At 70.3% G+C, this 41967-nt stretch carries 44 protein-coding genes; 26 read left to right on the top strand and 18 right to left on the bottom strand.

What is annotated here, in order from left to right:
• The 3 genes from ESP51_RS15975 to hutI form a co-directional block, all read left to right on the top strand.
• Window positions 1-1062: M23 family metallopeptidase (locus ESP51_RS15975; protein ID WP_206737328.1), on the top strand; the 1062-nt coding region annotated here is incomplete at its 5' end.
• A 92-nt stretch (window positions 1063-1154) separates the two neighbouring features.
• A complete protein-coding gene (gene hutU, locus ESP51_RS15970) occupies window positions 1155-2822 on the top strand; it encodes a urocanate hydratase (protein ID WP_129521889.1) in 1668 nt (555 codons plus the stop codon).
• 3 nt (window positions 2823-2825) lie between these two features.
• Window positions 2826-4073, top strand: a complete 1248-nt coding sequence (gene hutI / locus ESP51_RS15965) for an imidazolonepropionase (protein WP_129521888.1) — start codon at window positions 2826-2828, stop codon at window positions 4071-4073.
• A gap of 15 nt (window positions 4074-4088) precedes the next feature.
• On the opposite strand, the gene ESP51_RS15960 is transcribed toward hutI, so the two are convergent.
• From ESP51_RS15960 to ESP51_RS15945, 4 genes are read right to left on the bottom strand one after another with little or no spacing between them, the layout of a single operon-like run.
• The gene (locus ESP51_RS15960; protein ID WP_129521887.1) at window positions 4089-4385 is read right to left on the bottom strand and encodes a DUF503 domain-containing protein; all 297 of its coding nucleotides are present in this window, start codon (window positions 4383-4385) and stop codon (window positions 4089-4091) included.
• Between the two features lie 59 nt (window positions 4386-4444).
• Window positions 4445-4702 (bottom strand): DUF6510 family protein, encoded by a 258-nt coding sequence (locus tag ESP51_RS15955; RefSeq protein ID WP_241843211.1) that lies wholly within the window; start codon window positions 4700-4702, stop codon window positions 4445-4447.
• Complete coding sequence (locus tag ESP51_RS15950) at window positions 4702-5553, bottom strand: FAD-binding oxidoreductase (protein WP_241843210.1); 852 nt, start codon at window positions 5551-5553, stop codon at window positions 4702-4704. The genes ESP51_RS15955 and ESP51_RS15950 overlap by 1 nt, the downstream gene beginning before the upstream one ends.
• Window positions 5550-6143, bottom strand: a complete 594-nt coding sequence (locus tag ESP51_RS15945) for a sulfite oxidase-like oxidoreductase (protein WP_129521885.1) — start codon at window positions 6141-6143, stop codon at window positions 5550-5552. Before ESP51_RS15945 ends, ESP51_RS15950 begins: the two co-directional genes overlap by 4 nt.
• Before the next feature lie 102 nt (window positions 6144-6245).
• Between ESP51_RS15945 and moaA the strand changes: the two genes are divergently transcribed.
• Together moaA and ESP51_RS15935 are read left to right on the top strand one after the other, a co-directional pair.
• Window positions 6246-7313 (top strand): GTP 3',8-cyclase MoaA, encoded by a 1068-nt coding sequence (gene moaA, locus ESP51_RS15940; protein ID WP_129521884.1) that lies wholly within the window; start codon window positions 6246-6248, stop codon window positions 7311-7313.
• Window positions 7306-7575 carry a MoaD/ThiS family protein gene (locus ESP51_RS15935; protein ID WP_338420354.1) on the top strand — a complete coding sequence of 90 codons (270 nt, stop codon included), beginning with the start codon at window positions 7306-7308 and terminating at the stop codon, window positions 7573-7575. Before moaA ends, ESP51_RS15935 begins: the two co-directional genes overlap by 8 nt.
• On the opposite strand, the gene ESP51_RS15930 is transcribed toward ESP51_RS15935, so the two are convergent.
• Window positions 7572-8204: a TetR/AcrR family transcriptional regulator gene (locus ESP51_RS15930; protein WP_129521883.1), complete on the bottom strand. Its 633-nt coding sequence runs from the start codon at window positions 8202-8204 to the stop codon at window positions 7572-7574. The genes ESP51_RS15935 and ESP51_RS15930 overlap by 4 nt on opposite strands.
• 89 nt (window positions 8205-8293) lie before the next feature.
• On the opposite strand from ESP51_RS15930, the gene ESP51_RS15925 reads away from it, so the two are divergent.
• From ESP51_RS15925 to ESP51_RS15910, 4 genes are all read left to right on the top strand, one after another.
• Complete coding sequence (locus ESP51_RS15925) at window positions 8294-9292, top strand: NADP-dependent oxidoreductase (protein WP_129521882.1); 999 nt, start codon at window positions 8294-8296, stop codon at window positions 9290-9292.
• A 51-nt stretch (window positions 9293-9343) separates the two neighbouring features.
• Window positions 9344-10210: an alpha/beta fold hydrolase gene (locus tag ESP51_RS15920; protein WP_129521881.1), complete on the top strand. Its 867-nt coding sequence runs from the start codon at window positions 9344-9346 to the stop codon at window positions 10208-10210.
• Window positions 10211-10240: 30 nt separating this feature from the next.
• Window positions 10241-11035, top strand: a complete 795-nt coding sequence (locus tag ESP51_RS15915; RefSeq protein ID WP_129521880.1) for a strictosidine synthase — start codon at window positions 10241-10243, stop codon at window positions 11033-11035.
• Window positions 11036-11116: 81 nt separating this feature from the next.
• Complete coding sequence (locus ESP51_RS15910; protein WP_129521879.1) at window positions 11117-11947, top strand: enoyl-CoA hydratase/isomerase family protein; 831 nt, start codon at window positions 11117-11119, stop codon at window positions 11945-11947.
• Window positions 11948-12030: 83 nt separating this feature from the next.
• Here ESP51_RS15910 and ESP51_RS15905 read toward each other — a convergent pair whose 3' ends face one another.
• Complete coding sequence (locus ESP51_RS15905) at window positions 12031-12846, bottom strand: oxidoreductase (RefSeq protein ID WP_129521878.1); 816 nt, start codon at window positions 12844-12846, stop codon at window positions 12031-12033.
• Window positions 12843-13568, bottom strand: a complete 726-nt coding sequence (locus tag ESP51_RS15900) for an SDR family oxidoreductase (protein WP_129521877.1) — start codon at window positions 13566-13568, stop codon at window positions 12843-12845. Before ESP51_RS15900 ends, ESP51_RS15905 begins: the two co-directional genes overlap by 4 nt.
• A gap of 147 nt (window positions 13569-13715) precedes the next feature.
• Here ESP51_RS15900 and ESP51_RS15895 point away from each other — a divergent pair, with 147 nt between their 5' ends.
• The 5 genes from ESP51_RS15895 (at window position 13716) to ESP51_RS15875 (ending at window position 17017) form a co-directional block, all read left to right on the top strand.
• The gene (locus ESP51_RS15895) at window positions 13716-14318 is read left to right on the top strand and encodes a TetR/AcrR family transcriptional regulator (protein ID WP_129521876.1); all 603 of its coding nucleotides are present in this window, start codon (window positions 13716-13718) and stop codon (window positions 14316-14318) included.
• 37 nt (window positions 14319-14355) lie between these two features.
• Window positions 14356-14571 (top strand): hypothetical protein, encoded by a 216-nt coding sequence (locus ESP51_RS15890; RefSeq protein WP_129521875.1) that lies wholly within the window; start codon window positions 14356-14358, stop codon window positions 14569-14571.
• Window positions 14572-14614: 43 nt separating this feature from the next.
• The gene (locus ESP51_RS15885; protein WP_129521874.1) at window positions 14615-15004 is read left to right on the top strand and encodes an MmcQ/YjbR family DNA-binding protein; all 390 of its coding nucleotides are present in this window, start codon (window positions 14615-14617) and stop codon (window positions 15002-15004) included.
• Window positions 15005-15046: 42 nt separating this feature from the next.
• On the top strand, window positions 15047-16420 hold the full coding sequence (locus ESP51_RS15880; protein ID WP_129521873.1) for an NAD(P)-binding protein: 1374 nt from the start codon (window positions 15047-15049) through the stop codon (window positions 16418-16420).
• A 156-nt stretch (window positions 16421-16576) separates the two neighbouring features.
• Window positions 16577-17017: an iron chaperone gene (locus ESP51_RS15875; protein ID WP_129521872.1), complete on the top strand. Its 441-nt coding sequence runs from the start codon at window positions 16577-16579 to the stop codon at window positions 17015-17017.
• Window positions 17018-17050: 33 nt separating this feature from the next.
• On the opposite strand, the gene ESP51_RS15870 is transcribed toward ESP51_RS15875, so the two are convergent.
• From ESP51_RS15870 to ESP51_RS15855, 4 genes are read right to left on the bottom strand one after another with little or no spacing between them, the layout of a single operon-like run.
• The gene (locus ESP51_RS15870; protein WP_129521871.1) at window positions 17051-17470 is read right to left on the bottom strand and encodes a molybdenum cofactor biosynthesis protein MoaE; all 420 of its coding nucleotides are present in this window, start codon (window positions 17468-17470) and stop codon (window positions 17051-17053) included.
• On the bottom strand, window positions 17463-18476 hold the full coding sequence (gene moaCB / locus ESP51_RS15865; RefSeq protein WP_129521870.1) for a bifunctional molybdenum cofactor biosynthesis protein MoaC/MoaB: 1014 nt from the start codon (window positions 18474-18476) through the stop codon (window positions 17463-17465). The genes ESP51_RS15870 and moaCB overlap by 8 nt, the downstream gene beginning before the upstream one ends.
• Complete coding sequence (locus ESP51_RS15860; RefSeq protein ID WP_129521869.1) at window positions 18473-19702, bottom strand: molybdopterin molybdotransferase MoeA; 1230 nt, start codon at window positions 19700-19702, stop codon at window positions 18473-18475. The genes moaCB and ESP51_RS15860 overlap by 4 nt, the downstream gene beginning before the upstream one ends.
• Window positions 19702-20814: a ThiF family adenylyltransferase gene (locus ESP51_RS15855; protein ID WP_129521868.1), complete on the bottom strand. Its 1113-nt coding sequence runs from the start codon at window positions 20812-20814 to the stop codon at window positions 19702-19704. The genes ESP51_RS15860 and ESP51_RS15855 overlap by 1 nt, the downstream gene beginning before the upstream one ends.
• A 194-nt stretch (window positions 20815-21008) precedes the next feature.
• Between ESP51_RS15855 and ESP51_RS15850 the strand changes: the two genes are divergently transcribed.
• Genes ESP51_RS15850 through ESP51_RS15840 form a run of 3 tightly spaced genes read left to right on the top strand, consistent with a single transcriptional unit; the run spans window position 21009 to window position 24919 of the window.
• Window positions 21009-23888, top strand: coding sequence for an FG-GAP-like repeat-containing protein (locus ESP51_RS15850; RefSeq protein WP_129521867.1), 2880 nt, complete (start codon window positions 21009-21011; stop codon window positions 23886-23888).
• Window positions 23885-24388, top strand: a complete 504-nt coding sequence (locus ESP51_RS15845; RefSeq protein ID WP_129521866.1) for a hypothetical protein — start codon at window positions 23885-23887, stop codon at window positions 24386-24388. Before ESP51_RS15850 ends, ESP51_RS15845 begins: the two co-directional genes overlap by 4 nt.
• A 3-nt stretch (window positions 24389-24391) precedes the next feature.
• Window positions 24392-24919, top strand: a complete 528-nt coding sequence (locus tag ESP51_RS15840) for a hypothetical protein (protein ID WP_129521865.1) — start codon at window positions 24392-24394, stop codon at window positions 24917-24919.
• 15 nt (window positions 24920-24934) lie between these two features.
• Here the strand turns inward: ESP51_RS15840 and ESP51_RS15835 are convergent, their stop codons facing one another.
• Both ESP51_RS15835 and ESP51_RS20875 read right to left on the bottom strand, forming a co-directional pair.
• Complete coding sequence (locus ESP51_RS15835; RefSeq protein WP_129521864.1) at window positions 24935-26284, bottom strand: hypothetical protein; 1350 nt, start codon at window positions 26282-26284, stop codon at window positions 24935-24937.
• A 154-nt stretch (window positions 26285-26438) separates the two neighbouring features.
• Window positions 26439-27215, bottom strand: a complete 777-nt coding sequence (locus tag ESP51_RS20875) for a hypothetical protein (RefSeq protein ID WP_129521863.1) — start codon at window positions 27213-27215, stop codon at window positions 26439-26441.
• A 157-nt stretch (window positions 27216-27372) separates the two neighbouring features.
• On the opposite strand from ESP51_RS20875, the gene ESP51_RS15825 reads away from it, so the two are divergent.
• The 4 genes from ESP51_RS15825 to ESP51_RS15810 are packed head-to-tail and all read left to right on the top strand — an operon-like array spanning window position 27373 to window position 30196.
• Window positions 27373-27789, top strand: coding sequence for a TOBE domain-containing protein (locus ESP51_RS15825; protein ID WP_129521862.1), 417 nt, complete (start codon window positions 27373-27375; stop codon window positions 27787-27789).
• Between the two features lie 17 nt (window positions 27790-27806).
• The gene (gene modA, locus ESP51_RS15820; RefSeq protein WP_129521861.1) at window positions 27807-28619 is read left to right on the top strand and encodes a molybdate ABC transporter substrate-binding protein; all 813 of its coding nucleotides are present in this window, start codon (window positions 27807-27809) and stop codon (window positions 28617-28619) included.
• Window positions 28620-29438, top strand: coding sequence for an ABC transporter permease (locus ESP51_RS15815; protein WP_129521860.1), 819 nt, complete (start codon window positions 28620-28622; stop codon window positions 29436-29438). It begins immediately after the preceding gene.
• Window positions 29435-30196: a sulfate/molybdate ABC transporter ATP-binding protein gene (locus tag ESP51_RS15810; protein WP_129521859.1), complete on the top strand. Its 762-nt coding sequence runs from the start codon at window positions 29435-29437 to the stop codon at window positions 30194-30196. Before ESP51_RS15815 ends, ESP51_RS15810 begins: the two co-directional genes overlap by 4 nt.
• Window positions 30197-30213: 17 nt before the next feature.
• Here ESP51_RS15810 and ESP51_RS15805 read toward each other — a convergent pair whose 3' ends face one another.
• The 4 genes from ESP51_RS15805 to ESP51_RS15790 form a co-directional block, all read right to left on the bottom strand.
• Complete coding sequence (locus ESP51_RS15805) at window positions 30214-31617, bottom strand: HNH endonuclease signature motif containing protein (RefSeq protein ID WP_129521858.1); 1404 nt, start codon at window positions 31615-31617, stop codon at window positions 30214-30216.
• 168 nt (window positions 31618-31785) lie between these two features.
• Window positions 31786-32271 carry a SixA phosphatase family protein gene (locus ESP51_RS15800; RefSeq protein WP_129521857.1) on the bottom strand — a complete coding sequence of 162 codons (486 nt, stop codon included), beginning with the start codon at window positions 32269-32271 and terminating at the stop codon, window positions 31786-31788.
• A gap of 206 nt (window positions 32272-32477) precedes the next feature.
• On the bottom strand, window positions 32478-32738 hold the full coding sequence (locus ESP51_RS15795) for an SHOCT domain-containing protein (RefSeq protein ID WP_129521856.1): 261 nt from the start codon (window positions 32736-32738) through the stop codon (window positions 32478-32480).
• Window positions 32739-32836: 98 nt separating this feature from the next.
• Entirely contained in the window at window positions 32837-33823 is a 987-nt protein-coding gene (locus ESP51_RS15790; protein WP_129521855.1) for an NAD-dependent epimerase/dehydratase family protein, read from the bottom strand.
• A gap of 198 nt (window positions 33824-34021) precedes the next feature.
• Between ESP51_RS15790 and ESP51_RS15785 the strand changes: the two genes are divergently transcribed.
• Window positions 34022-36337 carry a copper-translocating P-type ATPase gene (locus ESP51_RS15785; RefSeq protein ID WP_129521854.1) on the top strand — a complete coding sequence of 772 codons (2316 nt, stop codon included), beginning with the start codon at window positions 34022-34024 and terminating at the stop codon, window positions 36335-36337.
• Window positions 36338-36442: 105 nt separating this feature from the next.
• Here ESP51_RS15785 and ESP51_RS15780 read toward each other — a convergent pair whose 3' ends face one another.
• Entirely contained in the window at window positions 36443-36778 is a 336-nt protein-coding gene (locus ESP51_RS15780) for a heavy-metal-associated domain-containing protein (protein ID WP_129521853.1), read from the bottom strand.
• A gap of 110 nt (window positions 36779-36888) precedes the next feature.
• Between ESP51_RS15780 and fdhD the strand changes: the two genes are divergently transcribed.
• The 4 genes from fdhD (at window position 36889) to ESP51_RS15760 (ending at window position 41964) form a co-directional block, all read left to right on the top strand.
• A complete protein-coding gene (fdhD, locus tag ESP51_RS15775) occupies window positions 36889-37800 on the top strand; it encodes a formate dehydrogenase accessory sulfurtransferase FdhD (protein ID WP_129521852.1) in 912 nt (303 codons plus the stop codon).
• Window positions 37797-40115, top strand: a complete 2319-nt coding sequence (locus ESP51_RS15770; RefSeq protein ID WP_241843209.1) for an FdhF/YdeP family oxidoreductase — start codon at window positions 37797-37799, stop codon at window positions 40113-40115. The genes fdhD and ESP51_RS15770 overlap by 4 nt, the downstream gene beginning before the upstream one ends.
• 109 nt (window positions 40116-40224) lie before the next feature.
• Window positions 40225-40671: a YciI family protein gene (locus ESP51_RS15765; RefSeq protein WP_129521851.1), complete on the top strand. Its 447-nt coding sequence runs from the start codon at window positions 40225-40227 to the stop codon at window positions 40669-40671.
• Window positions 40672-41964 carry an RNA polymerase sigma factor gene (locus ESP51_RS15760; RefSeq protein WP_129521850.1) on the top strand — a complete coding sequence of 431 codons (1293 nt, stop codon included), beginning with the start codon at window positions 40672-40674 and terminating at the stop codon, window positions 41962-41964.
• The last annotated feature ends 3 nt before the right edge of the window (window positions 41965-41967 follow it).

Genomic DNA, 41967 nt, shown 5'->3' with positions numbered 1-41967 from the left:
CCGAGCCCGACCGCGAGCGCCGCGCCGCCCGCGCCCACGGCGCCCCGCATCCTGATCGGCGACGGTCCGGTCGCCCGCATCGGCTCCGCCGTCGACCCGAACCTCGGTGTCCTGCTCGCGGCGCGCACCGCGCTCGACACCGCCGAGGCGACGCTCCGCGGCGCTGAGGCCGAACTGGCAGCCGCCGTCTCCACGCGTGAGATCGCCCGCGGCATCGCCGAACACGTGCAGGTACTCGCCGATGTGGATCGTGAGCAGGCCGACATCGCGACCCGCGCCTACCTGGCGGCTTCGCAAGGCGACGGCGCCGCGTTGACCTCGATGCAGGCCGTCTTCGGCGCCGGAAACGACCTGCTCGCGGGGCTCGCCGGCGTGCAGCGCGTCACCCAGATCACCGGTGACGCCGAGAAGCTCCAGGCGATCGCCGCGCAGCGCTCCGAAGAGGCCGCCGCATCCGAGGCACAAGCCCAAGCCGCCTGGGATGCCGTCGACGCCGTGCCCGTCGATGCGCTCGAGGCGGCCGTCGCCGAAGCCGAGAGCGCCGTGACCGCCGCGCGCGCTGCACTCTCCAGCGTGCAGTCGAAGGTCGCATCGACGAGCATCGCGCTCATCGATTCGCTGCCCCGTGACGCCGGACAGCTCAGCCAGCAGGGCTGGGCTTCACCGGTCACCGGCCGCAAGAGCGACGGCTACGGACCCCGGCCGAACAAGCCGCTTGCCGGCGTGAACGAATTCCACCGCGGCACCGACATCGCCGCGAGCTGCGGCAGCCCGTTGTTCGCCGCGACCGGCGGCACCGTGCTCGAGGCGCGTCCCAACGGCAGCTACGGCAACTGGGTGCTGATCGACCACGGTGCTGGGGTCTCGACCGGCTACGCGCACCTCGCCGTCGGCGGCGTCCTCGTCTCGGCCGGCCAGATCGTGTCGCCCGGACAGCTCATCGGCACGGTCGGCAGCACCGGCGCCTCCACCGGCTGCCACTTGCACTTCGAGGTTCGCCTCGGCGGCGTCGCGATCGACGCGGAGCCGTTCATGGCCGCTCGCGGCATCCGCCTCGGCTGATCCGACCAGACACTCCGGATAGGTCTGGGATCCCAGACGGGCTGGCCGTGGCATCCGTTGTCGCCGGATGCCGCGTGCGGTGAGATCGGAACATGACCGACGCACCCACCACGCGGCGCACCGTCCGCGCAGCCCGCGGTACCGAGCTCACCGCGAAGAGCTGGCAGACCGAGGCGCCGCTGCGCATGCTCATGAACAACCTCGACCCTGAGGTGGCCGAACGCCCCGACGACCTCATCGTGTACGGCGGCACCGGGAAGGCCGCCCGCAACTGGGAGGCGTTCGACGCGATCGTGCGCACCCTCGAGGGGCTCGAGTCCGACGAGACGCTGCTCGTGCAGTCGGGCAAGCCCGTCGGCGTGTTCCGCACCCACGAGTGGGCGCCGCGAGTGCTCATCGCCAACTCGAACCTCGTGGGCGACTGGGCGACCTGGCCCGAGTTCCGTCGGCTCGAGCAGCTCGGCCTCACGATGTACGGGCAGATGACGGCCGGCTCGTGGATCTACATCGGCACGCAGGGCATCCTGCAGGGCACCTACGAGACGTTCGGCGCGATCGCCCGCGCCCGCTTCGGGGGCAGCCTCGCCGGCACCCTTACCCTCACCGGCGGCTGCGGCGGCATGGGCGGGGCTCAGCCGCTCGCGGTCACGATGAACGAGGGCGTCGTGCTCATCGTCGACGTCGACGAGACTCGGCTCGCGCGCCGGGTCGAGCACGGCTACCTCGACGAGCTCGCCGTCGACCTCGACGACGCGGTCGCGAGGGTGCTCGCGGCGAAGGGCGAGCGCCGGCCGCTCTCGGTGGGCGTCGTGGGCAACGCGGCGACCGTGTTCTCCGAGCTGCTCGCGCGCGGCGTCGCGATCGACATCGTCACCGACCAGACGAGCGCGCACGACCCGCTGTCGTACCTGCCTGAGGGGGTTACGGTCGACGAGTGGCATGAGCTCGCGGCATCCGACGCCGAAGACTTCACCCGGCGAGCGCGCGCCAGCATGGCGAAGCAGGTCGAGGCGATGGTCGGGTTCCAGGATGCCGGCGCCGAGGTGTTCGACTACGGCAACTCGATCCGCCGCGAAGCCGAGCTCGGCGGCTACCAGCGCGCCTTCGCGTTCCCGGGGTTCGTGCCCGCCTACATCCGCCCGCTCTTCGCCGAGGGCAAGGGGCCGTTCCGCTGGGCGGCGCTCTCTGGTGACCCCGCCGACATCGCGGCGACCGACCGGGCGATCCTCGAGCTCTTCCCCGACGACGAGCACCTCCGCCGCTGGATCACCAAGGCCGGCGAGAAGGTGCACTTCGAGGGCCTGCCCGCCCGCATCTGCTGGCTCGGCTACAAGGAACGACACCTCGCCGGGCTGAGGTTCAACGAGATGGTCGCCTCGGGCGAACTCAGCGCACCGGTCGTGATCGGCCGCGACCACCTCGACTCCGGCTCGGTCGCCTCGCCGTATCGCGAGACCGAGGCGATGGCCGACGGCTCCGACGCGATCGCCGACTGGCCGCTCCTGAACGCCCTGCTCAACACAGCGTCGGGTGCGACGTGGGTGTCGATCCACCACGGCGGCGGCGTCGGCATCGGCCGGTCGATCCACGCCGGCCAGGTGATCGTCGCCGACGGCACCCCGCTCGCCGCCGAGAAGATCGAGCGCGTGCTCGTGAACGACCCCGGCACGGGCGTCATGCGACACGTCGACGCCGGCTACGAGCGCGCCGTCGAGGTCGCCCACGAGCGCGGCCTGCGCATCCCGATGCAGGAAGGCTGACGGATGACGCGGGCCGGCGCACTCCTCATCACGAACATCGGCGAACTCGTCACGAACGACCCGGCGCCCCTTCGAGACGGCGGCCGGCTCGGCATCATCCGCGACGCCGCTGTGCTCATCGAGGGCGACCGCATCACGTGGGTCGGCCCCGCCGAGATCCCGGGGCACGACCCGGGCTTCGCCGCGGCCGTGCAGGGCGATCCTCGAGCGCCGGAGGTCGTCGACGCGGGCGGTCGCGCGGTCATCCCCGGGTTCGTCGACAGCCACACGCACCTCGTCTTCGGCGGCGACCGCGCCGAGGAGTTCGCCGCACGCATGGCGGGGCGTCGCTACGAGGCGGGCGGCATCCGCTCGACCGTCGCTGCGACCCGGGCCGCGAGCGATGATGAGCTGCGGGCTCGGCTGGCCGGCTTCGTCGCCGAGCTGCACGCGCAGGGCACGACCACCTTCGAGATCAAGTCGGGTTACGGCCTGAGCGTCACCGACGAGGAACGCCTCGTGCGCCTCGCGCGGGAGGTCACCGATGAGGTGACGTTCCTCGGGGCCCACGTGGTTCCCGCCGAGTACGCCGACCGCGAGGGCGGCGCCGACGCCTACGTCGACCTCGTCGTCGGCGAGATGCTCGCCGCGTGCGCGCCGCACTCCCGCTGGGTCGACGCGTTCTGCGAGCGTGGTGCGTTCACGCCCGAGCAGTCCCGCCGGGTGCTCGAGGCGGGCGCCGCCGCGGGGCTCGGCGTGCGCGTGCACGGCAACCAGCTGGGCGAGGGCGGCGGCGTGCGCCTCGCCGTCGAGCTCGGCGCGGCATCCGTCGACCACTGCACCTACCTGAGCGACGCGGATGTCGCGGCACTCGCGGCATCCGACACCATCGCGACCCTGCTGCCGGGCGTCGAGTTCTCGACCCGCCAGCCCTACCCCGACGCGCGGCGCCTCGTCGACGCGGGAGTCACGGTGTCGCTCGCGAGCGACTGCAACCCGGGCTCGAGCTTCACGAGCTCGATGGCGTTCTGCATCGCCGTCGCCGTGCGCGACATGGGCATGACGCCCGCCGAAGCCGTGTGGGCCTCAACCGCCGGCGGCGCGGCGGCGCTGCGGAGAACGGATGTCGGGGCGCTCCGGCCCGGTGCGCGCGCCGACCTCGTGCTGCTCGACGCACCGAGCCACGTGCACCTCGCCTACCGGCCGGGCGTGCCGCTCGTGAGCGGCGTGTGGAAGGGCGGGGCGGCCGTCACGGGGCCCGGCGCTCGGTAGCACCGACGCATCCGCTCAGTCGTCGTCGCTGTGGCGCAGCCGGCGGCGCGCCGAGAGCAGGGTGACCTCGGGTCGCTCGGCGATGAGCCGTTCAGCGCGGTCGAGCGCGTCGGTCACGCGTTCCGAGTGCGCCGCGACGACGCCGACGCCGATCTCCGCCCGCCGATGCAGGCCTTGATCGCCGACCTCGGCAACGCTCACATCGAGGTTCCGCCGGAGTTCGGCGATGATCGGCCGCAGCACTGCTCGCTTGCCCTTCAGCGAGTGCACGTCGCCGAGCAGCACGTCGAACTCGATCCAGCCGATCCACACAGGCCCATTCCTTCCGACAGGCTCAGCCCCCGACCGCAGCAGGCGCCTCAGCAGGCGCTTCAGCGGCGCCGCACCTCGATCGCGCTCACGCCGCTGAACCCGAACCACGCTCGGTCGTCGGACTCGACGAGGGTCGCGAGCACCTGCTCGCACGACGCGCACCGCAGCACCGAACCGGCGGGGCTCGTGTAGACCATGGCTCGGGCGAGTTCGGCGACGAAGCCGCATCCGTTGCACCGCGCGACCGCGGTCGTGATGTCGAACGCGAAGAACTCGGCGAGCGGGCCGGCGATGGCGTTGCCGTCGACGTGCTGCATCAGATGCCTCCGAATCGTTCGGTACGGATGTCGCGGGCATCGTGCCCGAGCTCGATGAGCCAGCTCGCGACGCGCTCGACGAAGCCCGTCGAACCGCACACGTACACGATCGGACGCTCGGTGGCGGGAAGCACGGCACCTTCGAGCGCCTCGCGCGTGACCCGGCCGGCCGGGTTCGGCCACCCGTCGGGCGTGCGCCGCGTGTAGACGAGATCGAGCCGGAAGTCGTCGGATGTCGCGGCGAGCGCCATGAGCTCCTCGGCGAAGAACAGGTCGTCGGGCGTGCGCACCGAGTAGAGCATGCGGAACGGCGTGAGGTCTCGTGCCTCGGCGTGTGCTGTCGCCATCGCGAAGAGGGGCACGATGCCCGAGCCGCCCGCGATGAGCTGCACTGGTCGAGCACGGAGAGCGGATGCCGCGCCCCCGGCTCCATCGCCGGCCGAACGAAGTGCCCCGTGATCCACCGGGCGCCACACGAAGAACGCGCCGAGCGGACCGTGCACCTCGAGACGGTCGCCCACGCGCACCTCGTTGACGAGGAACGGCGACACCTCCCCGTCGGGAAGCCGGTCGACCGCGAGCACGACCCGGGTGCCCGATCCCGACGAGGCGATCGAGTACGAGCGGGTCGCCGTGTACCCGTCGGGGGCGGTGAGCCGGAGGTCGAGGTGCTGCCCGGCGGCGTTGCCGGGCCATCCGTCGACCTCGAGTTCGAGTCGTGCTGCGTTCGCGGTCTCCCGGCGCGTGGCGGCGACCGTCGCGACGTGCCAGCCGGCGCGCGGCACGGCGGCGAGCGCCCGTGCGGGCTCGCTCGTGGCCGTCGTCGCGGTCGCGGTCGAGGCGTCGCTCACCAGTAGCGCTCTTCCTTCCACGGGTCCCCGTGGAGGTGGTAGCCGTTCTGCTCCCAGAACCCGGGCTCGTCTTCGCCCATCATCACGAGTCCGCGCACCCATTTCGCGCTCTTCCAGAAGTAGAGGTGCGGCACGAGCAGGCGCGCGGGCCCTCCGTGCTCCGGGTCGAGCGGCTCGCCGTCGAACTCGAACGCGATCCATGCCTTGCCGTCGAGCAGGTCGTCGAGCGCGAGGTTGGTCGTGTAGCCGCCGTAGCTGTGCGCCATCACGTAGTCGTATTGGGTCTCGACGTTCTCGAAGAGGGTGTCGAGCGAGATGCCGCGCCAGCTCGTGCCGAGCTTCGACCAGTGCGTCACGCAATGGATGTCGGTGTCGACCTCGTCGATCGGCAGCGCCATGAACTGCTGCCAGTTCCACGAGTGCACGCCGCCGGTCTCGGTCGTGATCGAGAACTCCCACTCGGCAGTGTCGATCTCGGGCGTCGGCCCCGCCGACAGCACCGGGAAGTCGTGCACGAGGGTCTGTCCGGGTGGGAGGCGCTCGTCGCGCTCATGGCTGCGGCCGCTGAACCCCCTGGTGATGAACGACATCGCGACTCCTCCCCTTGGGTTTCACGCCACTGGGTCTCACGATAGTGACGGCGACATCCGCTGTCATCCATCGGTAACCCAGAAACGCTTAGGGTTGTTGACATGGCGGCCATCCAGCTCGGCAAGCCGGCGGTTCGCCGGCCGCCTTCCGCTGCGCCGTCGACGGTGGGGCGACCGGATGTCCCGGGGCTCGTCGACCGCTTCGGCCGCGTCGCCCGCGACCTGCGCATCTCGATCACCTCGGCCTGTTCGCTGCGCTGCACGTACTGCATGCCGGCCGAGGGGCTTCCGGTGATCCCGCGCGACGAGTTGCTCTCGGCCACCGAGCTCGCGCGGCTCGTCGGCATCGCGGTGCGCGACCTCGGCGTGCGCGAGGTGCGCTTCACCGGCGGCGAGCCGCTCACGCGAGGCGACCTGGTCGAGATCATCCAGCGCAGTGCGGATGCCGCGCCGGGCACGCCGCTCGCGCTCACGACGAACGGCATCGGGCTCGAGAAACGCGCGCAGGCGCTCGCCGATGCGGGCCTCGGCCGCGTGAACGTCTCGCTCGACACGCTCGACCGCGAGCACTTCACCCGGCTCACCCGGCGCGACCGGCTGCCCGCGGTGCTCGCCGGCATCGCCGCGGCCCACCGCGCCGGCCTCGGACCGATCAAGATCAACGCCGTCGCGATGCGCGAGACGCTGCACGACGCCCCCGCCCTGCTCGCGTGGGCCATCGATCACGGATGCCGCTTGCGGTTCATCGAGCAGATGCCGCTCGACGCCGACGAGACGTGGAAGCGCGACAACATGGTCGACGCCGACGAGCTCCTCCGCGTGCTCGGCGAGCGCTTCGTGCTCGAGCCCGTGGGCCGCGACGATCCGTCGGCGCCCGCTGAAGACTGGCTCGTCGACGGCGGGCCGGCAACGGTCGGCATCATCGCCTCGGTGACGCGGTCGTTCTGCGCAGCCTGCGACCGCACGCGGCTCACCGCCGAGGGATCGGTGCGCTCGTGCCTCTTCGGCGACGACGAGACCGACTTGCGCGCACTTCTCCGCGGCGGAGCCGACGACGCGACGATCTCCGATCGCTGGCGCGCCGCCATGTGGGGCAAGAAGGCCGGCCACGGTATCGACGACGACGACTTCGTGCGCCCCATGCGTTCGATGGGCGGCATCGGTGGTTGACGTGACTCACGTGGCATCCGTCACCGTCCGCTACTTCGCCGCGGCCGCCGAGGCGACGGGTGTCGACGAGGAGACCTTCGCATCGGGCACCGTCGGCGCGACGGTGGGCGAACTGCGCGAGCTCCTCGTGGGCCGTTATGGCGCCACCATGGCCCGAGTGGTCGCCAACGGCTCGTTCCTCATCGACGGGGTCGTGCAGCGAGACGCCGCGGCACCGCTCGGCGCGCAGGTCGACGTGCTTCCGCCGTTCGCTGGCGGCTAGGCAGCCAGGCCACCTTCGTGGCACTCGGACAGGATGACTCGTACTTGTTCACGGATGTCGCCGAGCACGGCATCGTCGCTGCGGTGCACGTAGACCGTGGCGGTCGTGCTGATGTGGATGATCGCGGTGATCACGCGTGCCAGCGTCGCTGCATCCCGACCGTCGATGCGCTCGTCGCGGGTCAGCAGGCGCGCGATGCCGTCCTCGAGGCGGCCTGAAAGGGCGAGTCCCTCGCGCCGGTAGGGCTCGGACGGATCCCCGAAGACGAGCTCGTGCAGATAGGTGCGTCCGTTCTCGACGTGCTCACGCACGCACGCCACTACCGGTCGGATGAGCGCGATGACGCCTTCCAGCGAGCTTCGCCTCGGAGTGACGGATGCGGCGGCCAGGCCAGCGTCGATGGCGGCGGCGAACTTCTGATTCTGCACCATGATCAGCAGCTCGGCCTTGGTGGCCGCGTACAGGTACAGCGTGCCGATCGCGACATCGGCGCGGTCGGCGACCTGCTGCGTCGTGACCCCTCCGACGCCGTGTTCTGCGAAGAGTTCGCGCGCGGCCGCCATGATGCGCTCGCGCTTGTCCTGCTTGGCCCGCTCGCGGCGGCCGATCGGCATCCGAGCGTCGCTCATGATGACCTCCCTTGACATTTTTACTGAGTTGACTCACAATTGAGTGTACTCGGATATCCGAGCAAGTCATCCAGAAGGAGCACCATCGCATGAGAGCGTTCGTCGTCACCAAGTACAAGGAGCCGGTGCAGGAGGCCGACGTCCCGGAGCCCGTCGTCGGCGAGCGCGACGTCCTGGTGCGGGTGGACGCTGCAGGGCTGAACCCGCTGGACGAGGGGATCCGCGCCGGTGCCTTCAAGCAGATCCTCCGGTACAGGCTGCCCCTGATCCTCGGCAACGATCTCGCCGGTACCGTCATCCGCGTCGGCGCGAAGGTGCGCGGGTTCAAGCCCGGCGACGAGGTCTACGCCCGGCCTGACAAGGACCGCATCGGCACGTTCGCCGAGCGCATCGCCGTCGCCGAGGCAGACCTCGCCCTCAAGCCCTCGTCGATCAGCATGCAGGAAGCCGGCTCGCTGCCGCTGGTGGCGCTGACCACGTGGCAGGCGCTCGTGGAGCGCGGCAACCTGCAGCCGGGGCAGAAGGTGCTCATCCATGCCGGTGCCGGCGGGGTGGGGTCGATCGCGATCCAGCTCGCCAAGCACCTCGGCGCGACCGTCGCCACCACGGCCAGTGCCGCCAACGCGGACTTCGTCCGCGAACTCGGAGCTGACACCGTCATCGATTACCGCACGCAGGACTTCGAACAGCTCCTCGACGGCTACGACCTGGTGCTGGAGAGCATCGGCGGGGAGAACCTCGAGAAGTCGCTGCGCGTGCTCAAGCCCGGCGGCAAGGCCATCGGAATCGCCGGCCCGCCCGACCCCGACTTCGCCCGAGAGATCGGCCTCAACCCCCTGCTGCGCCTGGCGGTCGCCGGGCTCAGCAGCAAGATCCGAACGCAGGCGAAGCAGCTCGGAGTCAACTACGAGTTCCTCTTCATGCGCGCCAGCGGTGACCAGCTTCGGCACATCACCGCACTCGTCGACCAGGGCGTGTTGCGCCCGGTCGTGGGCAAGGTCTTCGACTTCGCTCACACCCCGCAAGCCATGCAGTCCCTTGCCAAGGGCGGCATTCGCGGCAAAGGCGTCGTCACCGTCACCGACTGACGCGCCTTCAACGATTCACCTCACACCCCATTCAGAAAGAAGAACCACATCATGAGCAACACCAACACCTCTCACGAACCCGTCATCACGTCGTACGCGAAGGCGCCGACCCGCACCATCTCGGCCGGCGGCGTCACCTTCGCCTACCGCGAGCTCGGGCCGAAGGGCGGCATCCCCGTCGTCTTCTTCGTGCACCTCGCCGCAACCCTCGACAACTGGGATCCCCGCATCGTCGACCCGATCGCGAAGAACCGTCACGTCATCACCTTCGACAACCGCGGCGTCGGCGCGTCCACCGGCGAGGTGCCCGACAGCGTCGAGGCGATGGCCGACGACGCCTACACCTTCATCAAGGCCCTCGGATTCGACAAGGTCGACATCTTCTCGTTCTCCCTCGGCGGTTTCATCGCCCAGGACCTCGTGGTCAAGCACCCCGAGCTGGTGCGCAAGCTCGTCCTGACCGGCACCGGTCCCAGGGGCGGCAAGGACATCGAGAAGGTCGTGGGCGTCACCTACTGGGACATCCTGCGCGCGACGTTGACGCGACAGGACCCGAAGGAGTTCCTGTTCTTCAACCGCAACGCCACCGGCAAGCCCGCTGCTCGCGCGTTCGTGCAACGCCTGCAGGAGCGCACCGTCGACCGCGACGCGGACATCAAGGTGCGCGCGTTCCAGACCCAGCTGAAGGCGATCCAGAAGTTCGGGCGTTCGGCCCCGGCCGATCTGTCGAAGCTCACCCAGCCCACCCTGATCGCCAACGGCGACAACGACCGGATGGTGCCCTCGGTGCTCTCCGAAGACCTGCACCGCCGCATCAAGGGCAGCGAGCTGATCATCTACCCCGACTCCGGCCACGGCGGCATCTTCCAGTTCCACGGCAAGTTCGCCCCGGTCGCGGTCGAGTTCCTCGCCCGCTGACCGGCCCTGAAATCACCAGAAGGAAAAGCCATGACCACCACCACGTCGTACACGAAGAAGCCGTTCGCATCATCGATCCTGCTGTGGGTCCGCACCGACCAGCCTCGCCAGACCGGTATGGACTACTGGAAGGGACCCCACTCCAAGATCATCTCGCCCACCCCGGGTTTCGACGAGTACCGGCAGATCCACCTCGCCGAGACCAACCCCGGGCTCTGGCCCGCCACCCCCGGCGTCGAGACCACGATTCCCGTGGATCGCAGGATCGACGGGGTCGCCGAGGTCACGTTCCAGTCGGCCCTGTCACCGCTGCTGGGCCGGAAGCAGACCCGCCTCGCGTACAAGGACGAGATCAACGTGTTCCGGCGCACGCTGCTCTACGCCGGCCCGCCGAACTCGACCCGCTGGTACGACGTCGCCGGGCCCGGCGAGAAGACCGGCGCCCGGGCCCTCGTCTACCTCAGGAGACGCGAAGGCGTCGGCACTCGCCCGTTCCGGAAGTTCGTCACCGACGAGCTCGTGCCCGCGCTCGCGAAAACTGGCGTGCTGACAGAACTCCGGACCCAGGTATTCATGCCCTGGAACAAGAAGCTCTGGGACACGCCGGACGTCGCGCACGACAACCCCGCCGACCAGCGGTTCCACGCCTCGCTGATGCTGGGCTTCGCCGACGCATCCGCGCTGAGGGCCTTCTTCGACAGCGATGGGGTCAAGAAACTGTCGGGGCCGCTGTCGGCAGTCGCATCCGCCGCCCACGCCTATGAGCTCTCTGACGCGCTGACCTACGTGAAAGGAGGCAAGATCCTCCCGCACTACGAGAGGTAGCAGCCTCCGGACCCCCTTCAAGACCGCCACAGGCGTGACACCCCCAACCCCCGAGAATCGACCCGTTTGGAGCAACCGACCATGACCGCACAGAGCACCATCCACTACGAACGCACCTCACCTCAGGTCGCGAAGGTCACCTTCGCGAACCCGCCCGTGAACCTCATCGTCGGCGAGACCGTCCTCCGTCTCACCGAGATCGTCGACGAGCTCGCGACCGATCCCGACATCCAGGTCGTCGTGTTCGACAGCAGCGCGCCGGACTTCTTCTACAACCACTTCGACCTCGCCGCGGCCGCCGACTTCCCCGCACCCGAAGGCGAGGGAGCGGTGCCGGTGTGGACCGACCTGGTCCTGAAAATCTCAAAGGCCCCCTACATCAGCATCGCAACCATCCGAGGCCGCACTCGTGGTGGCGGCAATGAGCTCGCACTCGCCTTCGACCTGCGCTACGCCAGCCGTGAGAAGGCGATCTTCGGCCAGCCTGAGGTCGGCGGCGGCCTGCTGCCAGGTGGTGGCGGCACCGAGCGACTTCCGCGCACCATCGGTCGCGACCGGGCACTGGAGGTCATCCTCACCAGCGCCGACTACGACGCAACCACCGCCGAGCAATGGGGCTGGGTCACCCGCGCCCTGCCCGACGCCGAGCTGGATGCCTTCGTCGACACCATCGTCGCGCGGCTGGCGTCGTTCGACCGCACTTCCCTGGCGTCGGCGAAAGCGATGATCAACCGGGCCACGCTCCCGCCGGATGCAGATCTCGTCGCCGCCTACGGCGAGTTCGCCAACTCCCTCACCCTGCCCGGATTCCTCACCCGCGCCGCAGGCTTCGGGGCGCTTGCGGAGCAGGCTGGCATCGAACTGGAATACCGCCTCGGCGAGTACCTCGGCATCGCCAACCAGCGGCGCTGACTGACACCCAGCCACCACCAGTGAGGGCCGCAGCATCCGCTGCGGCCCTCACTCGTTCCACGCCGTGTTCTCGAAGGCGAGCGTCAGCTCGGCATCCGGTAGAACCTGCGGACGACGCGGTCGAAGATCCGGGCCGGGAGGACGCGGCGGAGCGCGCTGATGCTTGCGGCCGTCGAACCGGCGGTGGTCCGCAGTTTCGGGTTCCGGTCAGAGGCCGCAGCGACGATCACCTTGGCCACGACGGCGGGATCGTCGCCGCCGCTGGCCTCCTTCGCGAACACCTCGTCGAAGGTGCGGCGTCCCGACGCGTAGAGCGGCAGCGGGGCGTCGGCCTGTACGGCGTTGGCCGCGAACGGGGTGTTGATCGGGCCGGGCTGAACGAGCAGGATCCGCACGCCGTGGTCGCGGACCTCGTGGTCGAGGGATTCGGAGTAGCCCTCGACCGCGTGCTTGGTCGAGGTGTAGACGGCCATGAACGGGCTGGGGACGAACCCGCTGAGGGAGGAGACGTTGATGATGCGTCCGCGCCGTTGGGCGCGCATGTGCGGCAGGACCGCCTTGGTCATCCGCATGACGCCGTAGACGTTGATGTCGAAGACGTCCTGCGTCCGCGCGACGGAGAACTCCTCGGCCGCGCCGGTGGCGCCGACGCCGGCATTGTTGACCAGGACGTCGATCTGCCCGAAGCGGTCGATCACCTGCTCGACCACTGAGGCGACCGATTCGTCGCTGGTCACGTCGAGGTCGAGATAGCTCACCCCGGCGGGCGCAGAGATTCCCGCCGTCTTGCGGCCCGTTCCGATCACCTGGAAACCCGCAGCGGTGAGTGCGATCGCGGTCGCCCTGCCGATGCCGGCGGAAGCGCCGGTCACGAGCGCGACCTGCCGAGTGGCCGTCACGAGTGGCTCCCGACACTCGTGCCCCGCAGCTCCGGGTAGAGCGCCTCGACCGGGCCGCTGAGGGCGGCCTTGAGCTGCACGGATGTCTCGTCGGCAAGCACCTCGTACTCGCCGGCTTCGACGGCGTCCAATACGGTGCGTACCAGATCAGCCGGGTCCGTCTTGGGATCGCTGGTGTGCGCAGCCATCGCCGTGTCGACCCACCCGACGTGCACGCCCACCACATGGACTCCTTCGGGGGCGAGCTCGCGGCGCAGCGAGTTGGTGGCCGACCAGAGGGCCGCCTTGGTGGCGCTGTAGATGCCCGCGGCGGCGTACCAGCTCAGTGCGGAGTGGATGTCGATGATCACGGATTCGTCCGCCGCTGACAAGATCGGTGCGAACGAGCGGGCGAGGAACAGTGGGCCGAGGAAGTTCGTCTCGACGTTGTTCCGGATCTCCTCGTCGGTGTGGGTGAGGATGCCCGGGGTCGGCGGGTTCGCGCCTGCGTTGTTGATCAGCACGGTCACGTCTCCGGCTGCCTCCACGACCGCCTGGATGGACGCGCTGTCGGTGACGTCGAGGGTGAGGGGCACGATGCGCTCGTCGTCCCAGGTGCGGGGGTTGCGCGCGGTGGCGTAGACCTTGCTCGCGCCACGGGCGAGCGCCTGGTGCACGAAGTGGGTTCCGATGCCACCGTTCGCTCCGGTGACGAGCACGACGGCTCCGTTGAGTGAGGGCATGTTCACGTCTTTCTTTTCCGGGATGCGAGCCGCACCGTGCGGCGCGGCTCGTCGTGGGAGAATGAACCAAGGCACATCCGAGTCCACGCAGTTCTGACTATAATCAGAACTGAGCAGAGTCAGAGTCTATTCCCGGAGGAACGCGTCATGGCCCTCGCCCCACAGCCGGTCGGACGGCGCGAGCGCAACAAGCAAGACAAGCTGGAGCGCATCACCGCCGCAGCCGGCGAGCTCTTCGCAAAGCACGGTGTCGACGACGTCACGACCCAGCAGATCGCCGACAAGGCCGACATCGGCACGGGCACGCTGTTCCTCTACGCCAAGACCAAGGGCGAGCTGCTCCTGCTCGTGCAGAACTCCAGCTACGTCAACGCCCTTGTGGAAGGCAGGGCGGCCGCCGAGGGCATCTCCGACCCGCTCGACGCCGTGATGGCGATCATCCGCCCGGTCGTGGAATGCAACCGAGTTCAGATCGACAACGGCCGCACCTACCTGAGGGAGATCGTCTTCGGCGACCCCGAAGAGCCGTACCACCGCGACGCCCTCTCCCTCAGCTTGCAGACCGAGGAGGCGATCGCGACGGTGTTGCAGCGCGACGATCGGTTCAGCCCCGGTGACGCTGCCACGCTCGCGCACATCGTCTCCGCCATCATGTTCCTCAGCATGGCGGCCACGATCTACATCGACCGCTCCGTCGACGAGATCCTCGACGACGTCAGAGGCCAGATTCGCGTTCTCCTGCCGCAGTGAATTCTGATGCCCATCGACCCTCGATAGAGTGCGTCACATGGCAACGGACGTCACGCTCTACATCGGCACCGCACCGAACTACGCGAAGTTCCGCTTCAATGATGCCCCCACGTGGGAGGGTGTTCGGTCTCAGATCATCACCGCGATGAACATGGGCAGGGGAACGATCGAGATCGACCGCAAGGGAGACAGGGTCGTCTATGTCTACAGCCCGTTCCTTCCGGTGAGTTGGGTCGAAACAGGCGTCAACTGACGCCTCGTGGCTCCCTGTCGGTAGTGCGGCATAGGCTCACACCGTGGCCACCCTCGACGACCTGCGCCGCACCACCGTCGCGCTTCCCGGTAGCGAGGAGCGCGCGACGACGGGCGGCGCCGCTTGGTTCGTTCGCGGCAAGCTGTTCGCGTGGGAGTGCCATCCTTGGCCGAGCATCCCCGCAGACATCCGCGAGACGATCGCGGCCGAGCTCGTGGTCGGGGTGAAGGTCGCCGACCGTCTCGACGCGCTCGCCCTTGTCCAGATGGCGCCCAACGTGTTCCTGCGCACCACGACCACTTGGGGGGAGCCGAAGGTCGCATTCCGCATGGCCGGCATCGATCACGAGCACCTCGCCGAGCTCGTGACGGACGCGTGGCGCGTACAGGCTCCGAAGTATCTGCGGCGAGAGTTCGACGACGGCGGCTCCTAGCCGATCATTGACGCACGCGGCGGCCACTGCTCTGATGAGCGCATGGAAACGAACGTGGACGTCGACTACCTGGTCGTCGGGGCGGGGGCGATGGGGATGGCGTTCGTCGACGCTCTCACTCCCAACGCAGACGTTTCGGTGGCGATCGTCGACCGCCGGCACGGTGCCGGAGGCCACTGGCTCGACGCGTACGGTTTCGTGCGCCTGCACCAGGCGTCGGCGTTCTACGGCGTCGCCTCGACGCTGCTCGGCGGAGGTCGGGTGCAGTCCGAAGGCCCGGAGCGCGGATTGCACGAACGGGCGAGCGCAACGGAGGTGTGCGACTACTACGCTCGCGTGCTCGCGCGCCTCATCGCGACCGGTCAGGTCGTCTTCTACGGCCGTAGCGAGTATCTGGGCGATCGGCGATTCGCGTCGTTGCTGAGCGGAACCAGCTACCACGCACCCCGCGCGCGTGTCGTCGACGCGAGGTACCTGTCGCCCGACATCCCCGCGCTCACGCCCCCGCCATTCGAGGTCGACGAGGGAGCCCGCGTCGTCGCCGTCAACGAGCTCGTCCGCATCGCGCACGCACCCGAACGGTTCGTCGTCGTGGGGTCGGGCAAGACGGCGACCGACACCTGCGTGTGGTTGCTTCGCAACGGCGTCTCGCCGAACGCGATCACCTGGGTGCGTCCCCGCGACCCCTGGTTTCTCAACCGCGCCGTCGTGCAACCCGATCCCGCCGTCTTCCTCGGCATGGCCGCAGACACGATGGCCGCGGCGGCGGGCGCGACCAGCGCAGACGACGCCTTCGTGCGGATGGAGGACGCCGGGATCATGCTGCGGATCGACCCCACAGTGACGCCGACCATGGCCAAGACGCCCACGCTCGCGAGGTGGGAGCTTGATCTCCTCCGCACGATCGACGACGTGATCCGCCGCGGGCACCTGCAAGCCGTCGTTCCCGGGCGCCTCGTCTTCGCGGACGGCGACGTCAACATCCCAGCGGGCACGCTCGTCGTGCACTGCGCCGCCGAGGGCCTGAAGTATCCGGGACTGCGGCACATCTGGACCCAGGAGGCGATCACCCCGCAGCCGGTCCGGGTCGAGTTCCCCTGCTTCGGGGCGGCCCTCGCCGGCTACGTCGAAGCCACGCGCGACGACGACGCAGACAAGAACCGCGTCTGCCGGCCGTCGCCGTACTCGAACACGCCGGCTGACTGGGCGACCATGCAGATGATCGGCGGGGACGCGTCGCTGGCGATGGCGAAAGAGCCCGACGTGCGAGTCTGGGCGAACACCACATCGCTCAATCCGGCTCGTGTTCCCCCCGACCGGGTCGACGATCCGGCGGTTCTGGCGGCGAAGGCGCGGCTGAAGGAGCACATCGGCCCAGGACGCGCCCGCCTCGCCGAGCTCGCCGAGCTCGCCTGATGTCCGTGATGCCGACCCGCACGCCCTTCCCCGCGCACCAGCCCTTCAGATCGATCAGGATCGGAGAAGCACGCGACGAGCGCAGCCGCATAGCCTGAGACCGACGGCTCGTCCACTGCGGGCGTCGCCGACGAGAATCCCGAAGGAGACACCACGATGGCAAAGACCGACACGTCCGGCGGGCTGAGCGCGGAAGAGCGCGACGCGGTCAAGCAGCGCGCCAAGGAGCTCCGCGAGCAGGAGAAGGCCGGCAAGAGCCGCGCGGCCGGTGAGAAGGCCCTCCTCGAGGCCATCGCCCAGCTGGAGCCCGACGACAAGCTCCTCGCCGAAGGACTCCGCAAGGTCGTCACCGAGGTCGCGCCCGAGCTCGTCCCGAAGACCTACTACGGCATGCCCGGCTACGCGAACTCCGAGGGCAAGATGGTCGTGTTCATCCAGCCGGCCATGAAGTTCAAGACGCGCTACGCGACCCTCGGCTTCGAGGGCCCGGCGAACCTCGACGACGGCGACCTGTGGCCCGTCGCCTTCGCGATCCGCAATTGGACGCCGGCGGTGGAGCAGAAGGTTATCGAGCTCGTTCGCAGAGCCGTCAGCTGACGGTTCAGGTCGAGCACAGGGTGATCGCCTCGATCAGAGGTTGACCCACTCCGTCGTGCCGCCGTCGAGGTACTGGCGCTTCCAGATGGGCGTGCGTTCCTTGATGCGCTCGACGAGCAGCGAGCACGCCGCGAACGCCTCGGCGCGATGGGGCGCCGCGACGCACGCGACGAGCGCGACGTCGCCGATCGCGAGCGCTCCAACACGGTGAGCGGCACCCACGCGCAGGCCGGTCTCGCGAGCGACCTCGACGCACGTCTCGCGCAGGAACCGCTCGGCGTCGGGGTGCGCCTGGTAGTCGAGTGCGGTGACGGATGCCCCGTGGTCGTGGTCGCGGATGACGCCCTCGAACGTCACGACCGCTCCGTCTTGACGGCTCGTGACGAACGACTCGATCGCGGCGCGGTCGAGCGGCTCGGTGGTGACGAGCGCGAAGACCTCGAACTCAGGCATCGGATGCCCCTTGCGACGACTTCCGCGCGTGGTCGCCGCCGGCGACCTGGTCGACGAGGTGCGGCAGAAGGGTCTCGAGCACGCGGAGCCCGTCGGCGACCCCGCCGCTCGAGCCGGGGAGGTTCACGACGATCGTGCGACCGGCGACTCCGGCGAGCGCCCGGCTGAGCGCCGCCGTGGGGGTCGCCGCAAGGCCCGCGGCGCGGATCGCCTCGGCCACGCCGGGCAGCTCTTGGTCGAGCACCGCCCGGGTCGCCTCAGGGGTGCGGTCTCCCGGATTCACCCCGGTGCCACCCGTCGTGATGACCACCGCCGGCGCGTCGGCGAGGGCGTCGCGCAGAGCGTCGGCCACGTCGGCGTCGGCGACGACTCGCGGCTCCCCGGCGTCGAAGCCCTGCGCGCGCAACCATGACGCGATGGCCGGTCCGGTCGTGTCCTCCGCGGCGCCGGCTGCTGCCCGTGTGGAGACGACGAGGGCGACGGCACGGCCGGCGGGGCTCGCGCCGCCCGCGGCATCCGCAGCGCCCGTTGCCGTGGCATCCGCTCGCCAGACGCCACGCTTGCCGCCGCGCTTCTCGACAAGGCGGATGCCGCCGAGCTCGGCCGCGGGGTCGACGGCCTTCACCATGTCGTGCAGCGTGAGCCCAGCGATTGCGACGGCGGTGAGCGCCTCCATCTCGATGCCGGTGCGCGCGGTCGTGGAGACCGTCGCGCGGATCATGATCGCCCGCTCCTCGAAGCCGAACTCGATCAACACGGCGTCGAGCGGCACGATGTGCGCGAGTGGGATGAGCTCACTCGTGCGCTTCGCTCCCGAGATGCCCGCGATGCGTGCGGTGGGCAGCACGTCGGCCTTCTTGAGTCCGTCGCTGCGCACGAGCGAGACGACCTCGGCAGTCGTGTCGAGGCGGCCCTCGGCGATGGCGACGCGCCGGGTCACGGGCTTCGCGCCGACGTCGACCATGCGTGCACGGCCGTCGTCGTCGAGGTGGGTGAGCTGGGTCATAGGAACACGGTATCGACGATCGCGCCGGCGTCGAGCGCCTCGACGTCTTCGGGCACGACGATGAGCAGTTCGGATGCCGCGAGTGTCGCGACGAGGTGCGAACCGGCGCCTCCGACCGGCACGACGAGGCCGTCAGCGGTGCGGCGCCCGCGAAGGAACTGCCGCTTGCCCACCACCGACCGCACGTCCTCGGCGAGCGCGAGCCGCTCGGTGCGGGCCGACGGCAGCCCCGCCATCGCGCGCAAAGCGGGAGCGACGAACAGTTCGAACGAGAGCTGCGCGCTCACGGGATTGCCGGGGAAGCAGATCACCGGCATGCCGCGGTAGCCCGCCGTCGCCTGCGGTCCGCCGGGCTGCATGGCCACGGAGCCGACCCAGGCGCCGAGCGGCTCGAGCAGCTCGCGCACCACCTCGTAGGCGCCCATGGAGATGCCGCCGCTCGTCACCACGAGTTCGGCGCCCGCGTCGACGGCCGCGTCGAGCTCGGCGCGCAGCCGCTCGACGTCGTCGCGCACACGGCCCGAATGCACGACGAGCGCTCCGGCCGCACGGGCGGCGGAAGCGAGCGCGACGCCGTTCGCGTCGGGGATCTCGCCGGGGCCGAGCGGCGTGCCAGGCTCAACGAGTTCGCTGCCCGTGCTCACGACGGCGACGCGCACTCGCTCGCGCACGAGGAGTTCGGTGAGGCCGGATGCCGCGGCCGCCGCGAGATGGCGGGAGGCGAGCCTCAGGCCCGGCGGCAGCACGTCGGCGCCCGCAGCGAGGTCGGATCCGGCTTCGCGCACGAACGCACCTGCGGCTCGCGCATGAAGAATGCGCACCGCGCCGACGCCGGGGTCTCCTTCGTCGGCGGCCTCCGTGCGCTCGACGGGCTCGGTGTCCTCGACGGGCACGATCGCATCGGCGCCGTCGGGCACCGCAGCCCCCGTCATGATTCGCACGGCGGTGCCGGGCACGAGTGGCGCCGTCGTGCCCGCGGCAGCGGCGACCTCCCCGTCGACCGGCAGGGTCACCGGGGCATCCGCGACATCCGCGGCCCGCACGGCGAAGCCGTCCATCTGCGAGTTCCGGAACGGCGGCAGTGGGATCGGCGACTCGACCGGCGACGCGGTGATACGGCCGAGCGCGTCGGCGAGCGCGACGCGTTCAGTGGGCCGGGCGCCGAGACCCGAGAGGAGCGAGCGGATGAACGCGGCGTGCTCGTCGACCGAGATGCGGCCGGCCATCAGTACCTCGCCACCGCGGGATCGATGCTGCGCGACCAGGCGTCGATGCCGCCCGCGAGGTTGCGCACGTGCCCGAAGCCCACGCTCGCGAGTTGCCGCGCTGCATAGTTCGAGCGCACGCCGAGGTGGCAGTAGACGACGACGGATGCCGCGGGGTCGAGCTCGCCGAGACGCTCGCCGAGATCGCCGAGCGGGATCAGCACGGAGCCGGGAATCGTGGCGATGTCGGCCTCCCACGGCTCGCGGACGTCGAGCACGAGCGGCGGCGCGTCGGACGCGAGCTCGTCGGCGAGCGCGGCCGGCTCGATCTCGCTGGTCGCGAACCCCACCGTCGCGGCATCCGCATTTCGAGACTGGCCCTGCGGGCGATCCCCAACCGGCACCTCCGCCGCCCGCCGATAGGCGATCTCGCGCATGCGCCCCGAGAGCGCGTCGTAGACGACGACGCGGCCGAGGAGCGGCTCGCCCACCCCGGTGAGGAGCTTCAGCGCCTCGCTCGCCATCATGCCGCCGGTCACCGTGCACACGGTGGGAAGGATGCCGTCGATCTCGCAGCTGAGCCCCGCGTCGGCGGGCGGCTCGGGGAACAGGTCGCGGTAGGAGACGCCGCGCGCCTCCCATGAGACGCCGACCTGTCCGGAGAACTTCGCCGCCGATCCCCAGACGAGCGGGATGCCGGCGCGAGCCGCGGCATCGTCGGCGACGTAGCGCGTGAGGATGTCGTCGGTGCCGTCGATCACGAGGTCGGCATCGGCGAGCAACCCGTCGGCGTCGCCGGCGGTGAATCGTGCGGCCACGGGCACGACCGTGGTCTCGGGCGAGAGTGCCGCCGCGGCATCCGCCGCCGACTCGACCTTGGGCCGCCCGACATCGGCGGGAGTGTGCAGCGTCTGGCGGTGCAGGTTCGTGGTGTCGACGTGGTCGTCGTCGACGACGGTGAGCCGGCCGACTCCCGCGGCCACGAGCGCCGGAAGCACGGCACTGCCGAGCCCGCCGGCGCCGAGCACGACGACGTGCGCGTCGGCGAGCCGGCGCTGGCCCTGCGTGCCGAAACCGGGCAGAACGCGCTGCCTGGCGTACCGGAGAGCGGCCGGGTCGAGGGCTTCGGTCATGCATCGATTCTCGCAGGAGCGGGAGCTCGCGCCGGATCGGAGATGGTCGCGGCCTCGAAACGCAAGAAAAAGTCCCCCCGAATGGGGAAGCGCGGGAGAATAGTGCATCGAGGTATTCTCACGATACCCGAATAAAATGCGCGATTCTTACCCGGATCGTGTACCCGATCACCGTCCCAACCCGAGGGGACCCGGTGGCTGCTGCATACCCGAATGCGCGTCACGAAGAACTCGGCATCGGATCGACCCCCGAGCCGCGTTCCCTCCTCCGCCGAGCCCTGGCCTGGATGCTCGCCGCCATCGTCGCCGTCGGCCTCACGGTCACGGGCGCGAGCCCGGCTTCGCTTGCCGACCAGCCGCGCCGGAGCATCGCACAGGGCATCACCGCCGCGGGCGGCCTGCTCGTCGACCCGGCAGGCCGCCTGTGGATCTCGGACGCGCAACGCGGCTTCTGTCGCATCGTCGAGACCACCGGGTCGACGCCGGGGAGTATCGAGGCGTCGACGTGCCTCGGCGGCTCCGCCGGGGCCCCGCAGAAAGGCCCGGTGAAGCCCGGCGCCCCTGCACTGCTCGACCCGACTCCGCAGACGCCGGGCAGCGGTGACGAGCTCGCGCTCGTTCCGGATGCCGCCGCGAACTCCTCGTTCGTGATGCGGGCGCGCTGGGACGCGCCGTCCGGCACCTTCCGGTACGCCAGCACGCTCACGATCTACGGCGGCGACCTGCGCCCCGTGGCCGTCTCGGTGGGGCCCGACCGGAACGCCTATGTCGCCTTCGAGCGCGCCCGCAGCGTCGTGCGTATCGTGAGCCCCGCGTCCACCCAACCGACCATCCAGACGGTCGCATCCCTCGGCGCCAACGGTGCGCGTGCGATCGCGGCGGGTGCGGCCGATTCCACCGGCCGGGTCACCGTCTACGTGGCGGAAGCGTCCGGGCTCACCTCGTTCCGCCCGCCGCTCAGCGGTCAGTCGATGGCATCGCCGACCGCATCGTTCCCCGTCGGTGACGTGGCGCGACTGCACTTCGACCCCGCGACGAGCGTCCTCTACGCGGGCAAGGCAGCGGCGACCGCGGCCGGCGGCGACTCGATCACGCGAGTCATCACCCAGACCGGGCAGGTCGAGGCGAACTGGGCCGCCGGGTTCAGCCGCGTCGGCGGCATCGCCGTGCGCAAGACGCTCGTGCTCGCCGCGGACGATCCGGGGCTCCTCGCGTCACCGGCGCTGGTCGGCAAGGGCTTCGCCTACCTGCTCGGTGAGGTCCTGCCACGCATCGTCGCGGGTCCGACCATGGCCGACGGGTCGCCGGCGCCTGATCCGGCGATCACGAATGACGCGACGCCGACCTTCAAGGTCGCCGTGGACGGCGGAGTGTCACTCCAATGCGCCTTCGACAACGCGAACTGGGCAGGTTGCGCGGTCGGCGACGTGACGGCGTCGCAGCCGCTCACAGACGGCGCACACCGATTCTCGGTGCGGGTCGGCGCAACGGGCACGCCCGTCGAGGCCGCGTTCACCGTGGATACGACATCCCCGGCCACTCCCACGATCGTCGCGCCGGCGACGGGATCGACCATCGGCAGGTCGGTCGTGCTGAACGTCACGGCGGAGGCGGGCGCGGTCCTCCGCTGCGCTGTCGACGCGGCGCCGACGTCTATTGGCGCAGTGTGCAAGTCGGGAGACACCCTGACCTTCACGACCTCGGGCACGCACTCGCTGCGCGTCACCGCGACCGACCGCGTCGGCAATGTGAGCGCGCCCGTCACGTCGACGTTCACCGTCGACCTGACGGCGCCCGTGCCGGTGATCACTGCGCCCGCCGCCGACGGCCAGACGCTCACCGGTACGGCGACGTTCGAGTTCTCGGCGGGATCCGAATCCGGCCTCACGTACCGTTGTCGGATCGATGCGCTGCCGTTCGAGACCTGCACCTCGCCCCGAAGCTACACGGGCCTGACCGCCGGTTCGCACACCTTCGTCGTCGAGGCACGCGATGCGGTCGGCAACACCGGAACGGCGACGCGCACATTCCAGTTCAGCGTCCCCGACACCACGGCGCCTGTCGTGACTGCCACTCCGGCTGGGGGCGCGTACGACGCCGGGCAGCAGATTACGCTGGCTGCCAACGAGGCCGCGACGATCTACTTCACCACCAACGGCGACAATCCGACCACGGCATCCGCGCAGTACAGCGGCCCGATCACCCTGACGGCCGCCTTCACGTTGCGCTACTTCGCCGTCGATGCCGCCGGCAACGCCTCTGCCCCGGCCTCACAGACCTACGTCGTGCGCACCTCACCGCCACCGCCCCCGCCGTCGAGCCATCCGCATGACTACGACGGCGACGGCAAGGTCGACATCGTCGCGCTCACCGGCGCGGGCGAGCTGTGGCTCTATCGTGGCGACGGATCCGGTGGCTGGCTGGGCTCGCACGTCATGGCCACGGGATGGAGCGATATCAACGCGATCGTCACGCCCGGCGATTGGACCGGCGACGGCAAGCCCGACCTCCTCGCGCGGAGCAGCGGGGGAGAGCTTCGGCTCCACCGCGGAGACGGCGCCGGAAACATCGGCGTGGCTGAGAACCCCGGCACCGGGTGGGCCCCGTTCACGGCGCTCTTCAGCCCGGGCGACTGGGATGGCGACGGCAAGTCCGACATCCTCGCGCGGGACGGCGCGGGCCACCTCATACTCTTCCCGGGAAATGGAGCGGGCTGGTTCCTGCAGCCGCGCCTGGTCGGCGCGGGTTGGCAGACGATGACCGCGATCTTCGGACCAGGCGACTGGGACGGCGACGGCAAGCCCGACGTCATTGCACGGGACAGCTCCGGACGGATGTTCCTCTATCCGGGCAACGGAAGCGGAGGCTGGCTCACCACGCGCCAGATCGGCTCCGGCTGGAGCAACATGACGGCGATCTTCGGGCCTGGCGATGTCAATGGCGACGGCAAGCCCGACGTGATCGCCCGTGACAACGCCGGGCACCTGCTGCTCTACCCGGGCAACGGCACGGGAGGGTGGCTCCAGAAGCGCCAGATCGGTTCCGGCTGGGGCGGGATGACGGTGATCTCATGACTCCGCACGTCGCGCTCGGCCGTCAGGGAGGGGTCGCCCTCGCCCTCCTGATGCTTTCGATCGCGGGATGCGCAGGCAACGAGATCCCCGACGAGTCCCGGTCCCCCTCGCCCTCCCCCGGCGCAGACGAGCCGCGCGTCCTCATCGAGTGCTTCTACCCCGACGGCAGCGAGGTCGCCACGTTCACCCGGCTCGAGGAGGCCTGGGCGTCGACGAACTACGTGCGCATCGACCATTGCGAAGCGCGGGCCGCAGAACCCGGCGACTTCGAACTCAGCGAAGAGGAAGCGGAGGTCGCGAGCGTGGCGGAAGCCGGTCTCCCCGGCGAAGACCCCACCGAGCTCTTCCTGCGCACCCTCGCCGCGTGCGTGCGAATCGCTCCCGAGGGAGATCGCGGTATGGCGAGCCAGCCCACGTCGATCCTCGAGGCGGCCCTCGTGCTGTGCCCCGAGGCGCCGCACGCTGGGCTCATCGAGACCGAGCTCGGTACCAGGGAGTGACGGATGTCCAGAGTCACTCCCAGCATCAGCCGCCGGACGGCGCTCCGGCTCGGCATCGTGACGGCGTGGTCCGTCGGCACCCTCGCCTTCACCACGGCGCCGGCGGTCGCGGCCGTTCCGGCCGTCCCGGTGCCTCCTTCGACCTATGATTCCAACGCTCCGCGGTTCCGATTCGATGTCATCACGGCGCTGCCGATGTCCGCGCCGCTCACGAGGCTGGAACAGGTGTGGGCGAGCCCGCAGTACATGAGGGTCACCGACTGCGCCGTCCGCTACATCGGCGCGGAGACGTTCGAGCTGACCGCAGACGAGTCCGCGGTCGTCGACGTCGCCGAGGCGGCCGGGGCGGTCGTCGATGATCGTCGCGCGCTGTACCTGTTGATCCTGGCGGCCAGCACCCGCATCGATCCCGCCTCGCTCGACGCGAAGCTCACCGAGCTGGGGCGCCCGGTCGTGATGGCGTCGTTGGCGCTGGCGCCCGAGGCCCCGCAGGCCGCCCAATTCGGCGCATGGCTGGAGCGAACCGGCTGATCGACCGGGCCGCGCTCAGGCGAGCTGCACGGCCAGCGCAGTGATGACCGCCGACTCCACGCCCGAAGTGCCGGCGCGGAAGTGGCCGATCTGCGGATAGACGGTCATACTGCCGCCGGCGATGCCCGGCATGTCCGGATCCCAGCCGCCTTCGTAGCTGCCGCCCGACGGCCCCAACGGCGGCAGGAAGTCGTTCGCCGGCACGTAGCAGTTGGTCTCATTGGCGTACCCGCCGATGAAGAGCTCGTTCGCCCCACCGTGGCGTGCACGGAAATACGCTGCGTAACCGCTCACCAGTTCGCCGCCGACGAATGCCATCTTCAACGTGGGGTTGCCGACGATCTTCCACACTTGCGAGGGATTGGGCACACTCGTGGCATACGTGCCACTGTCGATACGCGTGATCATCGAGGCAGCGTGGCGCTGGTACCACGCCGGCTGCCCCGCCGGATTCTGCATCCGGGTCGCGAACGCGCTGCGCACCGCGGCGAGATTGGCCGACGTCGGGGTGATGTCGAGTGGGAGCGACACTTCGCGCAGTTGCGTGTAGAGCGGCCCGGGAAGCACGCGACCGGCCGCTTTGGCCGAGTTGGCGACGGCATTTCCGAGCGCATTGCCGTGGGAGGTCCGCAATGCCCAGCTGCGCACCCCCGTCGGGTCCTGGTCGCCGGCCGCGCCGGGGATGAACAGGGCGAAAGCCCCGGTCTGGCTCTCGACGACGTTGCACGCCTCGGCCGGCCAATCGCCGTCCCACTGCTCCTGCCAGCCCGCACTGACCGGATGGCAGCCGTAGCTGAACAGCACCGCGGCGAGTGTGCCGTTGCCGCGGCGCGCCGTGAGCACGGGCACCGCCGTCTCGACGGTCGGCTTGCCGGCCCGGTTGAATGAGAAGTTCGCCGACGTCAGCCGGTACTCGAGGCTCACTGAGGTGCGAGTGGCGGCAAGCGCCTGGGTCACGACGGCGACGATCCGATCCTGCAGCCACTTCGTGTAGGAGTCGACGAGATCGAGGCTGCTGATCCCGTAGGAGATATACGGATTCAGCATGTCCCCGACGATGGGCCCGTTATGGGTGTGGGTCGCGACGAGCACGATGTCGGAGGACGCCCAGCCCGCAAGGTTGATGAGGCGCGGCCTCACCGCCTGGTGCACGCCGCGCGGAATTCCCAGGATGTCGAGCGAGACGATCGCATTCGGGAATCCGTCGTCCCACAGGATCACGCATCGCGCGTAGAGGGGCTGCGCGAACGGCGTGTCGCGTTCGACGACGCGGGCGCCGCCTTGCGTGCCGTATCCGGCCATGTAGGGGTTCGCGCCGGGCGCCGGTGTGATGTCGACCTTCGCGGTCGACGTCTGGAAGCTCATCAGGGCTGGCCTCTCTCCCGAGAGGGTTTGCGCATCGCCGGGTCTGCGTAGGGCGAACTCTCACGCTCTCGGGTAAGCGTGGGCGTTCACTGCGATCCTAATCGCGAGTGCCGCTCATCTTCTGCCGCCCGTTGTGGGGTCATGTCGACGCACGTCAGAACGTGACGATGAGGCCGAGCGAGACGGTCCCGGTCGTGGCGAGTCGCGCCGCGGCGAGCCCGTACCCCTGCGCGCCGTAGAGAATGCTGAGGCCATCGGCGGGGAGGAGCCCATCGACGGTGCACTCGATGCGTGACGGACCGGCCGGCAGCAGAAGCACCAGGCACACGTTCTCGCCGTCGACCGTACGGGTCAGGAAGGCCGCCGGACCGTCGACGCGAGTGGCGAGCAGACGCACCGATTCGGGATCGATCGCGTCGTCGACGCTCGCGACCCGCGCCGACTCGTCGGCCAGGGGCAGCCGGTCGAACAGTGGCAGCAGGTCGGTGTCCTCGAGCGGCGTTCCGGGCTCCTCTGTCGGCGAGGCGCTGACCGTGGGAGCGGCGGAATCCATCGCGACGCGCTGGCCGGCGGCCCAGCCGAGGGCTGCGCCGAACAGGAGGCCGATGCCACCCGCTGCGGCCGTCCAGCGCACGAGCCGTGCGCGCCCGGAAGCGTCGTCATCCGGCGGCCCTGCGGCGTCTCCCTCGGTCTCGTCGGCGGCCTCGCCGGCGCCCGGGCCCTCGACAGCACCTGAGCCCTCGCCAACGCCCGGCCCCTCGCCCTCGCCGCGGTCACCCGCTCCACCTGCGCGTCCCACCTCATCGCGGTCGCCCCCATGCACCACGAGCTCGTCGAGCTCGGCGACGGCCCGGGCACGCTCGGCATCCGTCGCGTCGGCGCCATATGCGATGCGCTGCAACGCGCGGACTCGGCCTTCACTGGCATCCATCCGGCCCCCTTTGCGGGCTTCTCGCCAGCATGCAACACGGTTCGCTCGACTGCAAGCGGCAACGATCACCGCCAAGGCGCCTTCGACGTCTCGGCCCGAGCTCGATCCACATTCGCGGCTAGAATCGCCCCATGGAAACGCACTTGCGGGAATCATCGTGAAGCAGTTCCGCATCAGCGAGGCGGCAGCGCTCCTCGGCGTGAGCGACGACACGGTGCGCCGATGGGCCGATCAGGGCCGCCTCCACGTCACTCGCGGCCCGAACGGCATGCAGGTCGTCGACGGCTCCGACCTGCTCCCCCTCCTGGAGGACCTCGCATCGGGCAGCGCCCTCGCCGAGGCGTTCCCGCTCGCTCGCGCTTCGGCGCGAAATCGATTCGTCGGGCTCGTCACCCGTGTCCAGCGCGACGGTGTGATGGCTCAGGTCGATCTGCAGGCCGGCCCGTTCCGCGTCGTCTCGCTCATGAGCCGGGAGGCCGCCGACGCGCTCGGCCTCGAGCCCGGCATGCTCGCCGCGGCGAGCGCCAAGGCCACGACGGTCTCGATCGAGCTGCCACCTGGCGCAGACACATGAGACGGATGCCGAGACGGATGCCTCGCCGCGTCGTCGCGATCGCGCTCGCGGCGCTGCTCGGCGGCACCGTCACCGCTTGCGCCTCACCCTCCGATGGCGGGTCGCCTGACGGGTCGCCGTCCGCCGCGGCTGGGTCGACCACCACAGCCGCCGCGGGTGCGACGACCGTCACCGTCTTCGCCGCAGCTTCGCTCACCGAGGCCTTCGATGAGCTTGCCACGCGGTTCGAGCAGGAGCATCCGACCGCCGACATCGTGATCAACTACGGCGGCAGCGCGGCGCTCGCCCGGCAGGTCGTCGAGGGAGCCCCGGCCGACGTGTTCGCCTCGGCCGCCGAGGAGCCCATGCGGACACTCGTCGACGCCGGCCTCGCGGCCAGCCCGGTCGTGTTCGCGACGAACACCCTGCAACTCGTCGTGCCCGCCGGGAATCCCGCCGACGTCGCGGGCCTCGACGATCTCGGGCGCCCCGAGCTCACGGTGGCACTATGCGATGAGTCCGTTCCGTGCGGGGCCGCCTCCGCCGAGCTTCTCGAGCGGCAATCGGTCACGGCGGTGCCCGACACGCTCGAGTCCGACGTTCGGGCCGTGCTCACCAAGGTGTCTCTCGGTGAGGTCGACGCTGGTCTCGTGTACCGCACCGATGTGCTCGCGGCGGGCGACGCGGTCGAGGGCATCGAGGTGACCGGCGCGGCATTCGTCGTGAATCGGTACCCGATCGCCGTGCTGACGGATGCCGCCGCCGCACAGTTCGCCACCGATTTCGTCGAGTTCATCGCCGGCGCCGAGGGCCGCGCCGTGATGGCCGAGGCCGGATTCGGGGCGCCGTAGATGGCGGCGCCGACGACGCGAGTGAGCGGCCGATTGGCGTGGCCGGTGATCGCACTTGCCGGGCTCGGCCTCGCGCTGCTCGTGCTGCCGCTTGCCGGGCTCGTGGTGCGCGCTCCGTGGGCCGAGCTGCCCGAGCTCCTCGCGCGCCGATCGGTGCTCGAGGCGCTGGTGCTCTCGTTCGGCACCGCGCTCGCGTCGACCGCGGTCTGCCTCGTGCTGGGGGTGCCGCTCGCGGCGGTGCTCGCCAGGGCGGCCGACTGGCCGACCGTGCCGCGCCGGCTGCTGCGCGCGGCGGTCACCGTTCCCCTCGTGCTGCCGCCCGTCGTCGGCGGCATCGCCTTGCTCCTCCTGCTCGGGCGACGCGGTCTCATCGGTTCGGTGCTCGACGACTGGTTCGGGGTGACAGTGCCGTTCTCGACGGGCGCGGTGGTGCTCGCGCAGGTCTTCGTGGCGCTGCCGTTCCTCGTGTTCGCGGTCGAGGGGGCGCTCCGCTCGACCGATCGCCGCACGGAGCTCGCCGCGGCCACGCTCGGCGCTTCGCGTTGGCAGGTGTTCCGGTTCGTCACGCTGCCCCTCGTGGCCCCGGGTGTCGCTGCGGGCGCGGTGCTCTGCTTCAGCCGTGCGCTCGGCGAGTTCGGCGCGACGATCACCTTCGCGGGTTCCCTGCCCGGGGTCACGCGCACGTTGCCGATCGCGAGCTATCTCGCGATGCAGTCCGACCCCGATGAGGCGATCGCGCTCGCGCTGCTCCTGCTTGCGGTATCGATCGGCGTGTTGCTCGGGCTGCGCGATCGTTGGCTTCCGGGAGTGCGCGGATGATGCCCGCCCGACCGCCCTCAACGTCGCCGCCACCACAGCCGGCCGGGCGGCCCGCGTTGCACGCCGATGTCACCGTGGTGCGCGGCGAGACACGCATCAGCGCCGAGTTCGAAGTGGTGCCGGGGCATCCGCTCGCCATCATCGGGCCGAACGGAGCCGGCAAGTCGAGCCTGCTCGCCGCGATCGCAGGCCTTGTGCCGCTCGAGTCGGGCCGTGTCGCCGTGGGCGGGCGAGTGCTGCACCGCGGCGTTCCGCCCGAGCGGCGGCGCATCGGTGTGGTGTTCCAGGACTACGTGCTCTTTCCGAACCTCACGGTGCGGGACAACGTCGCGTTCGCGACACGGATGCGCCACTCGCGCGCGAACGCGCGGGCGGCCGCCGAACCCTGGCTCGAACGCTACGGGCTCGTCGCCCTCGCCGACCGCCTGCCGGCGGAGCTCTCTGGAGGGCAGGCGCAGCGCGTCGCCCTCGCTCGCGCCCTCGCGGCCGAGCCCGAGGTGCTGCTTCTCGATGAGCCGATGTCGGCGCTCGACGTCGAGGTGCGGGCCGACATGCGCGCCGAGCTTGCGACGCACGTGCGCGAGTTCGGCGGCGCGACCGTGCTCGTCACGCACAGCCCAGCGGATGCCGCGGCACTCGCAGACTCCGTGCTCGTGCTCGAGTCGGGGCGGGTCACCCAGCGCGGCACCCTCGATGAGCTCCGTGCGGCGCCCGCGACGCCCTATGTGGAGCGCATGCTCTCGGGATCGGCGGAGTGAGGTTGCGGGTGGCCGGCTCATGCGGCGGTCGCCCAAGGAGGTTCGATCTCGGCGGACGAATCACTCGGTGCGCCCACCGCTGCACTCTTCGTCGCACTCGTCGAGGCGGTGCCCGATGCGGGTTGCGTGGCATCCGCTGGTGGGCTCGGTGGCGCGCTCCCTTCGGCGTTCACGTGCGGTCCGCTCATCGGCGCGAATGGGTGGGTCGGGGTGGAGTGGTGTTCGCGGCCGGCTGGTGAGGTCCAGCGGATGTCGCCGTTTGGTGTTTGGGTCATTCGCCAGCCGGTGTGGTGTTTGAGGCGGTGGTGTTTTCGGCAGAGGTGGGCGAGGTTGTCGTGGCGGGTGGGTCCGCCGGTGGCCCAGTCGGTGGTGTGGTCGATGTCGGCGCGGTTGGCGCGGCGGGAGCAGCCAGGGAAGCGGCAGCTGCCGTCACGGATCCGGAGATAGCCGGCGAGGTCGGCGGGGACCCGGTAGGTGCTGCGGCCGTAGGAGAGGTACGCGCCGGTCTCGGGATGGGTGAGGATCCGATGGAACGAGGGTGCGTGTGCGGTGAGTCGGCGGGCGGTGTCGTCGTCGATCGGGCCGTACCCGTCGAGTTCGGCGGGCTGGTCGGTGTGGCCGAGGAGGGTGAGCGCCGGGACGGTGACGTAGATCTTCGGGGTGACCACCCCCAGCGGTGACGCGTCTGCTGCGGTGCGGCCGAGGAGCAGGTCGGCGGCGAAGTCGAGGGCGAGCTGGGCGCGGGTGCGGGGATCGGATGCCCCACCGGAGCCGGAGCCGGCGCGCTGCTGCGCGTCGGCGAGGGCGTCGAGGTGGGCCATGATCGCGATGCCGCGCTCGGCCTCGAGGAACAGGCTGAGCCAGCCCATGCCGTCTTCGGCCGGTTCGAAACACACCCGCCGTTCGCCTCGGGCGCGCTGCTGCCGGTCGGCGAGCGGTTCGGGGTGGATCCGGTCTCGGAGTCGGCGGATCCGGCGGCGGAACGCCGACGGCGTCTCCTGCGGCGCCCGGCCGAGCGCGAGCGCCTCGAACTCGCCGGCCCGCTCAGCGGGGATGGTGCTCGCGATCTCGAGCAACGACCGGACCCGGCCCACACAGACCACCCCGCCAGCCAGCGCGTCGAGGGTCGCCTCGAACTGGCCGGTCAGCAGGCGCGCGTCGGCGATCAGCCGCCCCGCGGTGGCCTCATGCACGACCAGGGTGGTTCCGAGCTCGGCGACGAACGCGCGCATCGCGAACTCCCGATCGACGAACGGCGAGGCATCCGTCACCCCCTCGACCTCAGCGACAAGCGCCCGCGCCGCCTCGATGCGCCGGAACTGCTCAGCCTGCGCCGCCCGGATCACCCGATCGAGCTCCACGATGCGCGACAGCTCAGCATCGAGCGCCGCCTGCGGTGAGAGCGCCGGAAGGGTGGTCATGAGACAACTCAACCACCACCCACCGACATTCCAACGACAACAGAATGGCTGATCAGATGGCGAATTACTTGTGGATAACTGCCGCCACAGTCCACCTGTGGAGGACGAGTGGAGCGCCGCGCGCCACCTGTGGATAACTGCGACCCCAGCCCACCGGTGGAGGAGTAGCTACGACCGCGGCGTGTCCACCCGCACCGACACCGGTTCGGCGTCGGCGAGCTCCCGCCACGAGTCGATCTCGAAGGTGAACTCGGCGACCGCGCACGTCGGCATCTCGTGGATCTCATCCGAGAACTGGTGCGCGAGCAGCGCGGTCTCGGGGTTGTGCCCCACCACGGCCGCGCACACGACATCGCTGCCGAGCTCGCCGACCACCTGGAGCACCTCGTCGGCGGATGCCGAGTAGAGCCGCTCGTCGGTCTTGATGCGGGCCGCCCCGAAGCCGAGGGCATCCGCAATGAGCTTGGCCGTCGCACGCGCCCGCAATGCGGTGCTCGAGAGGATCACATCGGGCACCAGCCCACGTTCGGCGAGCCGCCGGCCCATCATGGGCGCATCCCGAAGGCCGCGGTCATTCAGGGGGCGGTCGTGGTCGGAAACACCGAAGTGATCCCAGCTCGATTTGGCGTGACGAATCAGCAAGAGCGTCTTCATGCGCCGAGTCTGCCACTGTCGCGGGCGCGCCGCGCGGCTCTGCACAACACATTGTCGCGGGCCGGCCGTGCGCCGTCGCCAGAGCGGATCGCGCGCGCGGGTCTGTTCAGCCATGCCTCGACGCGAACAATGACGGATGCCGCGAGCCGAGGCATCCGCTCGCCGTCGTGTCTGGCATTCCGGATGTCGCAGCGAGCAGCACCGCGTCATTCACGCGTCGGCGGCGGCGTCGTCTCATCGAGCGCCCGCACCACCTCGCGGTACTGGTCGGGCGTGATGTCGCCGCGCACGAGTCGATCCTCGAGGATCGCGCGAGCGCTGCCCGGATGACCTCCCGGGCCACCGTGCGAACCCGAGGTGAACGATCGCACGACGAGCACGATGAGCGCCGCGAGGATGAGGAGCGCGAGGAAGATCCCGACCCAGACGAGTCCCATGCCATAACCATGACCGCCGAAGAACATCATGGATGCACCCCCTCCGATGCAACTCAGGGCGCGAACGAGGCCCTGCTCTCATGCTACTCGCGGACTTGCGGGCCGCCGCGGGCTTGCGCGGGCGCCCCTCAGCTGCGCAGGGCGGCGAGCAGTTCCCGCTCGCGAGCGGCACTCAGGCCGGCGCCGCGTTCGCGATCGAGGCCCTCGCGGCGCTCCCACTCGAGCAGCTCGGTGAGCAGCTCGTCGACGGGGCGCAGCACGAGGCCCGCCTCGAGCGCGGCCCGATTCGAGCGGTCGAGGAAGGCGTTCCACTCGGGATCGAGGATCCAGAGCGGCAGCGACTCGGGGCCCGACCACTCGGCCACGCCCTGCTCGGCGAGCCACTCGGGCGTCGCGGTGACGACCTCGCCCTGGTGACCGCCGATCCGCCGGGCGAGATCGAGCCATTCGCCGAACGTGAGCCGCTGCCCCACGGCGTTGAATGCGCCGGTCAGCCCGCCTTCGATTGAATCGAGCGTGAAGCGCACGAGGTCGTCGACATGGATCGCCTGCACGGATGCCTCGAGGATGTCGGGAACGAGCATCGCCTCGTCGTCGCGCGCCGCACGGGCGACCCAGTACCCGCTTCGCCCCGACGCATCCCCGGGCCCGGCGATGAGCCCCGGACGGATCACGAGGAGCCGCTCGCCGATCGCGTCGCGATATTCCTGCTCGATCGCCGACTTCGCCTCGCCGTAGGTCTCGGGAGTCGACTCGTCGGACTCGAGCGGCGGCATGAGCTCCGCGGTCTCGTCGGCGCCCGGTTCGTTCTGGGCTGCGTACACGTTGCCCGATGAGATGAACGTCCAGTGCGCCGCGTGCGGCGCGAGCTCAGCTGCAGCGCTCCGCGCGAAGCCGGGCTGCCGCGTGACGTCGATGACGGCGTCCCACTCGTGGCGCGCGACCTCGTCGTATGCCCCGGGCAGCGACCGATCGCCGCGCACGAACACGGCGCCGGCGGTAACGTCGCCGGCCTCTCCGCGCGCAAGGCACGTCACCCGGTGTCCCCGTTCGATCGCCGCCTTCGCGAGTTCGCGTCCGAGCCATTGCGTTCCACCGAGGATGAGCAGGTCCATCCCGTCATCACACCACGGCAGCGCGGGCGGCACGCAGGTGTTCACCGACCGCGAACGGCGGCGGCGCCCGAACGGATGCTGCAGGGCGCTGCGCGCGTCGTTTCCGACGGGAACAAGATCCGCGGGTTCGGAGTTACACCGTGACAGGAATACCCCAGAGGGGTATATTCGCAGAGGAAGGGCAACGGAGGCAGATCGATGAGCACGACTCGCGACGGCAGGCACGAGCACGACGATCACACCGGGCACGCAGGGCACTCAGGGCACGCCGACGTGCACAAGCACGACGAGCACGCAGGACACGACGAGCACGCGGGGCACGACATGCACGCCGGTCACGACACGCACGCCGCGGTCGACGAGCACGCCGGCCACGAGATGCCAGGCGGCCACGACGAGCACGCGAGGGACGGGCACGCAGGGCACGCCGGGCACGACACGCACGCCGGACACGACATGCACGCAGGCCACGGCGGCCACGGCGACCACGTCGGCCAATTCCGCCGCCTCTTCTGGATCATGCTCGTCATCGCGATCCCGACGATCGGGTTCAGCCCGATGTTCGCCGACCTCATCGGCTACGAGCTGCCCGAGGGCGGCTTCGTGCGCTGGATCTCGCCCGTGCTCGGCACGGTCCTGTACTTCTGGGGCGGCCGGCCGTTCCTCGCGGGCATGTGGTCGGAGCTCAAGGCGCGCCAGCCCGGCATGATGCTCCTCATCGGCCTCGCGATCACGGTCGCGTACTTCGCCTCGCTCGGCGCGAGCCTCATGCTCCTCAGCCACGAGCTCGACTTCTGGTGGGAGCTCGCCCTCCTGATCGTCATCATGCTGCTCGGGCACTGGCTCGAGATGAAGTCGATCGCACAGGCATCCTCGGCCCTCGACGCACTCGCCGCGCTGCTGCCCGACGAGGCCGAGCGGGTGACGGATGCCGCCGACGGCTCCAGCACCGTCGAGGTCGTCTCGCCCGCCGACCTCGTGCTCGGCGACGTCGTGATCGTGCGTCCGGGCGGCCGGGTGCCGGCCGACGGCGAGGTCATCGACGGCACAGCCGCGGTCGACGAGTCGATGATCACGGGTGAGTCGATCGCCGTGGTCCGCGGCCCCGGCGACCACGTCGTCGCCGGCACCGTCGCCACCGACACCGCGATCCGGGTGCGCGTCGACGCCGTCGGTGACGACACGGCGCTCGCCGGCATCCAGCGCCTCGTCGCCCGCGCGCGGGCCTCGAGCTCCCGCGCGCAGCGCCTCGCCGATCGCGCGGCCGGTTGGCTCTTCTGGTTCGCGCTCCTCGCCGCCGTCATCACGGCGACCGTCTGGACGCTGCTCGGCAACCCCGACGACGCCGTCGTGCGCACCATCACGGTGCTCGTGATCGCGTGCCCCCACGCCCTCGGCCTCGCCATCCCGCTCGTCGTCTCAATCGCGACCGAGCGCGCGGCGCGCGGCGGCGTGCTCGTGACCGACCGCCTCGCCCTCGAGACGATGCGCACGGTCGACGCGGTGCTCTTCGACAAGACGGGCACCCTCACGAAGGGCGAGCCGGCGGTCGTTGGTGTCGCCGCAGCGCCGGGCCACACGATCGACGAGGTGTTCGCACAGGCCGGCGGGGCCGAGGCCGATTCGGAGCATCCGCTCGCGAAGGCGATCGTCGCCGAGGCGCACCGGCGCGTGTCCCACGTGCACCCCGCGTCCGACTTCACCGCGTCGCCCGCGCTCGGGGTGCGCGCGATCGCGCACGGCCGCGTCGTCGAGGTCGGCGGCCCGAGACTGCTCGCACGTGACGGGATCGAGCCGCTCGAGGCATCCGCTGCCTGGAGCGAAGCCGGCCAGACCGTGCTGCACGTGCTCGTCGACGGCGAGGTGGTGGGCGCCATCGCCCTGGCCGACGAGATCCGTCCCGAGTCGCGCGAGGCCGTCGACGCGCTGCACGCGCTCGGCGTGCAGGTCGTCATGATCACGGGCGACGCCGAACCCGTCGCTCGCACGGTCGCCGAGGAGCTCGGCATCGACCGCGTCTACGCGGGTGTGCGCCCTGAGGACAAGTCGGCGAAGGTGCAGGAGCTCCAGGCCGAGGGCCTCTCGGTCGCGATGGTCGGCGACGGCGTGAACGACGCGCCGGCGCTCGCGCAGGCCGACGTGGGCATCGCGATCGGGGCAGGAACGGATGTCGCGATCGCCTCGGCCGGCGTGATCCTCGCGTCGTCCGACCCGCGTTCGGTGATCTCGGTCATCGAGCTCTCACGCGCGAGCTACCGCAAGATGCAGCAGAACCTGTGGTGGGCCGGCGGCTACAACCTCATCTCGGTGCCGCTCGCCGCTGGCGTGCTCGCCGGAATCGGGTTCGTGCTGCCGATGTCGGTCGGCGCGCTGCTCATGTCGTTCTCGACGGTCGTCGTCGCGCTCAACGCGCAGCTGCTGCGCCGGCTCGACCTGCGCCCCGAGGCGTCGACGCGAGCGGTGCTCGACCGCAGCGGCACGGAGCCGGAGCGGGTTCCCGTCGCCGCGCGCTGAGCGGGCGCGTCGCCCGCCTCGGCGTGCCCGGCACGTCGGCGAGATGCCAGTTGTGGCCGCCTCCCTACGTGGGAAGCGGCCACAACTGGCACTTCGGTGCGCGGGTCAGCCGGCTACGACCTCGTAGCCGGCTTCCGCGACGGCAGCCGTGACGGCGGCGTCATCGAGCGGAACCGAGCTCTGCAGGGTGACCGTCGAGACCCCGCCGACGTTGAGTGCGACGTCGACGCCATCGACACCGTCGAGGGCGGTGAGCTCCTCGGTCACGTGCCGCACGCAGTTCGAGCACGTCATGCCCGTGACGCCGAACTCGGCCCGATAGGCGGATGCCGCGGCATCCGTGCGCACCTCGATCGACACGCCCTGCGAATCGGTCGCGCAACACGAGCACGCGTCGGTCGCGAGCGTCAGTTCGGTGCGTCCTTCGGGGATGAGGGTCATCGCGGGGTCCTTTCGTGGAGAATCCTGGTCCACCATACCCCACTGGGGTATGGATGCCGCAATCGCGACCTCGTGCACACCGACGCGCCATCCGTGATAGGCAGGACGGCATGGGCAGGATCACCGCGCGGACGCGGGTCACACGAGTCACGGTCGGCGGCGCGGTTTCCCGGCGTGAGGACCTGCTCGCGGTCGAGGAGCCGCTCGAGCTGCGCGTCGGCGGAACGCCGCTCGCCGTCACGATGCGCACACCCGGCCACGACGTCGACCTCGCTGTCGGCTTCCTGGTCTCCGAAGGCGTGATCGTGCGCGGCGACCAGGTCGCGGCGGCCATCCACTGCGCCGGCCCCGATGGCGCGAACACCTACAACGTGCTCGACCTCACGCTCGCACCGGGTGTTCCGAAACCGGATGCCTCGATCCAGCGCAACTTCACCACCACGAGTTCGTGCGGCGTCTGCGGCAAGGCGAGCATCGACGCCGTCCGCACGCGCTCGGCCTACCCGATCGACGACGACCTGCGCGTCGACCCCGCTCTGCTCATCACCCTCCCCGAGCTGCTGCGAGCCGGGCAGGACGTCTTCGAGAAGACCGGCGGGCTGCACGCCGCTGCGCTCTTCGACGGCCGCACCGGAGAACTGCTCGTGCTGCGGGAGGACGTGGGTCGCCACAACGCCGTCGACAAGGTCATCGGCTGGGCAGCGCGAGAGGCGCGGCTTCCCTTGCGCGGAGTGGTGCTGCAAGTGTCGGGGCGGGCGAGCTTCGAGCTGACGCAGAAGGCGTCGATGGCGGGCATCCCCGTGCTCGCGGCCGTGTCGGCACCGTCGTCGCTCGCGGTCGAGCACGCGAAGGAAGCCGGCCTGACGCTCGTGGGCTTCCTTCGAGGCGACTCGATGGTGATCTACGCCGGTGCGCACCGCATTCCGGTGGAGCAGCAGATCGTGCAGCAGCAGATCGTGGAACAGCAGACTGTGCACCCGGCAGACCGTGCACCAGCAGACCGTGGAGCAGCACTGACGTGACCGACCCGACGACGGAACCGACCGACCCGCCCAGCCCGTACCCCGACCTCGAGGTCCACCCCGCCAAGCAGTGGGCGGTGGGCGTGCCCGGGATCCTGCACTCGATGGAGCCTGCGCTCGCGAAGATGGGTCTCGCCCGCACGGCCCGGCTCGCGCTCGCGATCAACCAGAAGGACGGCTTCGACTGCATGAGCTGCGCGTGGCCCGATCCGGGTCACCGCAACGTGCTCGAGTTCTGCGAGAACGGCATGAAGGCCACGACGTGGGAGGCCACGCCCATCACCGTGCCGCGGTCGTTCTGGGCGGAGCATCCGATCAGCTCGCTGGCCGACAAGGGCGAGTACTGGCTCGGCCAGCAGGGCCGTCTCACCGAGCCGGTGCACAAGCCCGCCGGCGCCGACCACTACGAGCCGATCTCGTGGAACGACGCGTTCCGCCTGATCGCGGAGCGCCTGAACGCACTCGACTCGCCCGGCCGCGCCGCGTTCTACACGAGCGGCCGCACGTCGAACGAGGCGGCGTTCCTCTACCAGTTGTTCGTGCGCGCCTTCGGCACGAACAACCTGCCCGACTGCTCGAACATGTGCCACGAGTCCACCGGCACCGCGCTCACGGCCACGATCGGAATCGGCAAGTCGACGGTGGCCTACGACGACTTCGCGAAGGCCGATCTCGTCATCGTGATGGGCCAGAACCCCGGCACGAACCACCCGCGCATGCTGACGGCGCTCGAGGAGACGAAGCGCAACGGCGGCCGGGTCGTCGCGGTGAACGTGCTCCCAGAGGCGGGGCTCATCCGCTACAAGAACCCGCAGAAAGTACGCGGCATCCTGGGCAAGGGCACCGAGATCGCCGACCGGTTCCTCCAGATCCGGGCCGGCGGCGACATGGCGCTGCTGCAGGCCGTCTCGCGTCGCGTGCTCGCGGCCGAGGACGCCGCGCCGGGCACCGTGCTCGACCACGACTTCCTTGCCGAGCACACTGTTGGGCTCGACGCATTGCGCAGCCACCTCGCCGGCCTCGACGAGGGCGCGGTGCTCGCGGCCACCGGGCTCGCCTCGCACGAGATCGACGACCTGGCCGGCGAGTACCTCGCGGCCGATCGGGTGATCATCACGTGGGCGATGGGCCTCACGCAGCAGAAGAAGGCCGTCGCCACCATCAGGGAGATCGTCAACCTCCTGCTGCTCCGCGGCAACATCGGCAAGCCGGGCGCGGGCGCCTCGCCCATCCGCGGCCACAGCAACGTGCAGGGCGACCGCACGATGGGCATCTGGGAGCGGATGCCAGAGCGGTTCCTCTCGGCGCTCGAGCAGGAGTTCCGCTTCCCGGTGCCACGCCGGCACGGCGCCGACGCCCTGCAGACGGTCCACGGACTGCGCGACGGCGAGATCGACGTGTTCATCGCGATGGGCGGCAACTTCGTCGGCGCCATCTCCGACACCGCGGTCGCGGAAGCGGCGATGCGTGGCGCGAAGCTCACGGTGCAGGTGTCGACCAAGCTCAATCGCTCGCACGTCGTGACGGGCGAGGAGGCGCTCATCCTGCCGACGCTGGGTCGCACCGAGATCGACCTCCAGGAGGGGCATCCGCAATTCGTGTCCGTCGAAGACAGCGTGTGCGCCGTGCATGCGAGCCACGGCGCGCTGCCGCCGGTCGCTCCGGGCCTGCTGTCGGAGATCGCGATCGTCTGCCGGCTGGCGTCGGCGACGCTCGGCGACCGGCACGAGATCCCGTGGGGGGAGTTCGAGGCCGACTACGACCTGATCCGCGACCGGATCTCGCGAGTCGTGCCGGGCTTCGAGTCGTTCAACGCCGACGTGCGGAGGAAAGACGGCTTCGTCCTCCCGAACGGCCCGCGCGACGAGCGCCGGTTCGACACCCCGGCGGGGAAGGCGATCATCACGGTCAACGAGCTCGAGCACCTCGAACGGCCGCCGGGCCGGCTGATCCTGCAGACGCTCCGCTCGCACGACCAGTTCAACACGACGATCTACAGCCTCAACGACCGGTACCGCGGCATCAAGAAGGGCCGAGACGTCGTCTTCGTGAACCCCGACGACCTGGCCGAGCTCGGGCTCCACGACGGACAGCGCGTCGACGTGGTCAGCGAGTGGCCGGGCCAGCCCGACCGGGTGCTGCCCGACCAGCGCATTGTCGCGTACCCGACCGCGCGCGGGTGCGCGGCGGCGTACTACCCCGAGGCGAACGTGCTCGTGCCGCTCGAGAGCGCCGCCGAGGAGAGCAACACGCCGGTCTCGAAGGCGGTGATCGTTCGCCTCGAAGTCGGCCATGTGCGAAGCCCGCGCTCGTGAAAACATGGCCGGAGAAAAAAGTTCGAGACGGATGTCGATCCGGCCCTCGCCCGTTCGACGCCAGAGTGAGGCGGGCACTTCGGCCCCCTCCCCACAAAGGAGAACGACCATGAAGTACATGCTGATCATGCGGTCCAACGACGCAGCCGTCGAGGCGTACGAGGAGATCGACTTCAACGAGGTCATCGCGGCGATGGGCGCCTACAACGAGTCGCTCATCAAGGCGGGCGTGCTGCTCGCGGGCGAGGGCCTCGCCGACGCCAAGGAGGGCTTCGTCGTCGACTTCGACTCGACCCCGCCCGTCGTCACCGACGGCCCCTACGGCGAGACGAAGGAGCTCTTCAACGGCTTCTGGATCATCCAGGCCTCGAGCCCCGAAGAGGCCGCCGAGTGGGCGAAGCGCTGCCCCCTCGGCCCGGGCGCGAAGCTCGAGGTCCGTCGCGTGCACGAGCTCGAGGAGTTCCCGCAAGACAACGAGTGGATCCAGAAGGAAGCCGGCTGGCGCGAAGAGGCCGAAGGCAAGCTCGCGGCACCGAGCGGTGAAGCGAAGGCCTGAATGAACGAATCGGATGCCGCGGGCGCGATCGGCCAGGCGAATGACGCCGCCGATCGCGCCCGGCGCGCCGTCGCCGCCGTGTGGCGCATCGAGTCGGCGCGCATCGTCGCGACGCTCACGCGCTTCGTCGGAGACGTGGGCCAGGCCGAGGACCTCGCACAGGAGGCGCTCGTCGAGGCCCTGCGGCAATGGCCCGACGAGGGCGTGCCGAACAACCCGGGCGCATGGCTCACGGCCGTGGCCAAGCGCCGGGCGATCGACGGATGGCGCCGCCGCGAGCGGCTCGACGAGCGATACGCCGCCCTGGCCCGCGACCTCGAGCAGCACGAGGGCGACGACACCTTCTGGGACCCCGACACCATCGACGACGACATCCTGCGCCTCATCTTCGTGTCGTGCCACCCGGTGCTCTCGCGTGAGGCCCAGATCGCGCTGACCCTCCGCATCGTGGGCGGCCTCTCGAGCGAGGAGATCGCCCGCGCGTTCCTCGTGCCGACCGCGACGATCCAGCAGCGCATCGTGCGCGCCAAGAAGACCCTCGCAGCGGCGAAGGTGCCGTTCGAGGTGCCCGAGCCGAACGAGTACGCCGAGCGGCTCGCGTCGGTGCTGCAAGTGCTCTACCTGATCTTCAACGAGGGCTACCTGCCGGCGACGGGCGAGGCCTGGGTGCGGCCCGACATCTCGGCCGAGGCCCTTCGGCTCGCCCGCATGGTCGCCGGCCTCATGCCCCGCGAGCCCGAGGCGCAATCGCTCGTCGCCCTCATGGAATTCACGGCGTCGCGCTTCGCCGCCCGCACGAAGCGCGACGGCACGCCGATCCCCCTCGACGAGCAGGACCGCTCCCGCTGGGACCGCTCGCAGATCGCCCGGGGTCGCGAGGCGCTCGCCCGAGCCGACCGGATCGGCCGGGGCCGGGGCGCCTACGGACTGCAAGCGGCGATCGCCGAGTGCCATGCCGTCGCGGCATCCGTCGACGACACCGACTGGGGCCGCGTCGTGCTGCTCTACGAGGCGCTCGGACAGCTCGCGCCGTCGCCCGTCGTCGAGCTGAACCGCTCGGTCGCGGTCGCCATGTCGACGGGGCCGGCGTCGGCGCTCCGCATCGTCGACGCGCTCGTCGCCGGCGGCAGGCTCGCCGGGTATGCGCCGCTGCCCGCGGTGCGAGGAGAGTTGCTCGCACGCCTCGGTCGCGCCGGCGAGGCTCGTCTCGAGCTCGAGGCCGCCGCGCGACTCACCGGAAACGAGCGCGAGCGCGACGCGCTCCTCGCGAAGGCGGCCGCGCTCCCGCGCTAGGCG

Origin of the sequence: Agromyces albus, assembly GCF_004134825.1 — a bacterium.
Taxonomy (GTDB): Bacteria; Actinomycetota; Actinomycetes; order Actinomycetales; family Microbacteriaceae; genus Agromyces; species Agromyces albus.
Note: the sequence above shows the minus strand (reverse complement) of the source record. Positions and strands in the feature narration are given on the sequence as shown.

Coding starts and splice junctions, on each gene's coding strand:
- ESP51_RS15760 (WP_129521850.1), top strand. CDS start 40,672: ATGAACGAATCGGATGCCGCGGGCGCGATCGGCCAGGCGAATGACGCC.
- ESP51_RS15875 (WP_129521872.1), top strand. CDS start 16,577: ATGGCAAAGACCGACACGTCCGGCGGGCTGAGCGCGGAAGAGCGCGAC.
- ESP51_RS15795 (WP_129521856.1), bottom strand. CDS start 32,738: ATGATGTTCTTCGGCGGTCATGGTTATGGCATGGGACTCGTCTGGGTC.
- ESP51_RS15810 (WP_129521859.1), top strand. CDS start 29,435: ATGATGCCCGCCCGACCGCCCTCAACGTCGCCGCCACCACAGCCGGCC.
- ESP51_RS15900 (WP_129521877.1), bottom strand. CDS start 13,568: ATGCCCTCACTCAACGGAGCCGTCGTGCTCGTCACCGGAGCGAACGGT.
- ESP51_RS15780 (WP_129521853.1), bottom strand. CDS start 36,778: ATGACCCTCATCCCCGAAGGACGCACCGAACTGACGCTCGCGACCGAC.
- ESP51_RS15860 (WP_129521869.1), bottom strand. CDS start 19,702: ATGGCCGGCCGCATCTCGGTCGACGAGCACGCCGCGTTCATCCGCTCG.
- ESP51_RS15895 (WP_129521876.1), top strand. CDS start 13,716: ATGGCCCTCGCCCCACAGCCGGTCGGACGGCGCGAGCGCAACAAGCAA.
- ESP51_RS15835 (WP_129521864.1), bottom strand. CDS start 26,284: ATGAGCTTCCAGACGTCGACCGCGAAGGTCGACATCACACCGGCGCCC.
- ESP51_RS15920 (WP_129521881.1), top strand. CDS start 9,344: ATGAGCAACACCAACACCTCTCACGAACCCGTCATCACGTCGTACGCG.
- hutI (WP_129521888.1), top strand. CDS start 2,826: ATGACGCGGGCCGGCGCACTCCTCATCACGAACATCGGCGAACTCGTC.
- moaCB (WP_129521870.1), bottom strand. CDS start 18,476: ATGACCCAGCTCACCCACCTCGACGACGACGGCCGTGCACGCATGGTC.
- ESP51_RS15930 (WP_129521883.1), bottom strand. CDS start 8,204: ATGAGCGACGCTCGGATGCCGATCGGCCGCCGCGAGCGGGCCAAGCAG.
- ESP51_RS15805 (WP_129521858.1), bottom strand. CDS start 31,617: ATGACCACCCTTCCGGCGCTCTCACCGCAGGCGGCGCTCGATGCTGAG.
- ESP51_RS15845 (WP_129521866.1), top strand. CDS start 23,885: ATGACTCCGCACGTCGCGCTCGGCCGTCAGGGAGGGGTCGCCCTCGCC.
- ESP51_RS15890 (WP_129521875.1), top strand. CDS start 14,356: ATGGCAACGGACGTCACGCTCTACATCGGCACCGCACCGAACTACGCG.
- ESP51_RS15765 (WP_129521851.1), top strand. CDS start 40,225: ATGAAGTACATGCTGATCATGCGGTCCAACGACGCAGCCGTCGAGGCG.
- ESP51_RS15785 (WP_129521854.1), top strand. CDS start 34,022: ATGAGCACGACTCGCGACGGCAGGCACGAGCACGACGATCACACCGGG.
- ESP51_RS20875 (WP_129521863.1), bottom strand. CDS start 27,215: ATGGATGCCAGTGAAGGCCGAGTCCGCGCGTTGCAGCGCATCGCATAT.
- fdhD (WP_129521852.1), top strand. CDS start 36,889: ATGGGCAGGATCACCGCGCGGACGCGGGTCACACGAGTCACGGTCGGC.
- moaA (WP_129521884.1), top strand. CDS start 6,246: ATGGCGGCCATCCAGCTCGGCAAGCCGGCGGTTCGCCGGCCGCCTTCC.
- hutU (WP_129521889.1), top strand. CDS start 1,155: ATGACCGACGCACCCACCACGCGGCGCACCGTCCGCGCAGCCCGCGGT.
- ESP51_RS15815 (WP_129521860.1), top strand. CDS start 28,620: ATGGCGGCGCCGACGACGCGAGTGAGCGGCCGATTGGCGTGGCCGGTG.
- modA (WP_129521861.1), top strand. CDS start 27,807: ATGCCTCGCCGCGTCGTCGCGATCGCGCTCGCGGCGCTGCTCGGCGGC.
- ESP51_RS15800 (WP_129521857.1), bottom strand. CDS start 32,271: ATGAAGACGCTCTTGCTGATTCGTCACGCCAAATCGAGCTGGGATCAC.
- ESP51_RS15925 (WP_129521882.1), top strand. CDS start 8,294: ATGAGAGCGTTCGTCGTCACCAAGTACAAGGAGCCGGTGCAGGAGGCC.
- ESP51_RS15915 (WP_129521880.1), top strand. CDS start 10,241: ATGACCACCACCACGTCGTACACGAAGAAGCCGTTCGCATCATCGATC.
- ESP51_RS15855 (WP_129521868.1), bottom strand. CDS start 20,814: ATGACCGAAGCCCTCGACCCGGCCGCTCTCCGGTACGCCAGGCAGCGC.
- ESP51_RS15870 (WP_129521871.1), bottom strand. CDS start 17,470: ATGCCTGAGTTCGAGGTCTTCGCGCTCGTCACCACCGAGCCGCTCGAC.
- ESP51_RS15910 (WP_129521879.1), top strand. CDS start 11,117: ATGACCGCACAGAGCACCATCCACTACGAACGCACCTCACCTCAGGTC.
- ESP51_RS15840 (WP_129521865.1), top strand. CDS start 24,392: ATGTCCAGAGTCACTCCCAGCATCAGCCGCCGGACGGCGCTCCGGCTC.
- ESP51_RS15955 (WP_241843211.1), bottom strand. CDS start 4,702: ATGCAGCACGTCGACGGCAACGCCATCGCCGGCCCGCTCGCCGAGTTC.
- ESP51_RS15790 (WP_129521855.1), bottom strand. CDS start 33,823: ATGGACCTGCTCATCCTCGGTGGAACGCAATGGCTCGGACGCGAACTC.
- ESP51_RS15945 (WP_129521885.1), bottom strand. CDS start 6,143: ATGTCGTTCATCACCAGGGGGTTCAGCGGCCGCAGCCATGAGCGCGAC.
- ESP51_RS15880 (WP_129521873.1), top strand. CDS start 15,047: ATGGAAACGAACGTGGACGTCGACTACCTGGTCGTCGGGGCGGGGGCG.